This window comes from Paenibacillus sp. Y301, from assembly GCF_059445505.1.
The window spans coordinates 461372-519042 of sequence record NZ_JCAIUL010000001.1 but is presented as its reverse complement, the minus strand read 5'-3'; the positions used below and the strand labels follow the sequence as shown (position 1 = coordinate 519042).

The 57671-nt window shown below is 41.1% G+C and carries 61 protein-coding genes (2 of these 61 running past the window's edge); 1 reads left to right on the top strand and 60 read right to left on the bottom strand.

The window, feature by feature from the left end; translation table 11 throughout:
- The 8 genes from AC1D69_RS02585 to AC1D69_RS02550 all read right to left on the bottom strand — a co-directional run.
- A protein-coding gene (locus AC1D69_RS02585; protein WP_495454578.1) for a biotin--[acetyl-CoA-carboxylase] ligase crosses the window boundary here: on the bottom strand, nt 1–781 show its 5' portion. Its footprint begins 191 nt before the window's first position; only the first 781 of its 972 coding nucleotides appear in the window; its start codon is at nt 779–781; its stop codon lies off the left edge, out of view.
- The gene (locus AC1D69_RS02580) at nt 774–2057 is read right to left on the bottom strand and encodes a CCA tRNA nucleotidyltransferase (RefSeq protein WP_495454577.1); all 1284 of its coding nucleotides are present in this window, start codon (nt 2055–2057) and stop codon (nt 774–776) included. Before AC1D69_RS02580 ends, AC1D69_RS02585 begins: the two co-directional genes overlap by 8 nt.
- A 63-nt stretch (nt 2058–2120) precedes the next feature.
- Nucleotides 2121–3293, bottom strand: coding sequence for an N-acetyl-alpha-D-glucosaminyl L-malate synthase BshA (bshA, locus tag AC1D69_RS02575; protein WP_495454576.1), 1173 nt, complete (start codon nt 3291–3293; stop codon nt 2121–2123).
- Between the two features lie 106 nt (nt 3294–3399).
- Nucleotides 3400–4092, bottom strand: a complete 693-nt coding sequence (gene bshB1 / locus AC1D69_RS02570) for a bacillithiol biosynthesis deacetylase BshB1 (RefSeq protein WP_495454575.1) — start codon at nt 4090–4092, stop codon at nt 3400–3402.
- Entirely contained in the window at nt 4089–4511 is a 423-nt protein-coding gene (locus AC1D69_RS02565; RefSeq protein WP_495454574.1) for a methylglyoxal synthase, read from the bottom strand. The genes bshB1 and AC1D69_RS02565 overlap by 4 nt, the downstream gene beginning before the upstream one ends.
- 18 nt (nt 4512–4529) lie before the next feature.
- Nucleotides 4530–5333 (bottom strand): 4-hydroxy-tetrahydrodipicolinate reductase, encoded by an 804-nt coding sequence (gene dapB, locus AC1D69_RS02560; RefSeq protein WP_495454573.1) that lies wholly within the window; start codon nt 5331–5333, stop codon nt 4530–4532.
- Nucleotides 5334–5354: 21 nt separating this feature from the next.
- Complete coding sequence (locus tag AC1D69_RS02555; RefSeq protein ID WP_495454572.1) at nt 5355–5894, bottom strand: tetratricopeptide repeat protein; 540 nt, start codon at nt 5892–5894, stop codon at nt 5355–5357.
- A 50-nt stretch (nt 5895–5944) separates the two neighbouring features.
- Nucleotides 5945–6274, bottom strand: a complete 330-nt coding sequence (locus AC1D69_RS02550) for a nucleotide pyrophosphohydrolase (protein ID WP_495454571.1) — start codon at nt 6272–6274, stop codon at nt 5945–5947.
- A 184-nt stretch (nt 6275–6458) separates the two neighbouring features.
- Between AC1D69_RS02550 and AC1D69_RS02545 the strand changes: the two genes are divergently transcribed.
- Nucleotides 6459–7328 (top strand): YitT family protein, encoded by an 870-nt coding sequence (locus AC1D69_RS02545; RefSeq protein ID WP_495454570.1) that lies wholly within the window; start codon nt 6459–6461, stop codon nt 7326–7328.
- Nucleotides 7329–7385: 57 nt separating this feature from the next.
- Here the strand turns inward: AC1D69_RS02545 and AC1D69_RS02540 are convergent, their stop codons facing one another.
- From AC1D69_RS02540 to AC1D69_RS02285, 52 genes are all read right to left on the bottom strand, one after another.
- Entirely contained in the window at nt 7386–8234 is an 849-nt protein-coding gene (locus AC1D69_RS02540) for a sporulation protein YpjB (protein ID WP_495454569.1), read from the bottom strand.
- 61 nt (nt 8235–8295) lie between these two features.
- Nucleotides 8296–8934: a DUF1405 domain-containing protein gene (locus tag AC1D69_RS02535; protein WP_495454568.1), complete on the bottom strand. Its 639-nt coding sequence runs from the start codon at nt 8932–8934 to the stop codon at nt 8296–8298.
- Nucleotides 8935–9064: 130 nt separating this feature from the next.
- Nucleotides 9065–9937, bottom strand: coding sequence for a c-type cytochrome (locus AC1D69_RS02530; RefSeq protein ID WP_495454567.1), 873 nt, complete (start codon nt 9935–9937; stop codon nt 9065–9067).
- A 19-nt stretch (nt 9938–9956) separates the two neighbouring features.
- A complete protein-coding gene (gene qcrB, locus AC1D69_RS02525; RefSeq protein ID WP_495454566.1) occupies nt 9957–10628 on the bottom strand; it encodes a menaquinol-cytochrome c reductase cytochrome b subunit in 672 nt (223 codons plus the stop codon).
- A 15-nt stretch (nt 10629–10643) separates the two neighbouring features.
- Nucleotides 10644–11189, bottom strand: coding sequence for a QcrA and Rieske domain-containing protein (locus tag AC1D69_RS02520; RefSeq protein ID WP_495454565.1), 546 nt, complete (start codon nt 11187–11189; stop codon nt 10644–10646).
- A 168-nt stretch (nt 11190–11357) separates the two neighbouring features.
- A complete protein-coding gene (locus AC1D69_RS02515) occupies nt 11358–11801 on the bottom strand; it encodes a DUF2487 family protein (RefSeq protein ID WP_495454564.1) in 444 nt (147 codons plus the stop codon).
- A gap of 70 nt (nt 11802–11871) precedes the next feature.
- A complete protein-coding gene (locus AC1D69_RS02510) occupies nt 11872–12051 on the bottom strand; it encodes an IDEAL domain-containing protein (RefSeq protein ID WP_495454563.1) in 180 nt (59 codons plus the stop codon).
- Between the two features lie 25 nt (nt 12052–12076).
- The gene (locus AC1D69_RS02505) at nt 12077–12583 is read right to left on the bottom strand and encodes a gamma carbonic anhydrase family protein (RefSeq protein ID WP_495454562.1); all 507 of its coding nucleotides are present in this window, start codon (nt 12581–12583) and stop codon (nt 12077–12079) included.
- A gap of 42 nt (nt 12584–12625) precedes the next feature.
- Nucleotides 12626–13774, bottom strand: a complete 1149-nt coding sequence (locus tag AC1D69_RS02500) for a hypothetical protein (RefSeq protein ID WP_495454561.1) — start codon at nt 13772–13774, stop codon at nt 12626–12628.
- Between the two features lie 204 nt (nt 13775–13978).
- Nucleotides 13979–14572, bottom strand: a complete 594-nt coding sequence (locus AC1D69_RS02495; protein ID WP_495454560.1) for a histidine phosphatase family protein — start codon at nt 14570–14572, stop codon at nt 13979–13981.
- A gap of 45 nt (nt 14573–14617) precedes the next feature.
- Nucleotides 14618–15220: an anti-sigma factor gene (locus AC1D69_RS02490; protein ID WP_495454559.1), complete on the bottom strand. Its 603-nt coding sequence runs from the start codon at nt 15218–15220 to the stop codon at nt 14618–14620.
- On the bottom strand, nt 15217–15810 hold the full coding sequence (locus AC1D69_RS02485) for an RNA polymerase sigma factor (RefSeq protein WP_495454558.1): 594 nt from the start codon (nt 15808–15810) through the stop codon (nt 15217–15219). Before AC1D69_RS02485 ends, AC1D69_RS02490 begins: the two co-directional genes overlap by 4 nt.
- Nucleotides 15811–16083: 273 nt before the next feature.
- Nucleotides 16084–16824, bottom strand: coding sequence for a YwiC-like family protein (locus AC1D69_RS02480; protein WP_495454557.1), 741 nt, complete (start codon nt 16822–16824; stop codon nt 16084–16086).
- A 22-nt stretch (nt 16825–16846) separates the two neighbouring features.
- Nucleotides 16847–17854 carry a GTP 3',8-cyclase MoaA gene (gene moaA / locus AC1D69_RS02475; protein WP_495454556.1) on the bottom strand — a complete coding sequence of 336 codons (1008 nt, stop codon included), beginning with the start codon at nt 17852–17854 and terminating at the stop codon, nt 16847–16849.
- An 87-nt stretch (nt 17855–17941) separates the two neighbouring features.
- A complete protein-coding gene (gene narI, locus AC1D69_RS02470) occupies nt 17942–18622 on the bottom strand; it encodes a respiratory nitrate reductase subunit gamma (RefSeq protein WP_495454555.1) in 681 nt (226 codons plus the stop codon).
- Nucleotides 18619–19320, bottom strand: a complete 702-nt coding sequence (gene narJ / locus AC1D69_RS02465; RefSeq protein WP_495454554.1) for a nitrate reductase molybdenum cofactor assembly chaperone — start codon at nt 19318–19320, stop codon at nt 18619–18621. The genes narI and narJ overlap by 4 nt, the downstream gene beginning before the upstream one ends.
- Before the next feature lie 100 nt (nt 19321–19420).
- The gene (gene narH / locus AC1D69_RS02460; RefSeq protein WP_495454553.1) at nt 19421–20890 is read right to left on the bottom strand and encodes a nitrate reductase subunit beta; all 1470 of its coding nucleotides are present in this window, start codon (nt 20888–20890) and stop codon (nt 19421–19423) included.
- Nucleotides 20880–24560: a nitrate reductase subunit alpha gene (locus AC1D69_RS02455; protein WP_495454552.1), complete on the bottom strand. Its 3681-nt coding sequence runs from the start codon at nt 24558–24560 to the stop codon at nt 20880–20882. Before AC1D69_RS02455 ends, narH begins: the two co-directional genes overlap by 11 nt.
- A gap of 118 nt (nt 24561–24678) precedes the next feature.
- Nucleotides 24679–25278: a molybdopterin-guanine dinucleotide biosynthesis protein B gene (gene mobB / locus AC1D69_RS02450; protein ID WP_495454551.1), complete on the bottom strand. Its 600-nt coding sequence runs from the start codon at nt 25276–25278 to the stop codon at nt 24679–24681.
- A 15-nt stretch (nt 25279–25293) separates the two neighbouring features.
- Entirely contained in the window at nt 25294–26562 is a 1269-nt protein-coding gene (locus AC1D69_RS02445) for a molybdopterin molybdotransferase MoeA (protein WP_495454550.1), read from the bottom strand.
- Between the two features lie 48 nt (nt 26563–26610).
- Complete coding sequence (locus tag AC1D69_RS02440; RefSeq protein ID WP_495454549.1) at nt 26611–28122, bottom strand: nitrate/nitrite transporter; 1512 nt, start codon at nt 28120–28122, stop codon at nt 26611–26613.
- A 116-nt stretch (nt 28123–28238) separates the two neighbouring features.
- Complete coding sequence (locus AC1D69_RS02435) at nt 28239–29174, bottom strand: hypothetical protein (protein ID WP_495454548.1); 936 nt, start codon at nt 29172–29174, stop codon at nt 28239–28241.
- Nucleotides 29167–29820, bottom strand: a complete 654-nt coding sequence (locus AC1D69_RS02430; RefSeq protein WP_495454547.1) for a response regulator — start codon at nt 29818–29820, stop codon at nt 29167–29169. Before AC1D69_RS02430 ends, AC1D69_RS02435 begins: the two co-directional genes overlap by 8 nt.
- Nucleotides 29817–31040, bottom strand: a complete 1224-nt coding sequence (locus AC1D69_RS02425; protein WP_495454546.1) for a sensor histidine kinase — start codon at nt 31038–31040, stop codon at nt 29817–29819. Before AC1D69_RS02425 ends, AC1D69_RS02430 begins: the two co-directional genes overlap by 4 nt.
- 405 nt (nt 31041–31445) lie before the next feature.
- Nucleotides 31446–32543 carry a prephenate dehydrogenase gene (locus tag AC1D69_RS02420; RefSeq protein WP_495454545.1) on the bottom strand — a complete coding sequence of 366 codons (1098 nt, stop codon included), beginning with the start codon at nt 32541–32543 and terminating at the stop codon, nt 31446–31448.
- A gap of 31 nt (nt 32544–32574) precedes the next feature.
- A complete protein-coding gene (gene hisC, locus AC1D69_RS02415; RefSeq protein ID WP_495454544.1) occupies nt 32575–33672 on the bottom strand; it encodes a histidinol-phosphate transaminase in 1098 nt (365 codons plus the stop codon).
- 27 nt (nt 33673–33699) lie between these two features.
- Complete coding sequence (trpA, locus tag AC1D69_RS02410) at nt 33700–34506, bottom strand: tryptophan synthase subunit alpha (RefSeq protein WP_495454543.1); 807 nt, start codon at nt 34504–34506, stop codon at nt 33700–33702.
- Nucleotides 34503–35705, bottom strand: a complete 1203-nt coding sequence (gene trpB / locus AC1D69_RS02405) for a tryptophan synthase subunit beta (RefSeq protein WP_495454542.1) — start codon at nt 35703–35705, stop codon at nt 34503–34505. The genes trpA and trpB overlap by 4 nt, the downstream gene beginning before the upstream one ends.
- On the bottom strand, nt 35702–36394 hold the full coding sequence (locus tag AC1D69_RS02400) for a phosphoribosylanthranilate isomerase (protein WP_495454541.1): 693 nt from the start codon (nt 36392–36394) through the stop codon (nt 35702–35704). The genes trpB and AC1D69_RS02400 overlap by 4 nt, the downstream gene beginning before the upstream one ends.
- Before the next feature lies 1 nt (nt 36395).
- Entirely contained in the window at nt 36396–37205 is an 810-nt protein-coding gene (gene trpC / locus AC1D69_RS02395) for an indole-3-glycerol phosphate synthase TrpC (RefSeq protein ID WP_495454540.1), read from the bottom strand.
- Nucleotides 37195–38235 carry an anthranilate phosphoribosyltransferase gene (trpD, locus tag AC1D69_RS02390; RefSeq protein WP_495454748.1) on the bottom strand — a complete coding sequence of 347 codons (1041 nt, stop codon included), beginning with the start codon at nt 38233–38235 and terminating at the stop codon, nt 37195–37197. Before trpD ends, trpC begins: the two co-directional genes overlap by 11 nt.
- 343 nt (nt 38236–38578) lie before the next feature.
- On the bottom strand, nt 38579–40132 hold the full coding sequence (trpE, locus tag AC1D69_RS02385) for an anthranilate synthase component I (RefSeq protein ID WP_495454539.1): 1554 nt from the start codon (nt 40130–40132) through the stop codon (nt 38579–38581).
- Nucleotides 40133–40512: 380 nt separating this feature from the next.
- A complete protein-coding gene (aroH, locus tag AC1D69_RS02380; RefSeq protein WP_495454538.1) occupies nt 40513–40887 on the bottom strand; it encodes a chorismate mutase in 375 nt (124 codons plus the stop codon).
- Complete coding sequence (gene aroB, locus AC1D69_RS02375; RefSeq protein WP_495454747.1) at nt 40880–41986, bottom strand: 3-dehydroquinate synthase; 1107 nt, start codon at nt 41984–41986, stop codon at nt 40880–40882. Before aroB ends, aroH begins: the two co-directional genes overlap by 8 nt.
- A gap of 2 nt (nt 41987–41988) precedes the next feature.
- On the bottom strand, nt 41989–43158 hold the full coding sequence (aroC, locus tag AC1D69_RS02370; RefSeq protein WP_495454537.1) for a chorismate synthase: 1170 nt from the start codon (nt 43156–43158) through the stop codon (nt 41989–41991).
- Nucleotides 43159–43334: 176 nt separating this feature from the next.
- Complete coding sequence (locus AC1D69_RS02365; protein ID WP_495454536.1) at nt 43335–43499, bottom strand: hypothetical protein; 165 nt, start codon at nt 43497–43499, stop codon at nt 43335–43337.
- Nucleotides 43500–43592: 93 nt separating this feature from the next.
- Nucleotides 43593–44426: a CheR family methyltransferase gene (locus AC1D69_RS02360; protein ID WP_495454535.1), complete on the bottom strand. Its 834-nt coding sequence runs from the start codon at nt 44424–44426 to the stop codon at nt 43593–43595.
- A complete protein-coding gene (gene ndk / locus AC1D69_RS02355; RefSeq protein WP_495454534.1) occupies nt 44417–44860 on the bottom strand; it encodes a nucleoside-diphosphate kinase in 444 nt (147 codons plus the stop codon). Before ndk ends, AC1D69_RS02360 begins: the two co-directional genes overlap by 10 nt.
- Before the next feature lie 94 nt (nt 44861–44954).
- On the bottom strand, nt 44955–45926 hold the full coding sequence (locus tag AC1D69_RS02350; RefSeq protein ID WP_495454533.1) for a polyprenyl synthetase family protein: 972 nt from the start codon (nt 45924–45926) through the stop codon (nt 44955–44957).
- Nucleotides 45923–46789 carry a menaquinone biosynthetic enzyme MqnA/MqnD family protein gene (locus AC1D69_RS02345; RefSeq protein WP_495454532.1) on the bottom strand — a complete coding sequence of 289 codons (867 nt, stop codon included), beginning with the start codon at nt 46787–46789 and terminating at the stop codon, nt 45923–45925. The genes AC1D69_RS02350 and AC1D69_RS02345 overlap by 4 nt, the downstream gene beginning before the upstream one ends.
- Nucleotides 46790–46791: 2 nt before the next feature.
- A complete protein-coding gene (locus AC1D69_RS02340; protein WP_495454531.1) occupies nt 46792–47397 on the bottom strand; it encodes a UbiX family flavin prenyltransferase in 606 nt (201 codons plus the stop codon).
- A complete protein-coding gene (locus tag AC1D69_RS02335; RefSeq protein ID WP_495454530.1) occupies nt 47394–48266 on the bottom strand; it encodes a UbiA-like polyprenyltransferase in 873 nt (290 codons plus the stop codon). The genes AC1D69_RS02340 and AC1D69_RS02335 overlap by 4 nt, the downstream gene beginning before the upstream one ends.
- On the bottom strand, nt 48259–48990 hold the full coding sequence (locus AC1D69_RS02330; RefSeq protein ID WP_495454746.1) for a demethylmenaquinone methyltransferase: 732 nt from the start codon (nt 48988–48990) through the stop codon (nt 48259–48261). Before AC1D69_RS02330 ends, AC1D69_RS02335 begins: the two co-directional genes overlap by 8 nt.
- Before the next feature lie 49 nt (nt 48991–49039).
- Nucleotides 49040–49798 (bottom strand): heptaprenyl diphosphate synthase component 1, encoded by a 759-nt coding sequence (locus AC1D69_RS02325; RefSeq protein ID WP_495454529.1) that lies wholly within the window; start codon nt 49796–49798, stop codon nt 49040–49042.
- A 114-nt stretch (nt 49799–49912) separates the two neighbouring features.
- Complete coding sequence (locus AC1D69_RS02320; RefSeq protein ID WP_495454528.1) at nt 49913–50452, bottom strand: hypothetical protein; 540 nt, start codon at nt 50450–50452, stop codon at nt 49913–49915.
- Between the two features lie 99 nt (nt 50453–50551).
- Nucleotides 50552–50776 (bottom strand): trp RNA-binding attenuation protein MtrB, encoded by a 225-nt coding sequence (gene mtrB, locus AC1D69_RS02315; protein ID WP_495454527.1) that lies wholly within the window; start codon nt 50774–50776, stop codon nt 50552–50554.
- 109 nt (nt 50777–50885) lie between these two features.
- Nucleotides 50886–51158 (bottom strand): HU family DNA-binding protein, encoded by a 273-nt coding sequence (locus tag AC1D69_RS02310; RefSeq protein ID WP_044876428.1) that lies wholly within the window; start codon nt 51156–51158, stop codon nt 50886–50888.
- A 172-nt stretch (nt 51159–51330) separates the two neighbouring features.
- Nucleotides 51331–52317, bottom strand: a complete 987-nt coding sequence (locus AC1D69_RS02305; RefSeq protein WP_495454526.1) for an ABC transporter permease — start codon at nt 52315–52317, stop codon at nt 51331–51333.
- Nucleotides 52307–53830: a sugar ABC transporter ATP-binding protein gene (locus tag AC1D69_RS02300; RefSeq protein WP_495454525.1), complete on the bottom strand. Its 1524-nt coding sequence runs from the start codon at nt 53828–53830 to the stop codon at nt 52307–52309. Before AC1D69_RS02300 ends, AC1D69_RS02305 begins: the two co-directional genes overlap by 11 nt.
- A 25-nt stretch (nt 53831–53855) precedes the next feature.
- Nucleotides 53856–54926: a sugar ABC transporter substrate-binding protein gene (locus AC1D69_RS02295; protein WP_495454524.1), complete on the bottom strand. Its 1071-nt coding sequence runs from the start codon at nt 54924–54926 to the stop codon at nt 53856–53858.
- Nucleotides 54927–55136: 210 nt separating this feature from the next.
- Nucleotides 55137–56615 carry a stage IV sporulation protein A gene (gene spoIVA / locus AC1D69_RS02290; RefSeq protein ID WP_495454523.1) on the bottom strand — a complete coding sequence of 493 codons (1479 nt, stop codon included), beginning with the start codon at nt 56613–56615 and terminating at the stop codon, nt 55137–55139.
- A 393-nt stretch (nt 56616–57008) separates the two neighbouring features.
- Nucleotides 57009–57671: the 3' portion of a YphF family lipoprotein gene (locus AC1D69_RS02285; protein ID WP_495454522.1), read on the bottom strand. The gene runs 99 nt beyond the window's last position; the window shows 663 of its 762 coding nt (coding positions 100–762); the start codon falls outside the window, past its right edge; it ends in the stop codon at nt 57009–57011.

Genomic DNA, 57671 nt, shown 5'->3' with positions numbered 1-57671 from the left:
CCTCATCATATAACTTGTACAACATTTCAAATTCTTCTAGAACAGCAGCAATCAACATCGTACGATCCACTGAAGCTCCATTTGCAATTTTTAACGATGTTGCTGTATCTCTTAATTCTTCCGGATAATCTTCCGAATCTACATTCACACTAATTCCTATTCCAACAATACAATACCGAACAACTTTGTCTTCTATGATAGATTCCAGCAAAATACCACTGATCTTACGATGGTTCAGCAAAATATCATTGGGCCATTTAATGCCAACTTGTAGCGTTGTCGTCTTCCTAATAGCTCTACAAACAGCAACACCCGTAAGAAGCGTGAGCTGAGAAGTATATTCTATCGCCTGCTGTGGTCGAAGAATTAGGCTCATCCAAATCCCTTTACCACTTGGAGAGAACCACTTTCGGCCCATTCTTCCCTTACCACCTGTTTGTTCTTCAGCAATAATAAGCGTACCCTCAGGTGCATCTAATTCAGCTCTTTGTCGAGCTTCTTCTTGTGTAGATCCAGTACTCATTATGATTTCTAGATTCGAACCCATTACCTTCGTGTTCAGTGCATTTGTCAAAGTTACCTTATCAAGGAAATCTGGTTTCGCAAGAATACGGTATCCTTTATTCGAAACTGCTTCAAATTCATATCCAAGAATTCGGAGCTTATTAATTTGCTTCCACACGGCTGTGCGGCTAATCGATAATCTGCGACTCATTTCTTCACCAGATATGAAATCATTGGAATTCTCAAGTAAAATACTCAATAAGGTTTCTTCAGCCACGTTTGTTGTTCACCCGCTTTATTTCCTCTATTAAAGAATCTTTATCATTCTGTATAGAACCCGCTGCTACCGTTAGTAATAATTGTTGTAAAAGCTCTCCGAGCCAAGGGCCTGCAGGAAGATGGCTAACCTGTATTACTTCTCTACCTGTTATGCCCAATTCTTTAAGGTGATGTACTTTCATCTGCTCTTTCCATGTAGCGAAGAGGTTCAACCACTCTACAGGTATGATTCTTTGTTGCTCTGGAAGAACGCCTTGAAGTTGAAGCCAGTTCTTAGCTGTAGACTTACCATAACGAAGAACTAAACGAATCCAAGATATTCGTAATTCTTCACCGATTGTTCCAATGTTCTGATTGTCAGCAAGAAGTTTCACTTGTTCATCCAATTGAAGCACATTACAAATTTCATCCTTCTCTTGATTGCTGAACGTCCATTTACGCAAGACTTCCCCTGCTTCAATCGATGTAAAGCCACCGGCATAGAGAAGTAATGCCCACTTCACACCGGATGGTTCAAGTGATAATGCATGAAGACCCATAACGATATCACGATTAAATCGCTGACTTAATACAGGAACTTTGGCGTATTCCAACAGACGACTACGACGAAGGAGTTCGAGCCCTCTAAGAGGATTCTTCCCACTCATCATTTTCTCCATCTCAACCCGTATACGTTCCATCGCAACATATTCAAGCTTACTACGATGAGATAATAATCCTCTCCAAGTTTCCTTAGCGATGGAGTATTCGAATACGGACGCGAATCGTACACAACGAACCATACGTAACGCATCCTCGTCAAATCGTTCAAGAGGTTCACCTACGCATCGAATGATGCGCTTCTTCATATCTTCTTGACCCCCGAAAGGATCAATATATGACCCATCCACAGCTCTCGCTATGGCGTTCATCGTGAAATCACGCCGCTTAAGATCCTCCGATAGTTCTTTCACAAAAGTAACTTCGTCGGGTCGGCGATGATTCTCATATGTACTTTCTGTTCGATAGGTTGTAACTTCAAAAGCATACCCTTGTAACATAACCGTTATTGTCCCATGCTGCATTCCTGTGGGAATGGTATGAGCGAATAAAGCGATCACTTCTTCTGGGAGAGCTGAGGTTGTCATATCCATATCATGAACAGGACGGCCAATCAATTCATCTCGAACACAACCTCCAACCCAATAGGCTTCAAATCCATGTTCCAACAGAACCCTTAGAAGGTGTTCACTCTGCTCCGCCATACCCACTTCTGCATGATCCCACTTTATCACTTATAACGCCCCCACAATTTTGACAACCAACCATACATAATCATCTATTTCACGACTTACTTATTACCTGAACACCTTATTCATCTCATCTGCAAAAGGAACTTCTTGCCCTAATACACGGTAATAAATCTCTTCATATTGTCTCGTAATCAATTCATCGCAGAAACTTTCACGTGCACGTTTTAAAGACGCCTTTATAAATCTTTCAGACAATGCTGGATCTGTTAATAGCTGAATCGTATAATCTGCCATTTGATCCGTGTCACCTATAGGAGCTAAGAACCCTGTTTCGCCATGAATAACAAGTTCAGGGATTCCACCCGCTTCAGACCCTACTGTTGGTACACCACAAGCCATTGCTTCTAATGCTACCAGTCCAAAGCTTTCTTTGGCTGATGGGAGAAGTAGGACATCTGCTAAGGATATGACATGTGCAATTTCGTCTTGCTTACCTAGAAAATGAACCTTATCACCGAGTCCTAGTTCATTAATTTTACATTGAATTTTGGGCAGATCTGGTCCTTCTCCGACAAATAGCAATTTGGAAGGAACTACTTTATTTACCTTATCAAAAATGTCCACCACATCTGATACCCGTTTAACGGGACGGAAGTTCGATATATGCATAAGGATTTTCTCATCTGGATTTGCAAAATCTTCACGTAATGAAGTCGTATCGCGAGGATAGTACACTCGTTTATCCACAAAATTATATGTCAAATCAATGTCACGGCTAATATCCAAGACATCTCTAGTCTCCTTAATAAGATCGTTCGATACGGCAGTTACAGCATCACTCTCATTAATAGCTAATCGAATAAGATCCTTAAGCGATTCATCCTGTGCTAATACCGTGATATCCGTTCCATGGAGCGTTGTTACAACTTTCAATCGTTCCCCTACCATTTGTTTTGCAAGAAATGCACATACGGCATGTGGTACTGCGTAATGTACATGGAGAATATCAAGTTGCTGCATCTTAGCCACTTGTGCCATCTTAGTTGCTAAAGATAAATCATAAGGAGGATAACGAAATACATAATAGTCGCTAACTTCCACTTCATGATAATATATATTTTTCTGAAAAGTCGTACCTAGTCGGAATGGAATACTGTGAGAAATAAAATGCACCTGATGGCCCTTCTCAGCTAATATTTTACCGAGTTCTGTCGCAACTACCCCTGATCCACCAAGAGATGGATAGCAGGTTATTCCAATTTTTAATGGTTTAAACATAACGACCGCCCCCTTTCCTTCTTACACTCACTTACCTATATTATGCATGGTAGGAGACGAATATAAAATTGATATCCTTAACGGATATGTTCATCATTGATTTATGTTAGAAATGTTCAACCAGAAATGGGCTCTTGACTGCAAATCCTTCAGCAAAAGGTACAAGTCTACGTTGACCTACCAATCGATCTCGTGATTTCACCCGTTCAATATAACCTTGATTAAGCGGTGTAGACACAGCTTCCGTGGCCGATTTCTCAAACTGAGACCGATAACAAGACAGTGCCTTCTCCTTCATGTCATATTGCTCTGAAACATCCACAATAAGATCAGCTTTTCCTAGATCATTAATGAAATAGAAATACAATTGATCTACGTTTACATAAGGACTGTCTGGCATATACCGCCGAAGTTTTGCATTAAACACAGCTTCTTCTACTAATTTACTACACGCAACATGATCCGGATGTCTATCTTCCCAATAAGGGGCAAATATCATTCGAGGCGCATGCCGACGTATTTCTTCTGTAACGGCCTTCACATTCTCAGGGGTCATGTACAACCCACGGTCAGGAAGCCCAAGGTTACTCCGTGTAGCCAACTTCAATACCTTACCCGCTTCTTCCGCTTCCTGTTTGCGAATCTCCACTGTTCCATTTGAAGACATTTCTGCAAAAGTCAGATCACAAATCCCTACACGGTAACCTGCTTCCACATGTTTATAAATCGTACCTGCCATTCCAATCTCTGCATCATCTGCATGTGCACCAAATACAAGGATGTCTAGTTGTTGTGTCATAGGTCATCACTAGTTGGTTTGTACTTATGTACGAGTTCCCGCCATGCAAAATCACCGCGGTTTAATGCCTTAACCAAAATTTCAGCAGTTGCAATATTCGTTGCAAGAGGAATCCCTTGAACATCACACAGACGTAATAGAGCATTAATATCTGGCTCATGTGGTTGTGCCATAAGCGGATCTCTCAAGAATATAATAAGATCCATCTCATTTTCAGCGACGAGTGCTCCAATCTGTTGATCGCCACCTAGTGGACCTGACATGAAACGATGAATTTTCAAATTCGTATTTTCCATAATTCGCTGCCCAGTAGTTCCTGTTGAGAACAACTCCTGGCCTTCAAACACATGTTCATAGGCGATTACAAAGTTAACCATCTCGTCTTTTTTACGATCATGAGCAATAAATGCAATTTTCATGGTTTATATCTCTCCTAGTTAATCAATGAATTGGTCGAATCCGTATACTAGTCCGGTGTACTCCATTACTTTTTGAATCCCTACTTTTACACCTGGCATATAGCCAGCTCGCTCATATGAATCATGACGAATCTTGAGACTTTGACCAAATCCTCCGAATATCACTTCTTGCTGAGCAAATACGCCGGGTAACCGTACGCTATGAATTCTGAATCCATTATAATAGCCACCACGTGCTCCTTCAATCGTTTCTTCTTCACTAGGATTACCTTGGCGAAGCTCCTTACGATTCTCAACAATCATTTCTGCCGTTTTAATAGCTGTTCCTGAGGGTGCATCTAACTTTTGATCCCCATGATACTCGATAATCTCCAGATGCGGGAAGTATTTACTTGCTTGGGCTGCAAACTTCATCATTAGTATAGCCCCAATTGAGAAATTAGGAGCTATGAGACCACCAATTTCTTTCTCTTGGCATAGCTTGTCCAGTTCCTTAATCTGTTCTGGTGTAAATCCCGTCGTTCCAATCACAGGACGAACCCCATGTTTAATCGCCAATAGCGTATTCGTATATGCAGATTGTGGCGTTGTGAAATCAACCATGACATCAGGCTTATGTTCTACAAAAGCAAGCTCAATATCCGAAGTAATCGTAACCCCACATGCCGGTAGTCCAACAAGGCTACCAGCATCCACTTCACCTGCAGAACGATCTACTGCTGTAACTAACTCAAGTTCCTGATCCTCCAAAACTAACTTGACTACTTCTCTACCCATGCGGCCTCCAGCACCTACGACCGCTACTCTTATCGGATCTGCCATTCTTTTAAACCCCTCACTTTCTCACTCTGTTAATGAATCGTTTATATACTTTCTAAATCTTTTCTTCAGTTGATCTAACAGTTTATCCAGTCCTTGATCCGCTGGCATTAGAAATAGACCTTCTTTTAGTGTTGAAATGGCTGCCGCGTGTTCATTTAGCTCACTGTATGTTAAAGCTAACCATACATACGCTTCACCATTTAACGGGTCTAATTCGATGGCTTCCTTTAATAAGAAAACCACTTGATACAGATTTACAACAGAAGTGCTATTCATCTGATCCATTTGTTTCTTTGACTCACGTACCAGATTCATCGCTTTAAGATGTTGTAAATAATACTTATATATGACCTTATCCGGCTCGAGTGCAAGAGCTCTTTCTGCATGTTCTATTCCTTTATCAATACGGTTATTACGTGCATAGGTAATCGAACATTTATAATGAATCTCAGCATCGTCCGGATTTAAAACAATAGCTTCTTCAAAAAGACGGATAGCTTCCATAAAGTCGTTCTGCAAAATACAATGATACGCTTGTTGAACAAAGTCCTCCGATTTCATATGCTATTCACACCTTTAAATAGGTTTTGTATAGCATATGTATAGAAAAACTAATCGGTGTTCTTTAATGTCCAACGATTAGCATCACGAGTATTAAATTTATGCATGACAGAATCATGAGCTTTGCTCAGATCAATATCAAGCGAATTGGCAAAGCACATCGTTATGAAAAGGATATCTCCGAGCTCTAACTCAATTGAATTATCTTCTTCACTGGGCTTCTTAGGTTTCTCACCAAATTGATGGTTTACCTCACGCGCTAATTCGCCAACTTCTTCCGACATTCGCGCTAACATGGATAATGGACTGAAATATCCCTCTTTAAATTGTGATATATAACGGTCCACTTCACGCTGCATTTCAGCTAAAGATTTCTCCATATTTGAACTAATCCCCTTTAGTAAATACTTCTAGCCATATTGGATTTTTCTCGATATTCATTTTACTCTAAATGTCATATTAAAGCTATTTTGAAACAAATATTTTTAAATCATTATGAAACAGGTATACTATAAATGACAAAAAAATCTAAGTTTTTCCTACTTCTGAATAGGTGAGGGATCTATGAAATCAACAAATATCATTTCACGTCTTAAAATGATCATCCCGATTATTGTGGGTACGGCCATTTATGCCTTTGGTCTTCTGTACTTCATTATACCTAACCAGTTAATGGAGGGTGGAATCACAGGGGTTACTATCTTGCTTAAATATGCTTTCGATATCCCTCCTTCATTATCAACACTTATCCTTAATATTCCTTTATTTATAATAGGATGGCTGGCATTAGGTAAGAAGCAGATGGTTTATACTGGGCTTGGCATCTTTTCTTTAACATTTTTTCTATGGTTCTTCGAAAAGTTAATTCATATGGGATTGATCTCTCCATTTGTAACACAATACGATTACATTCTGGCATCTCTTTATGCAGGAGTTACATTGGGGGCAGGTCTTGGTATTGTATTCCGTTTCGGGGGTACTACTGGAGGATCTGACATCGTGGCAAGGATATGTAACAAAAAATTTGGTTGGAGTATGGGACAGGTTATTTTAGCTTTAGATGTGATCATCATTGGTGCATCTTTACTCTTCATTCCTAAAGAGAAAATCTTGTATACTCTAGTTGCCGTATTTATAGCGTCTAAAGTCATAGATTTCATTCAAGAAGGTGCTTACGCTGCAAAAGCCTTCACGATTATAAGTGATCATGCACCTGAGATGGCAGACTTAATTACGAAAGAGATGGATCGCGGTGTAACGTTAATTCCGGCTATAGGTGCGTACTCTAAACAAGCCAAATATATGGTCTATTGCATCGTCTCCAGGCAAGAAATACGACGTTTAACCATGATTGTTAAATCGGTAGATCCTAGAGCATTTATTATTATCAATGATGTCCGCGATGTACATGGCGAAGGATTTAGAGAAGAATAAATAATCCACAAGAGAGTCGCTTCAAAGGCACGAGTAACAGCCTTGAAGCGACTCTCTTTAGGTTTTGGATGGAGGAAAGGGTTTCATGTTATGTTGTGCCCCGCGATATTTACGATAACCCACATACGTTAGAATGGACAAGATGAATAATGCACCCATCCATACGCCTTTCTGTGCAGAATTAAATTCAATTTGCGGCGCGAAAGCGGGTTCGTCCTTCTTTTTACCAAACAGCACATTAAAATGCTCTTCACCTTGGGTAATCATATTCCGTATGGCTTCCGACTTGGAAGTGTTTGATGTAATTAACCCTCCAGCATAAGATATCCATGAATCAATCATATGTACCTCAAAAGGTTTCTTCTGAATAACAACAGCAGGACGGATCAATTCATAATGCGCTTGAAGACTATCATAAGCATCTTTCAACCCTTGTTTATGATTCGAGTTCAATTGGTCCTGCATGATCCTTAGATCCTCACGAACAACTTTATAATATTGATGCCATAAAGGTTGTTGTTTATTACTTAGACTATTTGCAGCTAAGCGCAGTTTGGCTGTCGCTTGTAACCATAACTCTGGCTGTAGTGAAGCTTGAGCTGTCGCTACTTTAACTTCTACAATACATTCCGCCAGGGCATGAATACCTTCAACCCCAGTTAATCCTTGAAATGATGATGATGTGAACAATTTCTCAATTTGTTCTGTTTCCGTTCGAACTTTGATGATATTTCCATCTACAACATCACGATATAGGGTCTCCACAGCCATACTTAGCTGTTCAGCTTGCTTAGAGGGCAGTGAAGACGATCCATCAGCCCATATCACACCATAATCTGCGATAAAGACGATAATCATGACCAAGAGTATCGATAGTAGCCGATGAAATAGCGTTGCGCGAGACATAGGACATCCCTCCTACCGTATATGTATGGCAAGAGGGATGCTTATAGAACAATCGATATTATTAATATCTCTGTACATCATGTCTAACAAATTTTAATGTAGCCCAGGCTACAGCAACGCTAAAGAATGTAAGTAAAAGGGTGAAATATTGAACGATAATGACATCATCGTATAACACTCTTGGAAGCCAAGGGTATATTCCATAAGAATAATCAATTATATCATTTAGGAACGTCCAAGCAGCAGCTACCATTAACGCACCAGACTTAAACCCGAAGAAGCGTACATATAACAAAGCCTCTATGACCATGGCTGTATGCGATACTACTAACATCCAATCTGTCCATTGAAGAAGGTCTCCTTGATATTGACCAGCAAATATCATACTGCTTGCCCATAGACCATACTTCACCGAAGTGACTACGGCAAGTGCCTCAATAATATGACGGATGTGAGTCCCCCATATGGAGCGAGGAGTGTATAATATACATCCGATCCCTATAGTGAAAAACAAACTTGCAGTCGGACTATCTGGAACAAACACAATCAGCCAAGGAGCATAATTGTCTAGCGTATATTCCATTTGACTTCCATACCATATGTATCCATATACCGTTCCAACCAAATTACACAAAAATAAGAGCCATAAAAATTTACGATGACCTAGAAATGACCGGCTCCATAAATAAGAAATCGACACCCATTGTTCCTCCTTAATAGTAACGCACTACCAACAAATTAAGCGCATTCAAGTTCGAATTAACCTTCTTCAAATTTCCCAAAAAAACCTGATCGTTTAATACGATCAGGTTTCATCTTATTACATCCTACTATTCTGCTTTTTGTTTCGCAAGCCACTCTGCAAGATGATCTACGTCTGAATCGGTAAGTCCCGCAGCAATAGCGTTATCGTATTGCGGTTGCATCTTACCATTATAACCTTCTTTAATAATGGTTAAGATCGCATCTTTATCATGCACATCACCGATTCCACGTAATGACGGACCACCTGCACCCTTCATATCCGCAGCATGACAAGTAATACACCCTGCCTTTTTGTATGATTCCATTGCTGGATCTTCTTTCTCAACGATTGCCACTTCTTTTGTGACAATGGCATTAGAAGTAGGAAGACCTTTAGCACGTTTCTCTTCTGCTTCTTCTTCACGCTGGATATGCTCTGGAACCTGACCTGTTTCTGCTAGTTCATGTGTATAGTGAGTCCAAGCAGTGTTGGTCAAGTATACGATAGCTACAATCGCAAGTAACATGAGTGATGATGCAATCGGTCTGCGATAGAAACGACGTTCCTTCCCTGTATCAAGGAATGGAGCGAGCAGTAAAGCACCGAAGGCTACACCGGTTACACCAATGACTCCTAACGCTACGTAATCTCCTGAGGCATAGGGTAATTTCAAATATTCATACAAGAATAAGAAATACCAGTCTGGCATCGGAATTATAGTTGCACTTGGATTTGCTGGATAACCCAGAGGAGCAGGTTCAGCAATCGTTAATACTAAGAATCCTACTAGAACAACAACCCCAACCATCCATTCTTTTAATAAGAAGTTAGGGATGAAAGCTTCTGATTTACCTGGATAAGCAGTGTAATCTGGGGGCACAATAAAACCATTAGCCTTCTTAACACGCGAATCACCAACAAATACAACTTTCTCTTTCGAATCTTTGCTGTGTGCCATCCATAACCCTCCCTTCTATTTATAGTGGACCGGAGATCCCCTGTCTGCGGATCATGATGAAATGTCCAACCAACAGAGTTAACAGTACAGCCGGGAGGAAGAATACATGTAGTGCAAAGAATCGTGTTAACGTCTGAGCGCCAACAATCGTTCCGCCTTGCATTAACTCCTTCAACACAGGACCTAAATAAGGAACTGAATTTGCAATTTCCATCGTAACCTTTGTGGCGAAATAGGCCTTATTATCCCATGGTAATAAATATCCTGTTAAACCTAATCCCAACATTACGAAGAAGATAAGCATCCCTACAACCCAGTTCATTTCACGTGGGGCTTTGTATGAACCCGTGAAGAAAACACGCATCGTATGTAGAAACATCATTACAATTACTAAACTTGCACCCCAATGGTGCATGCCACGAACAATTTGACCAAACGCTACTTGTGTCTGTAAATACTCTACGCTGTTATAAGCATTCATAATGTCTGGTACATAATACATGGTTAGAAACATACCTGATAAAATTTGAATGACGGTAATGAAAAATGTCAGTCCACCGAAGCAATAAACAAATGCAGAGAAATGATGCGCCGGATTTACATGTTCCGGAACCTCATGATCCGCGACGTCTCTCCATATCGGCGTGATATCGAGGCGTTCGTCAATCCAGTTATAGACATTCTTAAACATCCGAAATATCGCCTCCTATTTCACTTCCGTATTTGGTTCTGTACTTCCTAAGTAGACCCAACCATTATCGATCTTAAGCTTGTAAGTATCGAGTGGTTTAGGAGAAACCGCTAAGTTCTTACCAACATTCGTATACCTAGCCCCATGGCAAGGACAATGATACTCATCTGGGAAACTTTTATTGTTATTCCATCCAACAGTACATCCCAAATGCTTACAGATGGGAGACAACGCATACATATTGCCTGTTTCGTCCTTCCGTATCCATGCAATTAAGTTAGCTGTACTTGGATACCATCCATCTTGTTGCTTAAGTTCGAACTTAAATTCTTGGGGTTCATTGGTAATCTTACTCACTTCTACTACCTTTACGTAATCGCCATCCGTTTTCTTATGCAAAATAGGGTCGACTGCAAATCGCACCATTGGTAAGACTGCACCAGCGGCCATATAAGCAGTTGCTCCTCCCAACGTATACGTTAGAAATTGTCGACGGGACATTTCTTTACGACTATTGGGTAGGTGTTCTTCTTCATGTTGCTCATTTTGGTTGTTTTCCATGTGATTCAACCCCCTCTTCAAACCCATTTCTTCACATTTTCAATGATATTAATCACACAATTTTCCAGGACATATTAATAATATATTAGCCTCTTAAGACCGTCAAGAATTCATGTTCATTTTCATGTCAACAAGAAAGATTTGTATAATTAAATTGTCGGAAATTTGTCACATTTGATGTATGGCATTAAATCCCCAAAGACTCTCAATCTCTTCTTGTATGATAGATGATAGCATGTTCTCAGCGCCCTTACGTGACTTCTCCATGTGCTGTTGCGATAAAATTAAATCACAATGTTCACATGATGATTCAAATGAAACCGTTGTCATTATGATAACATACTTAAACCCACTTTTTTTAACATTGTGACATATTTCATTTAAAAACTTATAATCTTCTTGTTTCCCATAATGAAAAGCAGGGTAAGTTACAATCCTCCCTTGATAACGTGTTTCAACAATATCTAAAAAATCTCGCAGTTTCTCCAACGATTCCGTAACTTCAACCGGGGATTCTAAGCCAGAGAGGCCTGTGAAAGGAATAATACAAGTATCTAAATAGGGTTGTAGTTCTGGCCATGATGCTCTAGATATTTCGCTGAACTTCATCATTGTCATCCTTTCTATTTCTTCTTAACATTAAATTTAAACTAAAAAAGAAGAAATGCAAAGATGCATTTCTTCATTCTAAGGATTTAAGTTCATCTGTAAGCTCCGTAAACGCCATTTTATCACCTGTTGCTAATGCCTTATCAATTTCTCTATAAAGCTCTTCACAGCGGTGTTTACGTATGCATTCGTCCCAGACCATTTCAGCAGCTAATCCCAACATGACTTCATAAGTAACTTTCACATTATCCAAATTGGATGCACCTCCAAACGAATGGTTAAGAGATCCTATACTCCTTTGCTTTGGTTACATAATTAGTCATTGTGAGCGCCATTCGTTGTAAATCTGTCTCCGTTAGTTCGCGCACCACTTTAGCAGGTGTTCCCAAGGAAAGGGTATAGGGTGGAATGATTGTGTTCTCAGTCACGACTGAACCCGCACCTATTAAAGCATATTCACCAATGTCTGCTCCGTTGAGAACTATAGCCCCCATTCCAATTAATGTGCCTTTACCTATATTGCACCCGTGGATAATAGCGGCATGTCCAACAGAAACATCATTAGCTAGAATAAGGGGTTGTGAAGTATTTACATGTCCTACAGTACCGTCTTGGATGTTACAGCGACTTCCAATAATAATGGGAGCCATATCCCCACGAAGTACAGCGTTAAACCATATACTAGAATCTTCACCTATTTCAACTTCACCAATAATCTTAGCACCTTCACCTACAAAGACGGACGTATGTAACTTAGGTAACTTACCACCATAGGGGATCAACATCTCTCATCACTCCTTAACTTGGGAGTGATTGTACCAAGTGGATTACACCTTGTCAATCCATAGATCCACTTCGTCATCTTTCGCATGAAGAGTACAATTTTCTACCATTTTATTACCCCATAAGGTCATCTTGATAACAGGTCCCTCTTCTTCAGTGCCCCCTATGCGAACAAGTCCAAGGTGCATCATCATTTGAAGAACTCGCTGCTCCATAATGGTTTGTGAGGTATCGTAATAATAAGGTTTGATTAGCCACCCTAGAGCCTCATGCAATGAAGAAAGAGTTATCCACTCACGAGCACAATGTCCAATCCAAAAGACAAGAGACGATATGTTCGGTATGGGTTGTTTATACATCCTTAACCAATAACGAAATATCTGCACCAGACCTTCGTGTTTCCCTTGCCCCAATCTTTCCATACCCATGGGGGTTACCTTAAGTCTATGACCCATCTCTTCAATATAATTCATATGAAATGCATAATCATAAATTAAAGCTAGTCTGCTCGGATACGTATGAAAAGTTCTACCATAACCGAACCGCCATCCCCCCTTCGAAAGCAGTGGTTCTGTAATATGAAACATGTCCATTATCTGTTGCTGATTTCTTCGATACATCGTACCTTCTTGATTCAATTCTATCTCTTGCTGGTGAATATATCGGAGAAATATTAACAGATCTTCAACCAGTAATCCTTGCTCTTCTCGGTAGATTGTAGGCTCTTCTGTGTAGATTACCGTACTCTTCAAATAACTACCCAGCTCCTTGCGGAACCTTTCCTTTAAATCCTGGGGGATCTGAAACAAGTATCTCGTATGCTGTGTCATCCCATTAAATAGCCAACCACTTTTTTTGAAACGCGCAATCACTTCACGAGAACTCTGAGTTTTGGGTTGATCTTTGATTCTTTCTTCCTCAACGTTTTGAAATGACGTCTGCCTGATAATGGCGATTAATTCTTCAACATTGAAGTAGCTTCGACTGTCAAATAAGATGGCGTTAAGAAACCGCAAATCATCCACGGATAGACAACGAATTTGTTGACCAATAAACTCACTACGATTCAAAGTCACCAAAATGCTCTGAATTAACTCGTGTTTAGAATTACGCTTGCACTCGCATTGATAGTGGCTTGCAATTGTAGTCAACTGACCAATGTCAGCAAACGTGAGCATATCCGCTAGATTCATCGTTGATCGCCTCGCCGTTTTAGTAACATTATGGGTCTGTTTTAGCAATTTGATACATTCTAGTATTCTAGGTGTACTAAAGAAACATCATTTTTTATTACATAGTTGACGTTTTATTCTAATTCTAAACCTCCTATATTCTAATTTCTAAGTTCTTAGATGGTATTGTTACATTACTTATGCCCATAAAAAAAGCCCTACTCATTAGGACTTCTGTTGTTTCTCAAGTAAATGACGTGTGCAGTTGTATAATAGAGGTGTCCACTCCGTTTCCTTTTTCTCAAGGATCGTTAGTGACAAATTCCCAATCCGTTCTGTACAGCGGTCATCAAACATGGCAGAATATAACTCAGCTAGAAACGCACCATGACTTACTACAAGAATGTTCTTATCCGGATATTTAATCCCTACATCCTCCATAAATGCAAGACCTCGTGTTTGAATTGCTTCCTTCTTCTCTTGCCCTACATCTAACAGATCCCATTCTTTGCCCCAGTTCTTCTCTCGTTCTTCAGCAGATAGTCCCTCCACTTGCCCGAAGGAACGTTCTAAAAGCCGAGCATCCGGTTCCAATAACGGAATAGATACTATCGAGGCAATAATAGATGCTGTCTCCTCCGCGCGTGAGAGACCACTACTGATTACATAATTCCATATCAAGGGTTCATCTCGTAATCGTTCACCTAACGCTCTGGCTTGCCCTCGACCATTATCATTTAATGGAATATCACTTTGTCCTTGAATTCTGCCAATCATATTCCAATCTGTAACACCATGACGAATCAGACCTATCTTCATCTTCTTTATCCTCCATTCCAGTAAGTAAAGGTAGTCATAACCTCATCAACGACGAATGCGGCTTAACCTTTTCAGTGAAAATAGTGCTAGAGCTACACTCAGTATAGAGAATACCATCCAATACAGAGGATGTGTCGGTCCCATACTAACAACAAGTGGCTCAATAATACCGCTATTTAACTCAGGAATGATATACGTTCCGTTTTGTGGCAATATAGAAGGTTTCCCTGCAATACCTGTTGGTAAAATGCCATTCGAAGGTACAGGCTCTGTCTTAGATGCCGATCGATCCATCATAATAAAAAAGAAAAAACTAATACAGAACACCATTAGGCATGCAGTAATCCACAGCGATATTTTCCGCCTTGTCGTTCCCGATACTGCAAATGGTTTGCTTTTATCCTGTATTAACCATGGTGACTCATTATAAATTCTATCCATCACTTGACGATTTATAGATTCTGCCTGCATCTCAGTGAATTCATCATCTAGTTCCTGAATAAACCATTGACTCTCTTCCCAAAACTGAAATTCAGCTGAACATTCGCTACAGGTTGCTATATGTTGCTCTAACACTAGCCTCTTCGGGTCATCAATGGGGAGACCCCACATTAACCCGAATAACTCCTGAGCCTCACAGCACTTCATCTGCTAGTCATCCCTTCATATTCATCATTAATGTGATCGTAGTAGTAAGGCTCAAGTTGTAATTTCACACTAGAACGCGCACGAAATAAAAGTGATTTCACAGAACTCACACTTTGCCCTAATATATTCGCTATTTCCTGATAATCAAGCTGATCATATTCCCGTAAGATCAGTGCAGATCGCTGTTTCTCCGGCAAATTATTGATAGCTACCCTTACCATATTGACCTTCTCATTGCGCAGAATCGTTTGCTCTGGCGCTACTTCGAGAGGTGCAACAGGGATGATACCACTTTCTTCTAGAGGTATATTACCACTACGATGTTTCCGAAGTTCACTAAGAACCGTATTTCTGGCGATCGTGTAAAGCCATGTAGAGAAAGAAGCATCTACTTCCCTGAATGTATTCAGGCTGCGATATGCTTTGTAAAAAGTCTCTGAACATAAATCTTCCGCCATAAGCTCCATATTAGAGCTCTTAAGCATATGATATACAAATGCTAGTATTTTACGCTGATATCGACGCATTAATTCAGAATAAAGTTCGACATCGCCCTCTTTTATCTGTCGAACCATCTGGGAGTCCGTCATATTAAGTGCGACCTCCTCGCAAACCATTTGTTCCTCGCTCTCCATTCAACTGAATTAGGAGCGGGATTCGTATGATAACAATTATTATTTCACGATTATGAAATATACTTTTTCGCATAACACTCTATGTACTGGCAAATTCCCCAACAATTCAACAAAGTTACCTGTTCATTGTAACATAAACTCGAATGATAGTCAGGTAGATTGCTAGATTCTATCTTATGTCATTTTATATATTGGTGGTTCTCTTCTCTACTCGTAGGTCTTCATACGCTACCAGCTCTTTAAATATTCTATAACTATCAAAGATATCAGTAAAAATAAGATCGAGCCAATAATCTCAATAATTCCGACTTTCATTGGACGCAATTGCTTACCGCCATAGATGAATGTTCTAGCGGCTGCAAAAATATATGATAACGTCATCCATGGATATCCTAAGATCCCCGGTAAAATTAACAGAAGCACATGGTAAATATAAGCTGCTGTCAGCCAACGTTTATTTCCTCTTTTACGAAATACTGTTTTCACAAAAAATACCGTACCCATAAAATACATAAAGTTAAAGATTACAACCATTGCCATCGTTCGGTCCCAGTCTCCGTTCCCGATTAAATAAGCGGCTGCACCTCCAAGTGAAAAGATAAGAATGGCACACAAATCATTTATAAATTCTCTTTCTGATTTACGTTTAGCATGCCATATGTTAACAATCAAGAGTAGAATAAGGGGAATCGCAAAATAAAATAAAGAAGGATTCTGATACAGTGGCATAATGACACAACCAAGAGCAATACACCCATACAGGGTACCCCATTGGATGAAGTGTTTACGATCTTTACTCCGTTTTACAGCTTTAAGAAATGGATAAGATGCCAAATACAAAAAAAACCACGCCAGAAAAAGAAGCAAGTGCATCCATTGTGGTGTTCCTGCAACGATTCCGAATAGGAATGGAATACTAACCATAGCCCATCCACCATGTTCATGAGGAATTACGATATTCTTCTTCATAATAAGCTAACTCCCTCCAATTTTATCCTCCTATTTGCGACATTCTACGGGCTGTTGGGGTATGTGTAGTGTGTTCTCCTAGCAAATGTTTGGACATTTCATGACTTTCTGGTTTAGTGCCTAGTGCCTCAAGAAACATTTGACGAACAGCCTCATCATTACCGATCACTCCACGAACCTGAAATTGTTCAGACCAAGCAAGACAAGGTTTAATATAGCCATCTGCTGTTAGTCGAAGACGGTTACAGGACTCACAGAAATGATTACTAATTGGGTGTATAAGTCCAAAACTCCCTTTAGCACCTTCAAGTTGATAATTTGCCGAAGGTCCATTACCTTCTAAGGTTGACATAGGTGCGAAAGACAAGCCTTTCTCAGCACACACATCAAATACATGTTGTAACGGTAAATATAAGCTTTTCCACTGCGAATCATGATGTCCAATTGGCATATATTCGATAAAACGAACATTTATATTACGCTCATATGAAAGAGCAAGGAAATCAGCAATTTCATCATCATTGATCCCCTTCATGAGGACAACATTCAATTTAATGGGGGACAGTCCGGCCTTCATACAGGCGTCAATACCCGCCAGTACTTTCGTGACATCTCCCCCACGGGTAATCATTTTATAACGATCTGGTTTTAGAGAATCCAAACTTATATTAACGCGGGTTAACCCCGCTTTCTTCAAGCGTTCTGCCCGCGAAGCAAGAAATAAACCATTGGTGGTAAGTGCAATATCTTCAATCCCTGGAATTTGAGAGATCATAGAGATTAGAACATCAAGCCCTTTGCGAACGAGAGGTTCACCACCGGTTAATCGGATCTTACTCACTCCCATATCGGCCAATACTCTGACCACGTTAGTAATTTCCTCATCACTTAATAGGTGTTCCGTAGGCTCGAATTCCATACCTTCTTCCGGCATACAGTATATACAACGTAAATTACAATGGTCTGTAACCGATATACGCAGATAGTTGTGTTGTCGCCCGAATTTATCGCTTAAAATATTATGTGTCATGATGTCATTCTCCCTTTCGAAACGTTCCTATATCGGTGTAATCACTCTCGTTCGAGCTTTCAATGCATTTGTCTGACATTCACCTTTTTATTTACGCTTACGATATAATACATAACTTCTTTTTATATATTTGATTGGCATACTTAGCATGTGTACAAGTCTAGTGAACGGAAAAACTGCAAACAGAGCAAGACCCAACATCACATGGATTTTAAAGATAAACGGAACATCATTCATTAACGAGCCGTCTGGTGTGAAAGTTAATACGCCTCGAATCCATGGTGAAATCGTCTCGCGGTAATCAAAGTCAGTACTACCTGTCGCATTAAATAAGGTTGCTGACATGCCGATCACGACGATGAGTGTAAGTAGTATGATGGATAACATATCCCCGAAACTACTCGTTTTACGGATACGCGGATTCATTATTCGACGATATACAAGAATCAAACACCCTATCAAAGTTAGAATGCCCGCCACACTACCCATTGAAATTGCCGCAAGATGGTAGAGGTGATCAGTAACTCCAACGGCTTCAAGCCAAGACTTAGGTACTAGAAGCCCTCCAATATGACCAAACAATACAAACATAATGCCGATATGAAATGAAATGCTGCCCCAGCGCAGCATTTTTTTCTCTAGAATCTCACTAGATTTGGCCGTCCAACCAAATTGATCCGTTTGATAACGATAATATAATCCAAGAAGGAAAATGATAACAATGAGGTAAGGATATATCACCCATAGAAACTGGCTACCCGATGTCATTCCAACGGCCCCCTCTTCACTTGATTACTCATTTGATTCGCACAAGGTGAACCTCCACCGTAACCTGCAGCTGCCCACATTGGACCGCAGCCTCCTGAACCACCATCTTGACCTACGTATCCAAAAGAAGTTTCGAAATGAAAGGATCCTTCCTTGACAGGTGATTGCTCTAACAATGTCAGGATAGCAACCAGTACATGTCTATACGGACTTTCCGAATCGATAAGTGCATCTCTTACCTTTTCCAATGCACTTTGGAAGGAAAGGAGGAGAGACTCTCCTCGGTTCTCCTCAGCAACAGCTACATATTCAAGCACTAGTGGCAAATAATCAGGCAATTCTTCACTAGCAAGTAGCATATCTTCTTCTTCGTAGATTTGTTTCAGTTTGAGCAAAGCAGGCCCGCGTTCACGTTCTTCACCCAATTGCCCATAGGTCAAATATAAATTTGACTTTTTACTGAAATCGAAGGTTCTCACATAATTCTGCGTGATCGATTCAGAGTCCATTCCCACGAATTCAGCAATACAATCGCTAGCGAGTTTTTTAAGTTGTTCTACTTCTTCTTCCTTCTCGTCCTCAATGAGTTGACACCAATTGACGAACATCTCATCCGCTACTTCTTGCCATTCAGAATCTGGATACTGCAATAGAAATGAGAATAACATCCAACTCGAACGGAGCGTCATTTCTTGCATTTGTTATCACTCCTAAAAGTTTTGTAGTTAAAACTTCTTGTATTACTTCGTACAAAACTAGCTTTGGAAGCATATACCTAAAGTTAATTTTTTTCCTGGATTAACCTCCACAAGGTCCTGGACCACCCATCATATTCGAGAATCCGCATGCTCCTTGTTCGGTATACAAATCGGCGAATTCCTCACGATGTGCAGATGGAATAACAAAACGATCATCATATTTAGCAATCGCTAACAAGCGATACATTTCTTCAACTTCCTTCTCCGTCATGCCGAACTGTTCTAGTAATTCAAGATTAGGTTCTTTATTCAAATTACGTGAGCGCATATGCGAGCGCATAACCGCCATCTTCTTAAGAACAGTCTTGATAACCTCGGTATCTCCCGCCGACAACAGATTTGCAAGATACTGTACAGGAATACGCATGTCGTCGATCGCTGGGAATATATCGTCAGGTGTAGCCATCGCGCCTTTCCCTTCAACGATATTCGTAATTGGGCTTAGTGGTGGAACATACCATACCATCGGCATCGTCCGATATTCTGGGTGAAGCGGAAGTGCTATTTTCCAGTCTACCGCCATCTTATAGATAGGTGAACGTTGTGCCGAATCGATCCAATCTTCAGGAATGCCTGCTTCACGTGCTGCAGCGATAACTTCTGGATCATTTGGATCTAGGAAAATATCAAGCTGTGCTTCATAGAGCTTCTGTTCATCTTCCACAGAAGCAGCTTCTTCGACACGATCCGCATCATAGAACATCACGCCAAGGTAACGAATACGCCCAACACATGTTTCAGAACAAATGGTTGGTAGACCTTGTTCAATTCGTGGGAAACAAAGGGTACATTTCTCCGCTTTATTTGTTTGCCAGTTGAAATACACCTTTTTGTACGGACAGCTGGAAACACAGAATCTCCATGAACGACAAGCATTCTGATCTACAAGAACAATCCCGTCTTCTTCACGTTTATACATCGCACCAGAAGGGCAACTGGACACGCAAGATGGATTAATGCAGTGTTCACAGATACGAGGAAGATACATCATGAATACTTGTTCGAACTCCATTCGAACGGATTCTTCAATACCTGCCATGTCTGGATCAAGCAATCCAGTTTCATGGACGCCTGCCAGATCATCCTCCCAGTTCGGACCCCATTTAATTTCCATATGTTCACCCGTAATTTGCGATTTCGGGCGCGCTACAGGTTGATGCTTCGTTTCTTTCGTTGGGTTTAATTTTTCATATTCATAGTCCCACGGCTCGTAATAATCATCGATGGTCGGTTGATCTGGATTATGAAAAATATTAGTCAAGCGATTCGCACGAGATCCTGAACGGAGCTCAAGCTTACCTTTCTTGAGCACCCATCCGCCTTTATATTTCTCTTGGTTCTCCCACTGTTTCGGATATCCGATCCCTGGCTTGGTCTCTACGTTATTGAACCACATGTATTCGGCACCTTTACGGTTTGTCCAAGTGTTCTTACACGTAACAGAACACGTATGGCACCCGATACATTTATCTAGGTTCATTACCATTCCAATCTGTGCTTTAATCTTCAAGCCAATTCACCTCCGAAAGTTTACGTATAACAACATTCAAATCACGTTGGTTCCCTGTCGGACCATAATAGTTGAAGCCATAGCTTAATTGTGCATATCCACCAATCATATGTGTTGGCTTCACATGGATTTTCGTCGGACTATTATGAGTTCCACCACGAGTAGTAGTTACATCTGTTGCAGGAACGTTGATCGTGCGATCTTGTGCATGGTACATATAGCACATTCCACGCGGCATCTTATGTGTGACAACGGCACGAGCGACAACCGCACCATTCTGATTGAAACATTCAATCCAGTCGTTATCTTTAATATCTGTTTCCGCTGCATCGTCTTTATTCATCCAGATGGTTGGTCCTCCACGGAACAATGTGAGCATTGGTAAAGAATCATAATACATACTGTGAATGGACCATTTACTATGTGGCGTCATGAAATTCAATACAATTTCTTTCCCTTTAACATCTGGACGGTCATTATTTGTATGGAAAGGTGAATGTTTCAACGTTGGTTTGAATATCGCCATATTCTCACCGAATTCTGTTAACATTTCATGATCGACGAAGAAATGTTGTCGTCCCGTCAATGTTCTAAACGGAATCATTCGTTCAATATTCGTAGTAAATGGTGAATATCTGCGTCCATGCTGTTCCGTTCCACTGAAAGCAGGTGAAGTAATAACCGTCTTCGGTTGTGCTGTAATTTGTTCAAAAGTAAATCGTTCATCTTCACGATCTTGTGCCAAATCCTTGAGCTTCAAATCTGTCTTCTTCTCAAGAGATTCCCAGGCTTTGACCGCCATTTTTCCGTTACTTGTTGAAGATAAGGTCATGATCGTTTCTGCCATATGAATATCCGTGTCTAGCTTAGGACAACCTTCGCCTACACCTGGCTCATCAACTACGCCATTCACTTTCTTCAGTAGTTCATATTCATCATCAGCTGACCAATTCATCCCTTTAATACCATAAGGTTTTTCTTTCACCAGTGGTCCAAGTGAAGTCATCTTCTTATAGACTTGAGCATAATCACGCTCTACGATAATAAATTTCGGCATTGTCTTACCAGGTATAGCTTCGATCTCTCCCTTACTCCAATCGCGCACTTTACCAAATGGTTGTGCTAACTCTTCCGGAGTATCATGCATTAAAGGTACGGATACGAGATCTTGTACAGGTCCATCAAATTGCCCTTCCGCCATTTTCGAGAAAGTCTTGGCAATCGACTTGAACGTTTCCCAGTCTGAACGTGATTCCCAGAGTGGCGGAACCGCTGGATTAAATGGATGGATAAATGGATGCATGTCTGTTGATGAGAGATCACTCTTCTCATACCAAGTAGCCGCTGGAAGAACGATATCGGAATATACTGCCGTACCTGACATACGGAAGTCTATGTTGACCATCAAGTCAAGCTTGCCCTCTGCCGCTTCATCTCTCCAAGTTATTTCCTCCGGACGGATGGTATTTGTATCATCATTTAGCAAGCCGTTGTGCGCTCCTAGTAAATACTTCAAGAAATACTCATGTCCTTTACCAGAACTTGAGATCAGATTCGCACGCCATACAAACATCACCTTCGGATGATTGACTGCTGCATCTGGATCTTCCATAGCAAACTTCATTTTACGATCCTTCAATTGTTGAGCCACATATTGTGACACAGCTTCTGGTGTACTAGCACCATTAGCATTGGCTTGACTCACTAGATCGATTGAATTCTCATCGAACTGTGGATAGGATGGTAACCAACCAAGTCTGGATGCCAATACGTTATAGTCCGCAGGATGTGCATAACGTGTCTTATCCACAAGCGCTGATGTATGGTCCTCTACCGGATTCGATTCGAACCGCCATTGATTTGTCGCGAAATAGAAGAACGAAGTTCCGTTCATTTGTCGAGCAGGCATCGTCCAATCTCTTGCAAAGGCTACTGTAGCCCATCCTTCAGCTGGACGTAGTTTCTCTTGTCCTACGTAATGCGCCCAACCACCACCATTAACACCTTGACATCCTGTCATAAGAACCAAGTTCAGAATGCTACGGTAAATCGTGTCCGAATTGTACCAGTGATTAATTCCTGCACCGACAATAATCATCGAACGTCCTTTGCTATCTACAGCATTTGTAGCAAATTCACGAGCAATTTGAATAATTGAAGCTCGATCAACACCCGTAATGGCTTCTTGCCAAGCTGGTGTATATGCAGTGTCTGCATCGTCATAGCTACCAGCACCTGTAGGATCAACCCCATACTGTGCAAGCATCAAATCAAATACAGAAGTAACACGATAAGTTGTGCCATCAGCAGCCTCAACTGTTTTATAAGGAATGCTGCGAGATATAACCGTTTTACCGTCATCGTCAAAATACGGCAAGCTGATGTCTAAATTACCATTTGCATATTGACCTAGGCCAAGCTGTGGACTAATGTCGTCACCCGTAATCGTATCCACCGGATTCAGATTCCATTTACCATCTTCACCCCAACGTGATCCAATCGTGCCATTAGGGATATGAAGTTCCCCTGTATGTTCATCAATAAGAACTGTCTTCCATTCAGGATTATTTGTTTCAATCCCTAGATCTTTCGCTGTTAGGAAACGATCTGCTGTGCAGACTCCATCCTTCTCTTCCAATAGAAGAAGAAATGGAAAGTCAGTATATTTCTTAGAGTAATTCTCGAAATACTCCGTGCGATTCTGAACATAAAATTCATTTAAAATAACATGGCCCATCGCCATGGCAAGCGCTCCATCTGTGCCTTGCTTCGATTGTAGCCATTTATCAGCAAATTTCACGAACTCAGCATAATCTGGGCTAATGGATACGACTTTCGTTCCGCGATATCGAGCTTCTGTCATGAAATGTGCATCTGGCGTTCTTGTCATAGGAAGGTTAGATCCCCATACAAGCAAGTAGCTTGAGTTGTACCAGTCACTACTTTCAGGAACATCCGTCTGATCTCCCCAAATTTGAGGTGAAGCTGGCGGAAGGTCAGCGTACCAGTCATAGAAACTAAGTAGTGGCGAGCCGAGTAACGAAAGAAATCTCGATCCAGCAGCATAGCTAATCATGGACATTGCCGGAATTGGTGAGAATCCAAACACACGGTCTGGACCATATTTTTTTATCGTATATAGTAATGATGCACAAATAATTTCATTGACCTGATCCCAGGATGCACGGACCATACCACCCTTGCCTCGGGCAGATTTATATATTAATTTCTTCTCATCATCTTCAACAATAGAGGCCCATGCTTGGACTGGATCAGCATATTGTTGACAAGCTTCCTGCCACAACTGAAGCAGTTTCCCACGAATATATGGATATTTCACCCGAAGTGGACTATAGAGATACCAAGAGAAGCTTGCTCCACGAGGACATCCACGTGGTTCAAACTCTGGCATATCCGGTCCAGTTGTCGGATAGTCTGTTTGTTGCGTTTCCCAAGTAACGATGCCATTTTTAACAAAAATTTTCCAACTACATGATCCTGTACAGTTAACTCCATGCGTTGAGCGAACAACCTTATCATGCTGCCACCGGTTACGGTACATATCTTCCCAAGAACGATCAGCAGTTGATACTTCGCTCCATCCTTCCGCATTTTTTTCTTTTTTGCGGAAAAATGTTAGTTTTTGCAATAGAGGATTATTCTTCTTCATGCGTTCATCTCCTTGCGCCTTTTTCTACTTTTAATTGTAGACTATACTGCTGGCACAAAAGAGTGGGGAAAACCCTCATTCGTTCAAGGGCTTTCCCTAGTTTTGAATCATCTTTCACCTAAATCGACAGGTTTTTTATGAATTTTGTGTTTGAGGGGAATAAAGATAGGACGAGGGATTGGATTCTGTTCATTACAACTTCCTCGTCATGTATAGAAATGATGGGGACAGCAATAAGCTGCTGGGTATAAGCTTTATTTGTCGAGAGTTTCTCAGGATTCAACCAACTTATCCATAGACGAACATCAGAGGTCTCTTGAATTAAGGCCTCCATTTGGTCTGATTCACGAATAAGTGCAATTTTGGGATATGACGCATTTTTAAAACCTTCTGCAATGATGATGTCTACTCTTCCGTTCAACATGCTAGAAATTTCGCAAAGTGTGGTTGGATTTTGGCGCATCCAGCGTGTAGCTGTATTGGATGTCAGAACGGTTTCCACAGACCCGTGAGTCAGGTGCTTACTACTATCCGTACCCGGTTCGTCTAACTGAAATCGGTGTGCATCATGTTTCGCTGATCCGACTCTTAAGCCACGAGCCGACAACTCAGCGATAGCTTTACAAGCTAGCGTGGTTTTACCACTATTTTTAAAACCAACGATTTGTAAAACAGGTAAGTGTGAGTAGGTACCACTTTCATTGGAATTCACGGGCATTAGGATATCCCTCCTTTATAACAAAATGACTTCTACAAGGCTGCCCGCTTGATATCCATTCGGCGAACCTGGAAGACAGATTAGACAATTCGCATCACGAAGGGAAACCGTAATACTAGACATATCACGACCCACAGGCGCTGCTTCAAGCCGCCCTTCCTTACTGGATACAATACCACGAACGAAACGCGTAGAACGATCAGATTTCAGATAATCGACAGTTAATGTTGCTGACATACGCCGTTCTGGAACAAGCTCAGCTCCCATCATGCCACGGATGGCTGGACGAAGAAACAACCTACATCCCACATAACATGCTGCTGGATTACCGGAAAGTGCAAAGAGAGCTTTACCATGCCACAAGCCATAAGTTGTTGGACTACCAGGACGCATCAATACTTTGTTAAACAACAGATCGCCATCCCATACTTGAGTCACATCATAAATAATGTCATGATCCCCCACGGATACGCCGCCAGTAGTCACAACAGCATCGTATGTCGATAAAGCATCGATTACAGTATTTTTAGCTAATTCAGCGTCATCCTGTATTCGCCCTATCATAAAGGGAATACCCCCATAATCCATAATCGCAGCAGCAACCATGTAACCATTGCTATTGCGAATCCTTCCTGGCTCAAGCGGTGCATCAACATCTAATAACTCAGATCCTGTAGTTAGAACAGCAATTCTAGGCTGTCGATATACCTGAACAGAAGCTACACCCATCATCGCAAGCAGTGCAATCTCGCCTTGGCCAATACGAACACCCGAATGAAGTACCATTTCACCTTCGCCAATTTCAATACCGATAGGAGAAACATTCTCTCCGGGAGTTACAGCGCCCTTGACTAGGCATGTCTCTATATGATTGAAGTCTCTATCTATACTATCTTCTTCAGTCATCTCGTATTTAATGACAGCGTCTGCCCCATCCGGGACAGCTCCACCAGTCATAATTCTCATACATTCTCCGCTTCGAAGTATCTTTGCTGATACTGTCCCAGCTGGAATGTTATCCACCACTTTTAATGTAATAGGTCCTTTAATCGTGGCACTCGAAGTATCGGCACTTACAACCGCATATCCGTCCATGCCTGCACGGCGGAAATGTGGGAATGGCTGTGGAGCAACAACCTCCGCAGCCAAATATCTGCCAACACTTTGCATGATCGTAACTTCTTCTTTATCCATAAGGCGAACGGTGTCTAGCACCGTTTGTGTCGCTTCCTGAACACTGATCGCTTTTCTCATGAAATTGTGTTGGTCTTTTCTTCCATTCATTTTGATATTCATCCTTTTGTCCAATTCTTGAGCATCTCAAGGGACATCTTATTTAGGAAATCTCTGAGAGGATGGTTCAACTTCAGTGAAGACCCCTACATAATAACTCGTTTCTCCAACATCACTTTGTACGGCATTAATGCTGATATGTTGTAAGAAGATCTCTCCGTTTTTCTTTTTATTCCAGATTTCCCCGCTCCAAGCATTATTTTCTTTCAACTGCTTCCACATCGACTCATAGAAAGCTTTGTCATGACGGCCTGATTTAAGGAACCCAGACTTCTGTCCAATCGCCATTTCTGCTGTATAGCCAGTAACTGCAGTATACGCAGGGTTCACATTAATAATTATTCCCTTTTTATTCGTTACTAGAATCGCCTGAGAAGTACTCTGAATAATTTGTTCTGCTAATTTCACTTTATCCTGCCAGTATAAATAAAGTACAAGAAGCAAGCTACATAATGCGACCATCGCCAATGCCATGAACCCAATCGCATAATGACCTGTGATTCCAAACAATAATGTCAACATTAGAGGTGGGAAGAACCCTCCCAGACCCCCAAGAGCAGAGATAAGCCCATTCGCAATACCTGCTTGCTTCGAGAAATAGAGCGGAACTAATTTAAATATGGTACCATTCCCTATTCCTGCACACAATCCAATAAGTAAACAGCCAACAGTATACAACATAATGGATGGTGAGAATGCGAGCAGAATACCACCGATGGTTAATCCAGAGAATACATAAATCAATATTTTAAATGGATTGAACTTATCGCCAAGTATACCCCCAACTGGACGCATAATTGTTGCCAATACGACGAATACCGCTGTACGTAGTCCAGCATCTACTTTGCTAATCCCAAAGTGTTGAACAAGGAAGTTCGGTAGAAATATCGTGAATGCTACGAACGAACCAAATGTTATAAAATAAAAGAGGCATATGAGCCACAACTTCTCGTTTCGATATATTGCCTTAAATTGCTCCATCAGAGGAACTGTCGATTTTTTTTCTTTCTTATCTCCCACAAAAAAGTTAGCTAGTGCAAAAAAGATCAATAAAATCAGGTAAAATTGTACCGTTGTCCGCCATCCAAACTGATTTGCCATTACAGGGGCGAAAAAGGTGCTTACTGCCGATCCGATATTTCCTAATCCATAAATCCCATTAACAAATCCGTGTTTCTCTTGTGGATAATATTTCGGAAGAGAGGTTACACCCACAGAGAATGTTGCACCTGCAACTCCAAGAAATAGTCCACCGATAATGAGATCCGCAAAACTCGTTGCTTTACTAATATAGAAGACTGGAGCTAACAACACTATAAAACTGATCAAAAACATCCATCGTGCACCGAACCTATTCGTCCAGTAACCAAATGGAACACGTAAAATGGATCCAAGCACAATCGGCACTGCCGTAACTAAAGATAGTTGGCTTGGTGTTAATAGAATGCCGTCCTTAATAAATACAATTAACGATGATAAGATTCCCCAAACAGCAAAACCAAGTACAAGGCTCAATGTTTGAAGAGGTAGTATTGCTTTAGATGGTTTCATAGATACGCCTCCGAAATATAATGAACTTAATTACTTTTCATTATCCTAGGAGTCTGTTACGAAACAAAGAGGGAATTCCCTCATTTCATCCAAGGAAATTCCCCAATTCATGCTTTCTAGTGATTCCAGTTCATTTCATCAAGTAGCAAACGAGTTGGCATAGTTAAACGTACAGATTGTTTCTCCTTTTCAATCACGATTTCTAGATCACATTTAAGCGATTTAAGCTCGGTCATTACAGGTAGAAATAGCTCTTGTGACGAAGGGTACAGAAGGTAACCCTCACATTCGATTAATGTATGCCCTAATTCGTCTTGACCAATAACCAACTGAGCACCCTCTTTAGATGTTGTATATTCTTTCACCAAAAGAGTTAGAATTGCCGTAATCTCTTCCTGCCGTTCATCGCTCAATCGTGTTATTCTCTGATCTAATAGTTCACAAGAAATGCCAACCGCTTGAGCTTCATGTAGTAGCTTAACAATGGGTCCAGCTTCCTTCTCCGTTATAGATACGATGTCCTGGGAGACACTCGGAGTATATTTCTGCGTCCAATGTGACATCTCTAAGTCCTCCGAATCCGTTAACTCTAAAGGATATAGATCATATAATTCAGCAAGTACACTTGCACATAATTGCACACGATCAATATCGTTCTCCTGAAACTCCCGTTTACTACGTTGCCCAACGAGAAGCACTCCATTGGATTGCATATCCGTAGGTAAGGGGCTTTTGATCGTTACACCCATCCCCGATTTCAAAGATTCCACAAGAAATATAGGATATTCTAATACATCTTCCTGCACATCCTCTGGGAATTCAGTAACAACATAAGGAGTGAAACCTTGAAGTACCTTTCCAGCCATTCCTTTTCCCATCCGAACCGCAATTTTTTTGTATCGTTCTGAATTTGCTCCGAGAGCAAACCGCCAGTAAATATCGCGATATTGGCCATCCGCCAACGCTACAGCTACGAAATCGAGTCCTAGTTCTTCCTTAAGTTGCTCCAGCTCGATTTGCATCTTTTTCCGCCTTGTCACACTTTCAGTCAAAATCTAGCAACCCCCTTCTATACGCTAACTTCATTAGCTCTCGGCGGTTATTTAATTGTAATTTATCCATCATATTTGCTTTGTGGTTCTCCACTGTTTTGACGCTAATTAATAATAATTCAGCCACTTCCTTATTGGTATAACCTTTGGCTACTAAGCTAAGGATTTCTCTTTCACGTTCTGTGAGAGTCTCAAATACATCCTTCGTTTCTTTGGTCTGTCCATGTAAATAGCCTTGAATGACCTTTTTAGTCGCTGATGGATGCAAATAAACAAGCCCTTGATGAACCTGCTCAATGGCCAGAACAAGCTCAGACATGGGTGCCGATTTCAATATATAGCCTGATGCTCCAGCTTTAAGTGCACGAAATAGATACTGCTCATCATCATGCATCGTTAGGATAATAACCTTAACCTCCGGCATAGATTGTAAGAGCTCTTTCGTCGTATACAACCCATCTCGACCGTTCGGAAAACTCAGATCCATTAGCACAAGATCCGGTTTCAGCTCCAACGCCTGCTTAATACAAGATGCTCCATCTGCCGCTTCACCAATGACAGTGATGTTCGTTTGCGCATCAAGTACGGCACGTAGACCACTACGCACAACGGCATGATCATCTACAATAAAAACCTTCACTTTCACGTTAAGTCCTCCTCTACTGTCGAACCATGTCCATCATCAATAAATATTTGCACTTGAATCGTTGTACCTTTATCCGGCACGGATTGAATGTCAAATGAACCTCCTAATATTTTGACTCTCTCTTCCATACTGTATAATCCAACCCCTTGTCTCAGCTCAGAAGTGATGACAAAACCTCGACCGTAATCCTTTACTTGTAGCTCTGCGGAAGTTGTAGAATGCTTCAATTGAACATCAATGACATCTGTTTGTGAATACTTAGCCGCATTCGTTAGCGCTTCTTGAACAATCCGGTAAAGAGCTGTTTCTATAGCGGCAGGCATTCGCCCACCTTCTTCTTCCACTTTAAAATGAACTTGAATACCAAACTTCTGACCATAACTTCGAAAGTATTTTCGTAGCGCTGCAATCAATCCGATATCATCCAGTGCTGACGGCCGCAATTCTGCGGATAAATCACGAATATCCTCTATCGTGTTCCGTATGGCTTCTTGCAAAGTATCTAGTTTATCTTCCTGCATACTTTGCAGAGCATCATCCATCTTCAGTAACTCCGAATGAATTAATATGCTATAAAGCGATTGGCCGATCCCATCGTGTAACTCTCGTGATATAAGCTTCCGCTCATTCTCTTGTGCTTGCAGAATGGAGTGCGTAATCATCTTCGCAATTTGATGTTGCTCTTCCAGACGTGTCCCGTCAACTTCATGAATGCGTAATATACTTAAAGGTCCATGCATCGAGTCTACATAATGCGATACGCTCGCATTGATCGATTTAGCACCACCCTTTGGCGTGATAATCTGCAGTTCTATTGGCTGTTGTGTGGAATCACCAATAAAACAGTTTTGGTAGGAACATAACTTATTCAGTCCTGGATAATTGGAACACATGTTACAGAAACTGATGGACACTTCATCCTCATCCAGTTTCAACATTTGTCTTGCAGCAGGATTAATACGTTTAATATTCATAGCGTTATCAAGCACAAGAACCCCATCTGAAATGTGCTGAAATACATTGGCAAGTTGTTCTTGCTCTGATCTGAGTCTACGCCCTTGCGAATAAATGATAAAGAAAAAGACAGTCGTGATCACAAGAACAAAGAAAAACGTTGTGATAAAATATTGCCAATTGCTTTCACTATCCCCAAGCATTATTCGAAGTGAGAATACAATTAAAAAGGTCGTGATAATCGTTAACATTCCATTCCTAAGCATAAATTTTGCTATTCCGAGTGACCTCCGAGTCGATAACATGTAATTACTCCCTTCCTTTTCTTCCGAGAACGTACGCGGTTCAATACACCTGTATATTATTAGCCTACCACTAGACCACATACAATGTGAAATTTTATTACAATCCCGAGCCTAAAACAACCCTTAATGTAAGAAGTATAAATATAAGCTATCTTGACTCGTATTCACCAGAGCGTGGAGGACTTCTCAAATTGATTATCAAAAAATAGACAAAAAAAAGACCACTTTTTTCAAAGTGGTCTCTGCTCAAGACAGAGCAGAAGATATTGGATAGGAGTGGAGAGAAACCATACTGTAAGTTCATTGTAATGTATACGTTTACATTTGTCAATAATTGTTTTAAAAGTTAATGTAATCACTTTAATATCACATGAAGACGGTATAATTCAACTCATGGAGTAATGCTCTTGCACGCTCCATATCCTCTTCTTGACGGAATGAAAGCCGCATCACACCTGGGACATCTTCTCTGCTCTCAATAATTTGAATATTGCTAAGATTAATCTGTTCTGAGCCTAACTCTGTTGCTATTTTACCAATAATCCCGGGATGATCCGGTACATTCAAATACAGATCAAATAAAGGAACAATCATTCCTTTGCGCCCTTCAGGCAGTTCGTTACGGAAAGCATTAGCTTTCTGAAAGGCCTCTTCAATCCCTTGCCCATCATGATTACTTAGCATGTCTATGAAAGAGGAAATACCCATGTTCCAATCTTGAAGTAAGCGCAACATGACATCGTTGTTGTTCAATAGTATGTCTCTCCATATGACGGGATCACTAGAAGCAATTCTAGTGATGTCTCTAAAGCCTCCTGCAGCTAATCTTCGGTATAACGTATTGGATTCATTATATCCACAGATCTGGTTAACCAATGCTACAGCGATAACATGAGGTAAATGACTAATAGCACCTACAATCTCGTCGTGAAGCCTTGGTTCCACTTTCACAACTTGAGCACGAGTATAGGATAATAGACGTTCTAAAGAGTCGCACGCGTCCTTTGGAACATGTGAAGAAGGGCATAACACATAGTAAGCATTCTCGAATAGGAGTACAGAAGCCGCTTCGACACCTGAACGTTCAGATCCAGCCATAGGATGTCCACCAATGAAGTATACATCTTGCAGTTCCAATGACTCCGCTGCTTCAGATATACTTGCCTTGGTACTTCCCACATCTGTAATGATACAACCCTTCTTCAAAGGTAGAACACTCAATTTCTCTAAATATTCTTCTAATTTACCTACAGGTACGCAAAGAAAAATAAAATCAGCATCACATGATGCTTCTTCGATTGAAAGTGTAGCATGATCCACTACTTCTCTGGTCATGTATGTGTCTATTAAGTCAGGGCGGTGAGCATGGCCCACCACCGTAATCCCTGGCTTATCTTTAAAACAAAGTGCTAGCGAACCTCCAATTAAACCTACTCCAAAGATAGCTATTTTTGTTGTGTTCATGATATCTCATTTCTATTCTTAGATTTATTATTTACACTTGAGTTGGGATGTCTTGGAGCACTTCCTCTAATGCATGAATGAAAATGTTATTTTGTTCTTGGGTCCCTACTGTCACTCTGATATAGCTTGGGTACCGCTGATGTCCAGCACGAATGATAACCCCTTTTCGTAGTAACGCTTGAAATATTTCACTAGATGGCTTACGTACATCGACCATAATGAAATTGCCATGTGCAGGTAAATAGGACAGTCCTAAGCGATCAAATTCGCCTTGCAAATACATAATTCCTTGAGCATTTAAGCTACGACATTGATCAACAAACCCCTGATCTTCTAATGCAGCTATGGCAGCAACTTGAGCAATTCGTGACGTATTAAAGGGCTCCCGAACTTGATTGATTAATTTGATCACTTCAGCACTTCCTACGCCATAACCGATACGCATAGAAGCTAAACCATATATTTTGGAGAACGTTCGAAGAACGATGACATTAGGGTATTTATTCAGAAATTTTATACCGTCTGAGTAAGATAAATCCGTAACGAATTCACAATATGCCTCATCAAGTACAACTAACACTTCTGATGGAACTTCATCCAAAAAGGTTGTTAATGCACGGTCCGAAACGATGGTTCCCGTCGGATTATTCGGATTACATACCCACATAATCTTGGTACGCTCATTTACAGCGGCCAACATGGCCTCTAGATCATGTACGCCATCCTTAAGTGGAACTTCAATACTAGTTGCTCCTTCAATGTCTGCATTACTCTTATATACAGAGAAGGTCTGGTCAGCCATGATCGTCTCATCACCTTGCACAAAAAAGGCTCGAGTAATCAATGCAATAATCTCATCTGATCCACACCCAAAAATGATCTGATCCGCATTTACACCCAGATGATTACTTAATGCTGTCGTTAAATTTGCTGCACTACCATCTGGATAAATACTAATATTCTCAAGTTCAGATAAAACTGCATCTTTAATACGAGGTGATGAACCGTATGGATTCTCATTCGAAGCCAGCTTAATGACTTCCGTTAATCCAAATTCCTTCTTCACTTCTTCTGTTGGTTTACCCGGTTGATATACTGGAAGGTTAACAATATGGGATTTAGGTTTCATAATCATATCCACTCACTTTCTATTACATTATCCTTTTAATTGTGTTACAAACTCACGTATTTGTAGTAGTCCCTCTTGTCTAGTATTAACGTCGTTCAATAAAGGAATCACAGATTCAATCTCACGTACGATCGCACTTCCCACGACAACTCCATCACATATTTGAGAGAAGTGAGCTACCTGTTCATGCGTAGAGATCCCAAACCCAACGGCAACCGGAAGATTTGTATACTTCTTAACAGTTTGAATAAATTGTTCTACCCCCTGGTGGAACGAGGAACGTTCCCCTGTCACGCCTAAGGAAGACACGCAGTATACAAAGCCACTAGCATTACTAACTATTTTCTCAATTCGTTCATTTGAAGTAGGTGCTACCAATGGAATTAGACTTACTCCAGCTTCATCCGCACGACGACATATATCACCCGATTCTTCCACTGGAAGGTCCGGGATAATCAATCCGCTGATTTCATGATTTTTTACTTCGTTGAAGAAAAGGTCTAGACCCATCTGCAACACAGGATTGAAATAAGTAAAAAGGATAAATGGCATCTTCACACCTGATTCACGAGCTTTTACAGCCGTCTCCATACATGTACGAATGGTCACACCATGTTTCAATGACCGTTGAGATGCCCGTTGAATAACAGGTCCATCCGCTAGAGGATCGGAATACGGTACTCCTAGTTCTAGAATATCAGCACCCGCTGCCTCTAATTGTAGTATGATCTCTACGGTTGTCGCAACATCAGGATCTCCTACGGTCAAAAAAGGAATCAGTGCCGTGCGATTCTGGCTTCTCAACACTTCAAATGTCTGATCCATCAAATTCATGACTGATTCCCCCCTGTATATGCCATGATAGATTCGACATCTTTGTCTCCTCGTCCAGATAAACAAATAACCACAATATCATCCTTCGTTAACCTAGGAGCTATCTTAATAACTTCTGCAACAGCATGAGCGGATTCAAGCGCTGGGATGATTCCTTCAGTCTGACAGAGCAACTGTAGTGCATCAAGCGCCTCCTGATCTGTAATTGGAACATACTTAACACGTTCAATATCTTTCAGATAAGAGTGTTCTGGCCCAACCCCTGGGTAATCCAGTCCAGCTGATATAGAGTGTGCTTCCTGTACTTGACCGTGCTGATCCTGCAAAAGATAACTCATTGACCCCTGGAACACTCCATGTGTTCCCTTAGTCATCGTAGCTGCATGGAATTGTGTGTCCACACCTTTTCCTGCCGCTTCGACTCCAACCATTGCAACTTCTTTATCTTCTATGAAAGGATAGAACATCCCAATCGCATTACTCCCCCCACCAACGGGTGCAACAAGAATATTCGGAAGGCGACCTTCACTCTCAAGAATCTGACGTCTCGTCTCGTCTCCGATCACTCTCTGGAAATTCCGAACCATCATCGGATACGGATGTGGTCCAACTGCAGAACCTAAGATATAGAATGTATCATCTACATTACTAACCCAATAACGGAGTGCTTCATTTCCTGCATCCTTCAGTGTACGAGACCCCGAAGTAACCGGAATGACTTCCGCACCGAGTAACTTCATTCGGAAGACATTCAGAGCTTGACGTTTCGTATCATCTTCCCCCATGAACACCTTACATTCCATTCCAAGAAGTGCAGCTACCGTAGCTGTTGCGACACCATGTTGGCCCGCACCAGTCTCAGCAATTACTTTCTTCTTTCCCATTCGTTTAGCAAGAATACCTTGCGCGATCGCATTATTAATTTTGTGAGCACCCGTATGATTTAGATCCTCACGCTTTAAGTAAATTTTAGCTTCACCCAAATGTTTGCTTAAACGTTCCGCATAATAAAGGGGTGTCTCACGTCCAGAATATTGCTTCAACAAATAGTCTATTTCCGCTTGGAAACTTGGATCTGCTGCATGTTGTTTATAGGAATGTTCTAATTCTATGAGTGCATTCATTAATGTTTCGGGTACGAAGCGTCCACCGAATGGACCGAAGCGACCGTTCTGATCTGGCATTTGTGTTTGTGTCATATCTGTTTCACCCTTTCAACAAAAGCTATTACTTTATCTATATCTTTCAAACCATTACTTTCTACGCCACTAGAAACATCTACCCCATATGGATGATATTTCGTAATTAACTCACTAACATTTGAAGGTTCAAGACCACCAGCTATAAAAAGAGGGATATTTAGTTTACGACTCTCTTCCTGATAATACGGAATGTGATCCCATGCAAAGGTACGCCCTGAACCACCCCCATAAACAGGGTCGAACGTATCCAGTAACATTGCATCAATAACACCGACATAATCTTTTGGAAGCAATGGATGCTTCGTAGAGTCCGAACCATGATCGGCTACATGACCATTTGAGTTTATTGAAAGAGCTTTAAACACTTTAACACCAAATTGACGTTTGACGTCATGACAGAACTTAGCATCTTCTTGTCCGTGCAATTGAATCACATCTAAGGGTGAACGTTCCATCACTTTAGAGAGATACGCCATCTCAGGATTCACGAAGACACCTACACTCTCAGGATGTGTCACATTCTCCCAATGCTGAAGCTGTTGCAAGAGTACCGATGCATCTTCCATCGTAACTTGTCGGCGACTAGTAGCAAATACGAATCCGATATAATCTACCGGTAAGTGTAACATAGATTTTAGCACTTCAACGTCCTGAAGTCCACATATTTTTACGAATGTTTTATCCATTTTATAACCTTCCTTCCCCTTCAGGAAGAGATCCCATTAGTTCTGTAACAGCTACACCAACATCTTGTTGTCTCATGAAATATTCACCTATGAGGACGCCATCCGCTCCTGAACGCTTGAGGAAATCCATATCATCGGATCCCGCAATACCACTCTCGCTGATGATCGTTATTTCACTAGGAATCATTTGAATCAGTTTAGCAGTCGTTTCTAGAGATGTTTCAAACGTATGTAAATTACGATTGTTAATCCCTATCAATGATGCCTGATCTAAATGTAATACATTCTCTAACTCTTCTGCGTTATGGACTTCAATTAAAGCATCTAGTCCGATCGAAGAAGCTGTCTTGATGAATGAAGATATTTGGGAAGGCTCTAATATGCTAGCGATAAGTAGAACTGCATCTGCCCCCAACAGGCGTGCTTCATAGATTTGACGTTCATCAATAATGAAATCTTTGCGCAGTAGAGGTATCCTTACCGCAGCTTGGACAGCTCTTAGATATTCACCGCTTCCTTGAAAATATTCCACGTCTGTAAGCACAGATAAACAATCTGCACCAGCCCGTTCATAGGCTAAAGCAATCTCCACAGGATCGAAATCCGGTCGAATTAATCCTTTCGATGGAGAAGCCTTCTTGACCTCTGCAATGAGACCCATATCTCGATGGCGATCTGTTGATACAGCTCTTAGAAATCCTCTAGTTGGTGGCAGGTTAGCAATGACTCGTTCCGTTCGTGAGAAATCAAAGTTCTTCGCAAGTTCTTCCACCTCTTTGACTTTGGTGGCTACTATTTTATCAAGATACATAGGACTCTTCTCCTGTCATTTGAATCAATTGATTTAATTTAGCATAGGCACTTCCATTATCTATAGCCTTTGAAGCAAGCTGTACACCTTCATAGATACTCTCGGACAGTCCAGATACATATATACATGCTCCAGCATTAGCTAATACAACATCTCGATACGGACTCTTCTCCCCTTGAAGAACGGAGTGAATAATTCGAGCATTCTCAGCTGCATCGCCACCCAACACCTTTTCTAGAGGATGAACATCAAGACCTAAATCATGAGGGTTAATATCATAAGTAGTTACTTTACCTCCACGTAATTCAGACACTTGTGTGGGCGCTGAGATACTAATCTCATCCAATCCATCTAAGCTTGAGACAACCAAGGCACGCTTCAGTCCCAGTTCGTTCAGAACTTGTGCAATGGTTTCCGTCATGCTGCGATCATAGATGCCCAGTAGCTGACGGTCAGCACCAGCAGGATTGGTCAGTGGGCCTAACATATTGAATACCGTTCGTACACCCAGCTCTTTACGAGGAGCGGCCGCATGTCGCATAGAAGGATGATAGATTTGTGCGAATAAGAAGCAAATCCCAATCTCATCCAAACACCGTCTTGCTTGTTCCGCCGATATATTGATGTTAACACCTAGTGCTTCCAATACATCCGCACTTCCTGCACGTCCAGATGCTGAACGATTGCCATGTTTCGCTACCCGCACAGAAACGGATGACGAAATAATGGCGGAGGTTGTTGATATATTGAATTTGTGAATTCCTGATCCACCCGTCCCACACGTGTCGAGTAAATGGGCACTTTCCGTCAACATTCGGTTCCCCGAACCCCGCATCGCTTCAGCAAACCCTGTGATTTCTTCAACCGTCTCGCCTTTCATACGTAATGCAGTCAATAAGCCGCCTATCTGTGCCTGTGTCGCTTCTCCATCCATGATACTCTGCATAACTTGACGTGCTTCTATACGTGCAAGATCATTACCCATGATCAATTTAGTTAGACTTGATTGAATCATATCTGTATGATCCACATGAACGGATGGATTACCAACCACACTCAACTGTTCTATACTATTCTCCACTATGCTCATCTCCATTATATTCATTTGACAGGTTCAGCTCCCTGAACCCCTATCGTATACTCGAACACTTCTAGAGGTTGTTCAAAAAATCATATTTAGATCACGAAGTATACCAAGAAGCTTATTCGACATCAAATATTGAATTCAGCCGGTCCTTCCGGTGCTCACGTAGGTACTGCCTACGCTCCGCTCCTCACTCCCTATCTTCATCCAATCTTCTAAAGCGTTTTGAAAAAACGCAGCATCGTAAGCATACTCTTGGTGCTGAAAATCTGACTTTTTGAACACTATCTTATGGTGTATATTCATATAAATAATCTTGATTTATCGTATCGATATCCTTCTTCGTAGGGGGGAACATTAACTCCGCTGTCCGAATGGCTTTTAATAACGCTTTTGCTTTATTAACCGTCTCTTCATATTCCTTCTCTGGCACGGAGTCCCATACAATGCCTGCACCTGCTTGGATGTATGCTTTCCCTTTACGAAAGATCAATGTGCGTATTGTAATACAGGAATCCATATTGCCAGTAAATCCTAAGTATCCTATAGCTCCCGCATAGGCACCTCGTGCTTCTTTCTCAAGCTCCGCTATGATCTCCATGGCTCTCAGCTTAGGCGCTCCTGATACCGTCCCTGCAGGTAAACAGGATAGGAACGCATCAAAGAAATCTTTATCTTCATGCAACTGCCCCGAAACATTGGAGACCATATGCATCACATGGGAGTACTTCTCAATTTCCATAAATGTATCGCATGTAACAGTACCGAATTTAGATACTCTGCCTAGATCATTACGGCCAAGATCAACTAGCATTAGATGCTCCGCACGTTCCTTCTCATCGTGCATTAACTCCTCCGTTAAGGCACGATCTTCGCTTTCACTATTCCCACGAGGTCTTGTGCCGGCAATAGGCCGAGTCTCTACACGGTCTCCATCCACCTTCACTAGTGCTTCAGGTGACGTTCCAACGATGATCTCTTCATCCATTTTCAGATAATACATATAAGGTGAAGGATTTAGTGTTCTTAGAACACGATATACATGTAGTGGGGATACTTCGGTTTCTATATGAAAACGCTGGGATAGTACGACTTGAAAAATGTCACCAGCTCGAATATATTCCTTAGCTTGCTCTACGTTCGAAATGTATTGTTCTTTGGTCATGTTGGACTTAATGTCCCCTAGTTCCACATCTTGAGGGATACTATGGCGATTCACATTTTCTCGTGGACCTTGTTCTTGTAATTGTTCCGCGATGTCTTCTAACTTACGACTCACAGCTTCGTATGTTTGTGCAATATCTGAATCTGTATCTCCATCCTTAACATGCACATTGCCTACTAACAGAATTTGTTGCTTTACGTGATCGAACACAATAATGGAGTCGCAGAACATAAATCGAATATCATCCATATGAAGATCATCTACAGCATGTGCAGGTAAATTCTCATAATATTGAAGCAGATCATACCCAAAGAACCCAATAGCTCCACCTGTAAAAGGAGGCATATCTTCTAACTTGGGGCTACGGTAAGTACGTAACAATGCTTTCAGTTCCTCTACCGGCTTACCCTTCATTATTTCTTCCACACCATTTTTTTTAAGAACAATTCGTCCTTGTTTACCTGATATCATTAGAAATGGATCTGTACCAATAAATGAATATCTAGCCCATTGAATCCCACCCTCAACACTTTCCAGAAGAAAAGCATGATCTTGCTTCGCATATCTCTGAAAAACACGGATAGGAGTCTCCATATCTGACAAGAGACGTTTTACTACGGGTATCAGATTATATTGACTTGAAAGTTTAATGATTTGTTCAACATTAGGGGTCATCATGACCATCCCTCCCAGATTAAAATACACAAAAGACCTCTACAAAAGTAGAGGTCTATCGGTCATGAAGTATATGAAAGAGTCCGGTAATTAACCACTTCAATCCAAGAACCTCTCCCCAGAAATAGCTAACGCTAAGGAATAGGTTCAAGAATCAATATGATTCTCTTACCGAATATAAATGCTTATGGACTCTGCTCAACTATACTCATCTCAACTCAACTAGGCTCTACTCAACTGAATTAACTATACATGATGATGCTTGCTTTTGACAACCCATGGAATAAATGAATGAGTTCAACTATACATAAGGTTAAGATTAAGTTTCACTTGAATCGTCCATTTCATAATCGCCGATGCATCTAAATTAGCGTAATTATGACCTACTTGGATGGAGCAGAAAGATCAGGTCTTAACTTACGTGCATCATTCAAGTATACATGTTTCATTTCACGTTGGCTCTTCTCCGTATTCACCTGAATCATGAATCGAATACATTGAGGTAAACTACCCTGAACGGGTATTTCTACCGAGCACATAAGAGGAACTAAGTCCCAACCTTCTAATTGACGAATGGCTCTAGCAGGAAAAGTGGCGTCTAGATCCGATGTCATCGTGATCCATACGCTACAAATATCTTCGGGTTCAATCTCATTACGAATGATTATTTCTTTGAGTAATGTGATCGTCTCTTGTAATATTTCCTGTTCGTCATTCTTGGTAACACTAGTAGCACCACGAATTCCGCGATTATACATGAGATCCTCCTCCTTCTCTAAGTTGATCGATCGTTTCACGCACAAGTTGTTCAGGTATATCCTTCACAATACTTACAGATCCAATCGACTCCGGTATGATAAAGAGCATATGACCCTCTCTAAATTTCTTGTCGTGTTTCATGGCATTCATAATATCATCGGTTGATAAATGGGATGACATCGTAATGGGCAGCCCTAAGGATAGCAGCATGCTCACAGTTTCATCATAAATATGTGGATCCCGTCCTAGTCGAACAGCCAAGCGTGCGGATCCTGCCATTCCGATTGCAATAGCTTCACCATGTAAGTATTCACCATAGCCTGCCACAGCTTCAATCGCATGCCCGATCGTATGACCCAGATTAAGGATAGCTCGTAAGTCATTTTCTCGTTCATCACGGGATACGACATCCGCTTTAATCGAGCAACCACGTTCTAATCCATAACCCAAAGCTTCAGGGTCAAGTGCTAACAATTCAGAAGCATGGTCTCGGCACCATCTTGCGAAATCACCATCACGGATTAGACCATGTTTTACCATTTCAGATAAACCTGCGGATACATCTCGTGGTGGTAACGTCTGTAATGTATCAAGATCATAGAGAACCATCTCAGGTTGATGAAATGCTCCTATCATATTCTTTGCGAGTGGATGATTCACAGCAACCTTACCGCCCACACTACTATCATGTGCTAGAATCGTTGTTGGAATCTGAACGAACTTGACTCCTCTCATATATGTAGCTGCAACAAACCCTGCTAAATCGCCAACTACGCCACCACCAAGGGCAATCACTGTTGAATTACGATCGAGGCCACCTTCAATGGCAGTCGTCATAACTTCTTCAAGAACAGATAACGACTTGGATGTTTCTCCGGCTTTGACTATTTTGGAGACAACTTTATAATCAGAATCTAATAAAAGCTTCTCTACCCTATTTAAATAGTTAGGAGCTATATTCTCATCCGTCACAATCATTAATGGGCTATTGGAAGATATTCCATGATTCTTGAAATATTGACCAATATGACTTAGTAGACCAGATCCGATATAGATAGGATACGAACGTTCACCTAGATCCACATTCACGGTTCTTATCATTAATATCTCTCCAATTGAGCAAGATAATTGTTATAGTTGGCCTTAATCTCGTCCATGGAATCTCCACCGAATTTCTCCAAGAAGGCATTTGCAATTTCCCATGCAACAACATGTTCCATTACGACACTAGCTGCCGGTACAGCACATGCATCCGAACGCTCAACTTGAGCAGTAAAGGCTTCCTTCGTGTCAATATCAACACTTTGTAATGGTTTATACAGTGTTGGAATAGGCTTCATTACGCCGCGAACCACGACAGGCATACCATTGGTCATGCCACCTTCAAATCCGCCTAATCGATTACTTGCGCGGTAATATCCTTGTTCCTCGTTGTACATAATCTCGTCATGTACTTGTGAACCTCTCAGAATCCCTGCTTCGAATCCAATTCCGATCTCCACACCTTTAAATGCATTGATAGACATAACACCCTGTGCAATACGTGCATCTAGCTTACGATCGTATTGTACATAACTACCAAGACCTATTGGCACACCTTCAACAATACATTCGACAATCCCACCGATGGAATCTCCATCTTCTTTAATCTGATCAATGTAGGCTTCCATCTTTTTCTCTGTTTCGGCATCCACTACCCGGACAGAAGAAGCTTCCGTCTTTTCAATTAGTTCATCTATCGATAAGTTATGTGGAGGGGCTTCTATTTCACCAATACGAATCACTTGTCCAGCAACTTTAATGCCGAATTCCGCAAGAAATTGGCGAGCTATCGCACCACATGCCACACGCACCGTTGTCTCTCTTGCGCTAGATCGTTCGAGTACGTTACGTAAATCTTTATGATTATACTTTAGTCCACCATTGAGATCTGCATGTCCAGGACGAGGGCGATGTACACGGCGCTTCTCTTCGTCTGTTCCTTCAATAGGCTCAATATTCATAATATTCCGCCAATGTGTCCAATCATTGTTAGCTACAACCAATGCGACAGGAGCCCCTGTCGTATATCCATGTCGAACGCCACCTACGATTTGAGCTGTATCCTTCTCAATTTGCATACGACGTCCGCGACCATACCCTTTTTGACGACGATGTAGTTGAAAGTTAAGTTCTTCGAAATCTAAAGTTAATTGACTAGGTAAACCTTCAATAATTGCTGTGAGCTGGGGACCGTGAGTCTCCCCTGCAGTTAAATAGCGTAAACTCATGTTGCTTTCCCCCTTATACTTTCGTACTGTGAATGGCTAAAATCCGATAATATCTTTGCTTATTATAGTATAGGTCATGCACTTTGACAAGAAAGGTTATCCCCATATACCTATCACTTAAAAAAAGCGCAGATCCTCATATACACAGGATTCGGCGCTTACGAGACGAAGATTATTTAACTATTAATCGGTTGAATCTTTGGTTCAATACCTGAACGATCTATCAAAAAATCACCCATCAATCGATTGAGTTGTACCTGCTCCAACCCAAGAATCTGCCCACATTCTTGAATGGTAATGAACCCACGTTGATAGGCTGTAATCACTTTTCGTTTATCCATACTATCCTATTCCCTCCACTTATTTCATCCTGTTCTATGAATAGTAGTATCGCAAAGAGGAGAGCATAATATACATTTTTCGAAATAATAAGCCTATATCTTTTTTCGATAGAAAAATGTTTCCGTTGGTTCAAGCCCATACTGCCCAGGTGTAAAGATCTGTTCCGTACTCCCAACAAATAAATATCCACCCGGACGAAGACTATTTGCAAATTTGTGATATAAGTTCGACTTAGCCTCTTCTGTAAAGTAAATCATAACGTTGCGACATACAATAAGATCAAAGGATCCATCGAAGGAATCCAATAATAGATTCTGCTTTTTGAATTGCACAGCCTTCTTCAGAGAGTCATTGATCTTATACAATAGACCATCAGAATTGAAGTGTCTTGCAGCTACGTCTTTCGGGACGTCCTTCAATGAACGTTCTAAATAGTGACCCTGCTGAGCCTCTTCCAATGCACCGCTATCAATATCTGTAGCTATAAGTGATGTATTCGATAATATTCCCTTATCTGCAAGAATCATGGCTAATGTGTAGGGTTCTTCACCCGTTGAGCAAGCAGCACTCCACACTTTGAGACGCCCCTTATTACTAGAAAGAAGCTCCGATATCACGTTATCTCTTAATACTTCCCAACGGTTCGGGTTCCGCCAGAACTCCGACACATTGATCGTCATACGATCTAAGAATTCGTAGAATAAGTTCTTATTCTGCATCATGGCTTTGAAGAATAAGTCAAAGGTATCGTAACCATTCTTCACCCGGAGCGTCGTCAAACGACGCTTCATCTGTCCCTCTTTATATTGGGAGAGATCAATTCCGGTCTCTTTTTTGATGGATTCAATAAATTGAATATAATCAGTATCAATAATGACACTTTCTTCCTTCACATTCACGGGAATCCCCATCGTTTTTATATCCATGACGAAATGCTTTTATCATAATTCACAAGCTCATGCTCTGTAAAAAAGTTAGAAATCTCTCTCTTACTGCTCTCTGGTGAATCCGATCCATGAATCAAATTATTAGGTGTATGTGCAGCGAAATCTCCTCGAATCGTACCTGGTTGTGCTTCTTTCACATTCGTCTTACCGATAACTATGCGAGATAACGATATAATATCGTCACCTTCCCATACCATCGCCACAACCGGTCCTGAAGTGATGAAGTTCACTAGGTTTGAATAGAAATCCTTACCCTCATGTTCTGCATAGTGAAATTCAGCTTGTTTCTCAGTCACTTGTACTAATTTACAACCTACCAATTTAAAACCTTTTTCTTCTAGACGAGAAATAATACGACCAATTAATCCGCGTTGCACACCATCAGGTTTAACCATCAAAAAAGTGCGTTCCATGTGCTCACTCTCCATTTCTAATGAATCAATCATATGCAAGTATTTCCTTACCAATATTTGTAGTGTAACAGAAAACTACGAATAGGGTTAATACTTAATATGACCGTCTCGTTACAAAGTGAGCAATATCCTTCAAATGACGTTTTGTTTTGTAATCTGGAAGTTCATTCAAAGCATCTAATGCCTTGTTAATATAACAGGTTGCTAGTTTCTCTGATCTACTTATCCCCGAACTTTTCTTTACCAAAGAAATAGCTCGTGATACATCACACTGTCCATTCATTTGATGGATTAGATTGAGTTCCTCAAGCAAAGGCTCACGAATAGCCTCATCCTGAAGAGCATAAATAACGGGTAATGTGATATTCCCTTGACGGATATCGCTTCCTGGTGGTTTGCCAATCTGCTTCTCTGTACCACAAAGGTCAAGTAAATCATCCTGTATTTGAAAAGCCATCCCCACGTTATAACCATAACGATATAATTGGCGACTAAATGTAGGATCCGCATCTACCGCAACAGCTCCAAGCTGGCAGCTTACAGCGATCAACAACGCAGTCTTACGACGAATGCGAAGCATGTACCGTCTAACACTCTGCCCCGTATTAAAGAAATCACGGATTTGTTCCATTTCTCCAATCGACATCTCAACCATCGCTTTAGAGAGGATCTGATGAATCTCTGGATTGGGAAGTTGCGTCACAATTTCCAATGCCTTCGCATAGATGAAGTCACCGGTATACATTGCAATTTTGTTATCCCATTTCGATTTAACCGTGAGTTGACCACGACGAGTATCCGCATCATCAATGACATCATCATGAACAAGAGAAGCCATATGAATAAGTTCAAGTGGAACGGCCACACGCATAAGCTTCTCTAGATCATACTCGCCGAATTTACCTCCCATTAACACGAAGACCGGGCGAAGCCTCTTGCCCCCCGCCTTAAGGAGATGTAGTGATGTCTCGTTAAGTAGATCATCCCCACTAATACTTCGAGATAGCTCCTGTTCTATGTAATCCATATCCTTTTTTAACAATCCGAACATGTCTAATCTCTTCATTCTTTCACCCGTATTCGCGTATTCTCTTCCCACATGTCCATGTGCACTTCGTGTTGAATAAGTCCAAGTTCATATGCATAACAGAAATATAGTTCTAATCCTTGGCTTTGTCTTTCACCATAGTCATAACATAGGTTCTGAAAGTATTGGTACCAATACTCCTGCGTTCCACCAAAAGCCGTCATCGCGTCATCCACGATGGGAGCTAAATCAGATAAGCTACGACTTTTACTTGCTTGCCATGCTTGAACGATTTCCTGAATGATCTCAGGTTTATTCTCTGCAGCATCTTGATGCACTGCCCACACCGCAAAAGTCATGCTATATCCTGTCCACTGTTTCCACCACTCACTTAAATCAGTCACATATAACCCGTGATCTTCCCATGAAGCCTTAATAGCATTGTCCCCAATTAATAGAGCCGCATCCGCGACTTCCAACATCGTTGTAAGATCTGGTTCTAACGTAAGATACGTCGGATTGCCATGCAACGCTTTTTTCATCAATATTTTCAATAAATTAACCGATGTTGCAGATGTATTTGTTACCGCAATGGTGCTATTGATCAGTTCTTCAATAGGCTTGCGAGAGAATAGTAGAATGGATTGAACCGGTCCATCTGCACTAACAGATAGATTAGGTAGCAGAAGTAGCTTGTTAGATAACAACCCATATGCAAACGAAGATAATGCTCCCACCTCAATGCTACCATCGTTCATACCTTGATTTAGAAACGAAGGGACCTCGGTAATCATATCAACAGGCTCACTCAATGAATCTGGGTCAAAATAATAAAAAATAGGCCATGCATTCGTATATTTTATTTTTCCAATTATCGTATTATTGTTGCCTTTCACGCGCATTATCATCCCTCCCATCTCTTAAATAATTGATGGTCGATTCGAACCGAGTCGAGTACTTTACCCACAACGAAGTTTATGAGATCATCCATACTTTGGGGTTGGAAATAAAAAGCCGGCATAGCCGGAATTATTTTCACACCAAGTCTAGAAAGCTTCAACATATTCTCCAAATGAATAGCGTGTAATGGTGTTTCACGAGGTACCAATACTAAAGGACGTCCTTCTTTTAGCATAACGTCTGCTGCACGAGTCATTAAATTGTTGGAGGCTCCGTTGGCAACGGATGATAAGGTCCCCATTGAACAAGGAACAATCACCATTCCTTCCATCTGAAAGGAACCACTGGCAATCGAGGCTCCTATATCACCAACAGGGTGATATATCCACGATCCCGGTCGCCCGTCAAATTTCTCCTTCAGAATAGCCTCCCGATCGGTACTATTCCAACCTAGTTCCTCATGGAGCACACGCCAACCCGCATTCGAAATAACAATATGTACATCAATATTAGCCATCAATAACGTTTCAATGAGTCTAGTGCCATATATGGAACCACTAGCTCCCGTAATGCCGACTACCCAACTGTGTTTCTTGTCTAATCTATTCAAGCGGTTTGCACCACCAAGTCAACGAGAGTAAAGACGAATACAATAATACTTAGGACACTATTCATCGTAAAGAAAGCCACTTGTAACTTACTCATATCATTAGGAGAAAGAATGAAATGTTCATAGAACAAAATACCGTATGAAATGATCATTCCTGCGAAATACCACCAGCTTAGTGTAGTAGTAAAATAAAGAGCGATAAATCCAATCGCTGTAATGATGTGAAAGACACGGGCAATCATTAAGGATGTATGAATTCCGAAACGTGCTGGGATCGAATAAAGTCCCTCTTTTTTATCAAATTCCATATCTTGAATCGCATAAATAATATCAAAACCTGCTGTCCAAAATGAAAGTGTGATATAAAATATCATTGCACTTAAATCAACGCTGTTCGTTACTGCCACCCAGCCTCCAAGAGCTGCTAGTGATGTAGTCATACCAAGAATTAAATGACAAAGCCATGTAAATCGTTTGGTATAAGAATAAATGACAAGCATAAAGACTGCGATTGGTAACAATTTTACTGCGAGCGGCGTTAACTCAAAGGCGGCCCAGAATAAAAGGATGAACGAGATGATCGTAAACGCGATGACCTCAAGATTCTTCAACAATCCAGCTGGAATGGCCCGATTCGCAGTACGAGGGTTCTTCTTATCAATCACTTGATCAATCATGCGGTTTAATCCGAACGCTGCACTTCGAGCCCCAAATAGTGCCATTACAATCCAACCGATTTGCGCCCACGAGGGAAGTACACCATTAACCGAAACTGACCCAAGTAATGCCCCCATAAATGCAAAAGGAAGTGTAAACAAGGTGTGTTCAATTTTTATCATTTCTAAAAAAATACCAATTTTCTTAAACATCTATGTTCTCCTTAATCCCAATATGTAATGCTGCAATCCCTCCCGTTAAGGGATAGGCTTCAACCTGTTGCAGCCCAATCTGCCGAAATATCCCCGCTAGCTCATCTCTTCCTGGGAATATTGCAAGTGAATCCGGTAACCATTTGTACTGTTCATACCGTGAAGCAAACAATTTACCAAGACTAGGTAATATCTTTTGAAAATAAAAATAATAGATCCCTTTAAATGGTTGCCAAGTTGGCTTAGACAACTCTAGACATACAACCATGCCACCAGGCTTCACGACTCGTTCCATTTCATGAAGCACCTGTACAAGATCTGGAACATTACGTAGCCCGAATCCTATGGTCACATAATCAAAAGAATGATCATCAAATGGAAGGCTCATGGCGTTGCCCTCAATTAGCGTAATGAGATCCTCCTTTTGATGACTCTTAATCTTCTTCCGTCCAACCTCAAGCATTCCCGGACTGAAATCAAGACCAACAATCTTTCCCGTTCCACTAGCATCAGCCATACTGAGAGTCCAGTCACAAGTACCACAACATAAATCCAGAGCATTTTCTCCTGGACTCATGTTCATTTTGGCCATCGTAAATTTACGCCATGCTTTATGCCTACGAAAGCTAAGAATATCATTCATAAGGTCATATTTCGTAGCAATACTCTCAAAGACAGATTGTACGAACTGTTCCTTAGGCTTTTCTTTACCCATGGTATTCATCTTGTCATTGTTGTATGGCTCTGAGGTGTTCTTTTCCATGCCTATCACCCTATCCCTCTCTTAACACAGTTCCAGAAGAATTTAATAAACGTACAAATGGTTCTATGACTTGTCCTATTTCTTCAAAGAATCGCATATCGCCTTCCAAGTTATGAAGTTTATGTTGAACATGATCAACGGATTCACGAAGACTATTCATCATGTATTCGGTAGAATGAAGAGGACTAGTTCCTTGGTTATGACTTAGTTCTTGCACAATCGTCTCACAAAGCGAAATTTCATGAAGGAAAAAATTCCATAGACCCCTTACAGAGTCTTCTAATAAGGGGGTAAAAGAAAGAAACAGCTGCATACTCAGCTGCACCTTTTGCACCAAATATTGTTCTGATGACAGCATTGAACTTTGCATAGAAATGTAAAGGTTCATCTTCATCATATTTAAATCACATATCGCTTTACTCAATAATGTGATAACCTCAATCTGTCCTACATCGGACAACAATTGATAGAATATACTACTGTAATAATCACCAGCTAGTACTTTTAGTTGGCGCGAACGCATAAGATTCTCTGCCTGATTCCCTTGTTCGGTATCAATCGTCTCATGTGTATCAAGCCCAATCTGTATTAAAGAAGTGACAAGAGCGTAGAGCTCAGCCTGATCAAACGATATACGGCTACCCTTATTTAAGAATATATATAATAAATGGACACGGGCATTCGGAAACGTTGGCAATTCCGTGTATTGTTCAATCATGTCATACTCGATATAGCCACTTGCAAGTTGGGGTATGCGGTAAGATTTCATCGTTAGCCTCCGAGCTGATAACTTTGACACGTTATTATTGTTCACAATCTTGACTATTATATCACATGTTAATTCACCACGCACTGTGGTTGTACTAACTTTTTCACACAAACTTCACTTATCAAACTGATTCAGCCAAAGTTTTGTTTCAGTTACATGGAAAGTTTGCTTCAATGGGTCTGGAAGAGGCGCAGCCCCATTATTTCGTAGTTCGTTGGTCCACAACTTACTCCACTGTTCTCGGCTAACATCAACAGCTAACAATAAATGATGCGTATTTACCCAACGATCTTCTGCAACAAGTCTCAGCATCAATCGATTCACATTCGGAGTACCTTCGAAACTGAAATCAATAGCTTCAGCTATGTTCTCATAAATATCTGAAATGGAAGTATCTGAATTCACGACTTTTAAATCCAAAGATAACGTCGTTTCTTTCCATTCCACTTGGCTGATCGGAAGTGTTAAGGGTAGTGTGCTCAAGACATCTACCAGATTATCATCACCGAGCATGATCGTTCCATGAGGATTAAATACGGTTACGTTACCCTTTAATTGCGCATATGAGGTCTGAAGTGAGAATAATTTCGGCAGAAACAATATGATAGCTATACATAGTATCGTAGTGCATCCCATAAGAACCCATCGATTCATACTGTAAGCCTCCTTCACCTTTTTGACTTTACATGTGTTCAACACAAATAGAGTCCATACCTCATTGTACAATTAAAAAAAGCAGGCTATGCCTGCATTTTAACTCTCGCTCTCTACTTTTCCATGTTTTGTTAGCACTTCTGCTTTCCCACGGATCTTTACAGCAGAGGTATGACTTGTGAATTGGGCAATAAGCACTTCACCTTTGTCTAACTTCTCCGTGTGGTGAAACTTCGTATCCTGCCCACGAGTAAGACCAATCACCTGCACACCATTCTCTTTTGCTTTGATGACGATATAGTCTTCATCTCTAGTTGTTTCCATGAGGTGTATCCTCCTAATCTATCTCATTATAGAAAAGAAAAGGCCGTGAACAAACGTCACGACCTCTCTTTTATAAATGTAATCTTGTTCTATGGATTTTGTGAAAGTCTTATTTAATTCCGTCTTTAAGCGCTTTACCTGGTTTGAATGCAGGTATTTTGCTTGCAGCGATTTCGATTTCTTCACCCGTTTGTGGATTGCGTCCTTTACGAGCAGAACGTTCACGAACTTCAAAGTTACCAAATCCTACAAGTTGCACTTTATCACCACTTTGTAGTGCACCAGAAATTGCTTCAAATACAGCGTCTACAGCTTTTGTAGCGTCCTTCTTGGACAATTCCGATGTTTCAGCTACTTGGGAAATCAGTTCCGATTTATTCATTTCATTTCACCTCCCCAGCCAGAAATGAGATCGATTGTTATTCTTTGTTTCCGTTTTGTCGCAAAATATACTTAATAATAGCTTTTTACAGACAGTTTCGCCCTTTTCAACCTAGAAAAACGAGCGCGGAACAAATTTATACTAATACAGCACACTCAGAATATCAAGCGTTTTAGGTCTTTGATCGGTTTAAAACGTAAAATGTGACCGCCAAAGCTAGAACTAAAACGATACCTTTTACAATATCATGTGTAAAATATTGCAAATTCATCATCGTTAATCCATTGACAAGTACACCAATGAGAACGGATCCGATAAACGTCCCAATGACATTAGGTTTACCCGCTCCCAGCACGGAGAATCCTACAAAAACAGCGGCAACAGCTTCCATTAACAAAGGTGAACCGGCATCAATCTGACCAGATCCGACCCGAGAAGCATAAAGAATACCACCGATCGATGCAAATAATCCTGAAGCTACGTAAGCTAATGTTCTAACTTTCTTCACTCTAATACCAGATAAGCGAGCTGCTTCTGCATTTCCACCCGTCACATACATTTGTCTACCATATTTTGTTCTAGTTAAAAATATATGAACTAGAACGACAGTGACCAACAACAAAATAGCCGAAAAGGGTATTCCTAATACTTTTCCCTGTCCTATCCATAGAAAAGCGGAACTCATTTCTCCTGGCGCTTTTGAACCATCTGGAAATTCCATATGATTATATATGGTGTAACCTTCGGTGTAGGTCTTGTGAACCCCACTGACTATGTACATCACTGCTAATGTTGCCAGTAGATCTGGGATTCTTAGCTTAACAATGAGTAGCGCATTTAGCAAGCCTATGATTGCGCCTACCAGTAATGATACAACAATAACGACAACTAGCGGTTGCTCATACCAAATCATAAGAGATGCTGATACAACCGTTGTAATCGATACCGTTGACCCTACCGATAGATCGAACCCGTCGACTATAAGCGAAAGGGTCACTCCTACGGCGACAAACGTCACGATCGTTATAGAACCTAATATGTCAGCCAGATTTCCGTATGTGAAGAAGTAAGGCAGTCTGACAGAGAAAAATACAATCACGCCGATAATTACCACAACCGCACCATAACGAAACAGTAAATTCATTAATTTATCTTTCATGTTCTTCCTCCCGGCCACCACTGGCATAATATAAAAGCTTCTCAGGCGTAGCTTCACCACGCTTGAATTCTTTAATGATTTCGCCATCACACATTACGGAAATCCGGTCACCAATCCCTATTCCCTCTGCTAACTCACATGTGAAGTATAGAATTCCTTTTCCCTGAGCAGCTAAATTTCCAATGATTCGAAAAATATCGCTTTTAGCTCCGATGTCTACCCCTTTGGTCGGTTCATCGAATATAAATAAGCTGGCATCACTTTCTAACCATTTTCCAATGGCTATCTTCTGTTGGTTTCCTCCGCTTAAATATTGTACAAGTTGTTTTCCAGAAGAAGTTTTGATTCCAAGCTTATCGATGACACGACCTGCAACACTTTTTTCTGATTTTCTTGATATAAAACCCAAGTTACTGAGCTTATTTAAGATGGGTAAGCTTAGATTGTGATCAACGGATTCATGTATAAATATACCTTCTTTTCGCCGTTCCTCTGGGATTGAGACGATGCCTGAATGGATCGCATCTGCAGGTTCCTTCATTGTTATTGACTTCCCACGAATACGAATATCTCCTGCTTCCAAAGTGTCTGCACCCGTTAATAGACGAGACGTTTCCGTCTTGCCTGCTCCTACTAATCCAACGACAACGACAATTTCTCCACTCCGAACATTTAAGTTAACTGAACGTACTTTGGTACCTTTACGAAGGCCTGTGGCCTCTAGCATAATGTCTCCAATAGGAGCCTCCACTTTTGGAAATTCCTCGGTAAATGTTCTGCCGAGCATATGCTGAATTATGGCAACTGTATCCGTCTTCGATGTTGGACCTGTAAACACGTTACAACCATCTCGCATGACGGTTACAACATCACAATGGGAGAATACTTCTGGTAACCGATGTGTAATGAAAACACATGCAACACCACTCTCTTTTAGAGCATGTAAAATACGAAAAAAGGCTTCGCTTTCACTATTACTAAGCGGTGCAGTTGGCTCATCGAAGATGATCAGTTTAGCATCTTGAGCCAAGATGCGTGCTAATAGAACCATTTGCTTCTCAGCTAGACTTAGATCGCTTACTTTCTGCTGTACGTTAATCTCCACACCAAGCCGCAGTAGTACTTCTTCTGACTTAGCCGCCATTTGGTTCGGTCTGAGCCAAACATTTGATTCTCGTGAGGATAAAGTATCTAGCATAACATTCTCAGCGACACTAAGCTGTGGAACAAGTGCTGCATCTACCTCTTGGTATACACAATGAATACCACTCGCTTTGGCTTCAGCTGGAGATCCCCACTGAAAGGCTACACCATTCCCCATAATCTTCCCATGGTCAGGAAGTAACGCCCCAGATAGTATTTTCATTAGTGTGCTTTTCCCAGCCCCATTCGCCCCTAGGAGTCCATGGATTTGTCCACCGCTTACTATAAAATCAACGGATTGCAGCGCCGGTACACCTGTGAAGTTCTTGTTGATACCCTTCATTTCGAGAAGAAACGGTGATGCTGCCATAGTGTCACTCCTAACCTATCTTATGTTATTTGCTATATTCATTCATCCAGTCTTGAACGCCTTGTTGACTATTTCCCCATTCCTTAACGTACTTGGATAGCTCCGTCGTTGAGATTTGCTCTTTAGGTAATAGTTCCTTCGATACATACACAGGACTTAGTACAACGTCATCCTCCGTCTTGTCACCATGTAGTTTCTGATAAGCATATCTCACTTGGATTCGCCCAATATCCTTCGGATCTACTGCAGCAGATGCAATCCAAGGATTATTAGGATCCTGTATCATTTGAAGGTCTTCGTCACTCATATCAATCCCGTATACCTTAATTTCCGTACGCCCAGCTTGTTGTATCGCACGAGAAGCACCTTTGGCGAACTCGTCCCATGCAGTCCACACGGCAGATATCTCGCCTTTGGGATATTGCTTCAAGATGGCTTCCATCTGTGTCTGAGTATCAAGTGCAGGGTTCTGTGCATTTCCGAAGGCAGTAATTTCTTTAATATCCGGATTGTCTGTGAGGAATTTAGCATATGAGATTTGGCGACGTTCCATAGGAGCGAACCCAGCAACCCATACCTTAACGATATTGCCTTTGCCTCCTATATCCTTTTTCAATTGATCTAATGTGAGTTGTGCCATTTGTTGATCGTCCTGTGAAAGTACTGTTACACCTGGCTCTTCAACATCAGCATCAAATACAATAACAGGTATATTCTGTGCAACGGCCTTCTTAATACCTGCTTGAAGAATATCCGAGTCTCCATGATCCGTTAAGATTGCATCGAATCTTTGAGTAACAGCGGAGTCAAGTAAAGAAGCCATTTTGGCTTTGTCATTATTGGCTACAAACTTGGTTAATTTTCCGCCAAACTTCTCAACTTCTTCTGTTACGCCCTGTACATATTGCTGAGAGAAAGTTCCCGTATTAAATTCCATAATAAGTGCAATCCGTTTACCATTTAAAGGCTTATCTGACGTGTTCCCATTTGTATCACCTGAGGATGCTGAGTTAGTGCTGCATGCACTTGTAAACATTGCAATAACGATGAGTAATGTGAGTAGTAATAGTTGTTTCTTTCTCCATTTGAATACCATGATTGGTTTCTCCCTTCAGATCTGTGTGATATTTGATATAGATTTTATTTATCTAATATAAATCTTAATCCCTAGTATGTAAATTGGTTTTATATAATTAATCTAAAAATATACATAAAAATGAATTTTTATAAGTATTTCAAGACAAAAAAACCATAAACAGGGAGTTCATCCCTGCTTATGGTTCTTATTAGCTAGTGATTGTTTTAATTAGAGTATGATGGCAATTAATCCACCAGATCCCTCATTAATAATTCTGCCCAACGTTTCTTGGAGTTTATATCGTGCATTATCTGGCATCATAGCAATCTTACCTTGGATACCCTCGCGGACAATGGAGTGGAGCGAGCGTCCGAAGATGTCTGAATCCCAGATCTTTATCGGGTCATTCTCGAAATCTTGAATGAGGTAGCGGACAAGTTCTTCACTTTGCTTCTCCGTCCCTATGATTGGCGAGAATTCCGATTCAACATCCACACGGATCATATGGATCGAAGGTGCAGTCGCTTTCAATCGAACACCAAACCTAGATCCTTGACGAATCAATTCCGGTTCATCAAGCGTCATTTCGGCAAGCGAAGGCGCTGCGATTCCGTACCCCGTCGTCTTGACCATTTCCAAGGCTTCTGCAAATCGATCATATTCACGCTTCGCATGAGAGAATTCTTGCATCAGTTGCAGTAAATGATCCTTACCTCGGATCTCCACACCTACAACTTCCATTAGAATCTGATCATACATCTCATCTGGTGCGAATAAGTCAATCTCAGCAACACCTTGACCCATGTTCATTCCACTAAGGGCAGCTCTGTCAATGAATTCATAATCCATAAACTGAGATACCACGCGATCCACATCTCGTAATCTACGAATATCCTTCACGGTATCGCGAACTGAATTCTCGTAATTATTACGCAACCAATGCTTCTCGTTCAATACCATAACCCAGCTTGGAAGATTCACATTCACTTCATGAACTGGGAATTCATACAGAACTTCACGTAGAACGCCTGTTACATCATCTTCAGTCATCGTAGCAGCACTTAATGACATGACTGGAATGTCATATTTCACTGCAAGTTCACTACGTAATTGAAGTACTTCTTCACTGCGAGGGCGAGTTGAGTTAATGACAAGTACGAAAGGTTTACCTACCTCTTTCAGTTCTGCAATGACCCGTTCCTCAGCCTCAACATATGAACTTCTTGAAATCTCCGCAATGGAACCATCTGTTGTTACGACGACACCCAATGTGGAGTGCTCCTGAATTACTTTTCTTGTTCCGATCTCAGCCGCTTCCTGAAATGGAATCGGTTCTTCGAACCACGGTGTGGAGATCATCCGTGGACCATTCTCATCTTCGTAACCTTTGGCACCCTCTACAGCATATCCTACACAATCCACAAGACGTACATTCACTTCCAACCCTTCGGCCACATTAATTTGGACCGCGTTGTTTGGCACAAACTTGGGTTCTGTTGTCATAATTGTTTTTCCTGCAGCACTCTGTGGAAGTTCATCTACTGCCCGAACTCGATCTGCTTCACTAGAGATGTTCGGGAGAACAATTGTTTCCATAAATCGTTTGATGAATGTTGATTTTCCTGTGCGAACCGCACCGACGACACCCAGGTATATATCACCACCTGTTCGCTCGGCAATATCCTTAAAAATATCCACCTTTTCCAAGAGAGATCCCCTCCTCATATTACTCCGAAGGAAAAATGCTTTTAAGAGCATCCGCTTCGTGTTCCATCTGAGGCCTCAACCATTGCAACGGATGAGCAGCCTTTTCATGTCGTTAGTAGTCCGCCGCCGAAAGTGTTACGAATTGAGTCAGAACGGCAAAGCGGCGTTACTCGTTCGGGCATTTGGACTAGTATCATAATATGTACCTTAACAAAACAATATGACCGGTATTTAATAAATATGGACAACAATATTTAGACTCACTTCTCTATCCAAATCAGTTATATGCGTTGAACCTTTAGGTTATGCCCCTTTTGTGTAGATAAACTTATCTTTCTATAACACAAATAGCCGATCAAGGTAGTATCCTTGACCGGCTAGTGATTTCAAATTCTAAGGCTGTACTACCACAGGCGCGCCATTCACCCATGTATAAGGCAGAGATTTAACTGGGACATAATACGAATTAGTCAGAAGATAAGCTCTCAAATCTTCATGGTCTTGCGGCTTCTGATCCCCTTGATCAATAGCTTGCATGATATCATAAGCATAGTCGACATAGACCTGTCCCTTGGGATCCATAATAAAACTTACTTCCTCATCAGAATATACACTTGAAAGTTTGATAGAGGGTACTCCAGCTTTTTTTAAATCAACCGTAAACATGTTAGGGTATAATTCAACACCCATAGGTTGTTCATTAGCATGTGCACGCTTGTACTTATCCACAGCTTGTTGTACATCGTTCGCTTTTTGGACGGTCACCAGGTCCATTACCTTAACCGTTGGATCGGTTTCTTCATTCTGAATAAGAAAGTAACCGCTCCCTCCCATTTCAAAGGCGGTGCTCGGGATCTCATCCATATACCCTAAATTCTTCAACTTCTCTAAATCCACTCTAAATTTCTCATATTGGGGTGTAGCTTGATCGGCATTTAGAATGGGTAAGATTCCATTTTCCTTTTGGTAATCATCCACCGCCATTTGAATTCGATTGACACTCTCCCGATAAGAAACTCTGCTAGCTTTGTTCTCTTCAGGGTACAAACAACCTGT

What these genes read in the sequence shown, in the direction of transcription:
- AC1D69_RS02480 (WP_495454557.1), bottom strand. Translation starts at nt 16,824, where the DNA reads ATGAAGAAGAATATCGTAATTCCTCATGAACATGGTGGATGGGCTATG.
- AC1D69_RS02555 (WP_495454572.1), bottom strand. Translation starts at nt 5,894, where the DNA reads ATGAAATCGGAGGACTTTGTTCAACAAGCGTATCATTGTATTTTGCAG.
- bshB1 (WP_495454575.1), bottom strand. Translation starts at nt 4,092, where the DNA reads ATGACACAACAACTAGACATCCTTGTATTTGGTGCACATGCAGATGAT.
- AC1D69_RS02485 (WP_495454558.1), bottom strand. Translation starts at nt 15,810, where the DNA reads ATGACGGACTCCCAGATGGTTCGACAGATAAAAGAGGGCGATGTCGAA.
- AC1D69_RS02505 (WP_495454562.1), bottom strand. Translation starts at nt 12,583, where the DNA reads ATGTTGATCCCCTATGGTGGTAAGTTACCTAAGTTACATACGTCCGTC.
- AC1D69_RS02300 (WP_495454525.1), bottom strand. Translation starts at nt 53,830, where the DNA reads ATGGCAGCATCACCGTTTCTTCTCGAAATGAAGGGTATCAACAAGAAC.
- AC1D69_RS02500 (WP_495454561.1), bottom strand. Translation starts at nt 13,774, where the DNA reads ATGAATCTAGCGGATATGCTCACGTTTGCTGACATTGGTCAGTTGACT.
- aroC (WP_495454537.1), bottom strand. Translation starts at nt 43,158, where the DNA reads ATGAGTTTACGCTATTTAACTGCAGGGGAGACTCACGGTCCCCAGCTC.
- hisC (WP_495454544.1), bottom strand. Translation starts at nt 33,672, where the DNA reads ATGAAACCTAAATCCCATATTGTTAACCTTCCAGTATATCAACCGGGT.
- trpA (WP_495454543.1), bottom strand. Translation starts at nt 34,506, where the DNA reads ATGAATTTGATGGATCAGACATTTGAAGTGTTGAGAAGCCAGAATCGC.
- AC1D69_RS02335 (WP_495454530.1), bottom strand. Translation starts at nt 48,266, where the DNA reads ATGTTTAAGAAAATTGGTATTTTTTTAGAAATGATAAAAATTGAACAC.
- AC1D69_RS02550 (WP_495454571.1), bottom strand. Translation starts at nt 6,274, where the DNA reads ATGGAGAAATCTTTAGCTGAAATGCAGCGTGAAGTGGACCGTTATATA.
- ndk (WP_495454534.1), bottom strand. Translation starts at nt 44,860, where the DNA reads ATGGAACGCACTTTTTTGATGGTTAAACCTGATGGTGTGCAACGCGGA.
- narI (WP_495454555.1), bottom strand. Translation starts at nt 18,622, where the DNA reads ATGACATCGGGTAGCCAGTTTCTATGGGTGATATATCCTTACCTCATT.
- AC1D69_RS02365 (WP_495454536.1), bottom strand. Translation starts at nt 43,499, where the DNA reads ATGGATAAACGAAAAGTGATTACAGCCTATCAACGTGGGTTCATTACC.
- AC1D69_RS02565 (WP_495454574.1), bottom strand. Translation starts at nt 4,511, where the DNA reads ATGAAAATTGCATTTATTGCTCATGATCGTAAAAAAGACGAGATGGTT.
- qcrB (WP_495454566.1), bottom strand. Translation starts at nt 10,628, where the DNA reads ATGTTTAAGAATGTCTATAACTGGATTGACGAACGCCTCGATATCACG.
- AC1D69_RS02330 (WP_495454746.1), bottom strand. Translation starts at nt 48,990, where the DNA reads ATGAATACCATGGGTAAAGAAAAGCCTAAGGAACAGTTCGTACAATCT.
- AC1D69_RS02420 (WP_495454545.1), bottom strand. Translation starts at nt 32,543, where the DNA reads ATGAACACAACAAAAATAGCTATCTTTGGAGTAGGTTTAATTGGAGGT.
- AC1D69_RS02345 (WP_495454532.1), bottom strand. Translation starts at nt 46,789, where the DNA reads ATGCGCGTGAAAGGCAACAATAATACGATAATTGGAAAAATAAAATAT.
- AC1D69_RS02540 (WP_495454569.1), bottom strand. Translation starts at nt 8,234, where the DNA reads ATGTCTCGCGCAACGCTATTTCATCGGCTACTATCGATACTCTTGGTC.
- aroH (WP_495454538.1), bottom strand. Translation starts at nt 40,887, where the DNA reads ATGTATAATCGCGGAATTCGTGGTGCTACTAGTGTTACCAAGAATGAC.
- trpB (WP_495454542.1), bottom strand. Translation starts at nt 35,705, where the DNA reads ATGACACAAACACAAATGCCAGATCAGAACGGTCGCTTCGGTCCATTC.
- moaA (WP_495454556.1), bottom strand. Translation starts at nt 17,854, where the DNA reads ATGACACATAATATTTTAAGCGATAAATTCGGGCGACAACACAACTAT.
- AC1D69_RS02425 (WP_495454546.1), bottom strand. Translation starts at nt 31,040, where the DNA reads ATGCTTAGGAATGGAATGTTAACGATTATCACGACCTTTTTAATTGTA.
- AC1D69_RS02490 (WP_495454559.1), bottom strand. Translation starts at nt 15,220, where the DNA reads ATGAAGTGCTGTGAGGCTCAGGAGTTATTCGGGTTAATGTGGGGTCTC.
- AC1D69_RS02295 (WP_495454524.1), bottom strand. Translation starts at nt 54,926, where the DNA reads ATGGTATTCAAATGGAGAAAGAAACAACTATTACTACTCACATTACTC.
- AC1D69_RS02520 (WP_495454565.1), bottom strand. Translation starts at nt 11,189, where the DNA reads ATGGAAAACAACCAAAATGAGCAACATGAAGAAGAACACCTACCCAAT.
- AC1D69_RS02400 (WP_495454541.1), bottom strand. Translation starts at nt 36,394, where the DNA reads ATGGATAAAACATTCGTAAAAATATGTGGACTTCAGGACGTTGAAGTG.
- narJ (WP_495454554.1), bottom strand. Translation starts at nt 19,320, where the DNA reads ATGCAAGAAATGACGCTCCGTTCGAGTTGGATGTTATTCTCATTTCTA.
- AC1D69_RS02305 (WP_495454526.1), bottom strand. Translation starts at nt 52,317, where the DNA reads ATGAAAGATAAATTAATGAATTTACTGTTTCGTTATGGTGCGGTTGTG.
- mtrB (WP_495454527.1), bottom strand. Translation starts at nt 50,776, where the DNA reads ATGGAAACAACTAGAGATGAAGACTATATCGTCATCAAAGCAAAAGAG.
- mobB (WP_495454551.1), bottom strand. Translation starts at nt 25,278, where the DNA reads ATGCCCGTGAATTCCAATGAAAGTGGTACCTACTCACACTTACCTGTT.
- AC1D69_RS02495 (WP_495454560.1), bottom strand. Translation starts at nt 14,572, where the DNA reads ATGAAGATAGGTCTGATTCGTCATGGTGTTACAGATTGGAATATGATT.
- AC1D69_RS02455 (WP_495454552.1), bottom strand. Translation starts at nt 24,560, where the DNA reads ATGAAGAAGAATAATCCTCTATTGCAAAAACTAACATTTTTCCGCAAA.
- dapB (WP_495454573.1), bottom strand. Translation starts at nt 5,333, where the DNA reads ATGGCAGATCCGATAAGAGTAGCGGTCGTAGGTGCTGGAGGCCGCATG.
- AC1D69_RS02310 (WP_044876428.1), bottom strand. Translation starts at nt 51,158, where the DNA reads ATGAATAAATCGGAACTGATTTCCCAAGTAGCTGAAACATCGGAATTG.
- trpE (WP_495454539.1), bottom strand. Translation starts at nt 40,132, where the DNA reads ATGATGACCCCTAATGTTGAACAAATCATTAAACTTTCAAGTCAATAT.
- trpC (WP_495454540.1), bottom strand. Translation starts at nt 37,205, where the DNA reads ATGTATCTTGATAAAATAGTAGCCACCAAAGTCAAAGAGGTGGAAGAA.
- AC1D69_RS02350 (WP_495454533.1), bottom strand. Translation starts at nt 45,926, where the DNA reads ATGAAGAGATTAGACATGTTCGGATTGTTAAAAAAGGATATGGATTAC.
- AC1D69_RS02530 (WP_495454567.1), bottom strand. Translation starts at nt 9,937, where the DNA reads ATGGCACACAGCAAAGATTCGAAAGAGAAAGTTGTATTTGTTGGTGAT.
- AC1D69_RS02360 (WP_495454535.1), bottom strand. Translation starts at nt 44,426, where the DNA reads ATGGATATAAAAACGATGGGGATTCCCGTGAATGTGAAGGAAGAAAGT.
- AC1D69_RS02325 (WP_495454529.1), bottom strand. Translation starts at nt 49,798, where the DNA reads ATGAAATCTTACCGCATACCCCAACTTGCAAGTGGCTATATCGAGTAT.
- AC1D69_RS02545 (WP_495454570.1), top strand. Translation starts at nt 6,459, where the DNA reads ATGAAATCAACAAATATCATTTCACGTCTTAAAATGATCATCCCGATT.
- AC1D69_RS02320 (WP_495454528.1), bottom strand. Translation starts at nt 50,452, where the DNA reads ATGAATCGATGGGTTCTTATGGGATGCACTACGATACTATGTATAGCT.
- bshA (WP_495454576.1), bottom strand. Translation starts at nt 3,293, where the DNA reads ATGTTTAAACCATTAAAAATTGGAATAACCTGCTATCCATCTCTTGGT.
- AC1D69_RS02515 (WP_495454564.1), bottom strand. Translation starts at nt 11,801, where the DNA reads ATGATGAAGTTCAGCGAAATATCTAGAGCATCATGGCCAGAACTACAA.
- AC1D69_RS02440 (WP_495454549.1), bottom strand. Translation starts at nt 28,122, where the DNA reads ATGAAACCATCTAAAGCAATACTACCTCTTCAAACATTGAGCCTTGTA.
- AC1D69_RS02445 (WP_495454550.1), bottom strand. Translation starts at nt 26,562, where the DNA reads ATGAATGGAAGAAAAGACCAACACAATTTCATGAGAAAAGCGATCAGT.